This is a genomic window from Pseudomonas sp., assembly GCF_036404235.1.
Classification (GTDB): domain Bacteria; phylum Pseudomonadota; class Gammaproteobacteria; order Pseudomonadales; family Pseudomonadaceae; genus Aquipseudomonas.
In genome coordinates, this window is sequence record NZ_DASWOT010000148.1 from 1 (window position 1) to 57,671 (window position 57,671).

Annotated in this window: 51 protein-coding genes (1 of these 51 running past the window's edge); 17 read left to right on the plus strand and 34 right to left on the minus strand. The window is 55.4% G+C overall.

Annotated features, from left to right (window positions below):
• Positions 1–234 precede the first annotated feature (234 nt).
• The 4 genes from VGC62_RS18370 to VGC62_RS18385 form a co-directional block, all read right to left on the minus strand.
• Positions 235–1,629 carry an undecaprenyl-phosphate glucose phosphotransferase gene (locus VGC62_RS18370; protein WP_331188503.1) on the minus strand — a complete coding sequence of 465 codons (1,395 nt, stop codon included), beginning with the start codon at positions 1,627–1,629 and terminating at the stop codon, positions 235–237.
• 524 nt (positions 1,630–2,153) lie between these two features.
• Positions 2,154–2,855 (minus strand): winged helix-turn-helix domain-containing protein, encoded by a 702-nt coding sequence (locus VGC62_RS18375; RefSeq protein ID WP_331188504.1) that lies wholly within the window; start codon positions 2,853–2,855, stop codon positions 2,154–2,156.
• Between the two features lie 33 nt (positions 2,856–2,888).
• Positions 2,889–3,644, minus strand: coding sequence for an EAL domain-containing protein (locus VGC62_RS18380; RefSeq protein WP_331188505.1), 756 nt, complete (start codon positions 3,642–3,644; stop codon positions 2,889–2,891).
• The gene (locus VGC62_RS18385; protein WP_331188506.1) at positions 3,641–4,411 is read right to left on the minus strand and encodes a winged helix-turn-helix domain-containing protein; all 771 of its coding nucleotides are present in this window, start codon (positions 4,409–4,411) and stop codon (positions 3,641–3,643) included. Before VGC62_RS18385 ends, VGC62_RS18380 begins: the two co-directional genes overlap by 4 nt.
• Positions 4,412–4,959: 548 nt before the next feature.
• Here VGC62_RS18385 and VGC62_RS18390 point away from each other — a divergent pair.
• Entirely contained in the window at positions 4,960–5,793 is an 834-nt protein-coding gene (locus VGC62_RS18390) for an undecaprenyl-diphosphate phosphatase (protein WP_331188507.1), read from the plus strand.
• A 228-nt stretch (positions 5,794–6,021) separates the two neighbouring features.
• On the opposite strand, the gene fabI is transcribed toward VGC62_RS18390, so the two are convergent.
• The 8 genes from fabI to gloB form a co-directional block, all read right to left on the minus strand.
• Positions 6,022–6,816, minus strand: a complete 795-nt coding sequence (gene fabI / locus VGC62_RS18395; RefSeq protein ID WP_331188508.1) for an enoyl-ACP reductase FabI — start codon at positions 6,814–6,816, stop codon at positions 6,022–6,024.
• 19 nt (positions 6,817–6,835) lie between these two features.
• Entirely contained in the window at positions 6,836–8,446 is a 1,611-nt protein-coding gene (locus tag VGC62_RS18400) for an ABC transporter ATP-binding protein (RefSeq protein ID WP_331188509.1), read from the minus strand.
• Position 8,447: 1 nt separating this feature from the next.
• Positions 8,448–9,467: an ABC transporter permease gene (locus VGC62_RS18405; RefSeq protein ID WP_331188510.1), complete on the minus strand. Its 1,020-nt coding sequence runs from the start codon at positions 9,465–9,467 to the stop codon at positions 8,448–8,450.
• A 1-nt stretch (position 9,468) separates the two neighbouring features.
• The gene (locus VGC62_RS18410; RefSeq protein WP_331188511.1) at positions 9,469–10,542 is read right to left on the minus strand and encodes a microcin C ABC transporter permease YejB; all 1,074 of its coding nucleotides are present in this window, start codon (positions 10,540–10,542) and stop codon (positions 9,469–9,471) included.
• Position 10,543: 1 nt separating this feature from the next.
• Complete coding sequence (locus VGC62_RS18415; protein ID WP_331188512.1) at positions 10,544–12,415, minus strand: extracellular solute-binding protein; 1,872 nt, start codon at positions 12,413–12,415, stop codon at positions 10,544–10,546.
• Positions 12,412–14,220, minus strand: a complete 1,809-nt coding sequence (locus VGC62_RS18420) for an extracellular solute-binding protein (protein WP_414705823.1) — start codon at positions 14,218–14,220, stop codon at positions 12,412–12,414. The genes VGC62_RS18415 and VGC62_RS18420 overlap by 4 nt, the downstream gene beginning before the upstream one ends.
• 204 nt (positions 14,221–14,424) lie before the next feature.
• The gene (locus VGC62_RS18425; protein ID WP_331188514.1) at positions 14,425–16,044 is read right to left on the minus strand and encodes a LysM peptidoglycan-binding domain-containing protein; all 1,620 of its coding nucleotides are present in this window, start codon (positions 16,042–16,044) and stop codon (positions 14,425–14,427) included.
• Positions 16,045–16,143: 99 nt separating this feature from the next.
• Positions 16,144–16,923 (minus strand): hydroxyacylglutathione hydrolase, encoded by a 780-nt coding sequence (gene gloB, locus VGC62_RS18430; RefSeq protein WP_331188515.1) that lies wholly within the window; start codon positions 16,921–16,923, stop codon positions 16,144–16,146.
• 95 nt (positions 16,924–17,018) lie between these two features.
• Between gloB and VGC62_RS18435 the strand changes: the two genes are divergently transcribed.
• The 4 genes from VGC62_RS18435 (at position 17,019) to VGC62_RS18450 (ending at position 19,801) form a co-directional block, all read left to right on the plus strand.
• On the plus strand, positions 17,019–17,777 hold the full coding sequence (locus VGC62_RS18435; protein ID WP_331188516.1) for a class I SAM-dependent methyltransferase: 759 nt from the start codon (positions 17,019–17,021) through the stop codon (positions 17,775–17,777).
• 50 nt (positions 17,778–17,827) lie between these two features.
• Positions 17,828–18,280, plus strand: a complete 453-nt coding sequence (rnhA, locus tag VGC62_RS18440) for a ribonuclease HI (RefSeq protein ID WP_331188517.1) — start codon at positions 17,828–17,830, stop codon at positions 18,278–18,280.
• A 98-nt stretch (positions 18,281–18,378) separates the two neighbouring features.
• Positions 18,379–19,143, plus strand: a complete 765-nt coding sequence (gene dnaQ, locus VGC62_RS18445; RefSeq protein ID WP_331188518.1) for a DNA polymerase III subunit epsilon — start codon at positions 18,379–18,381, stop codon at positions 19,141–19,143.
• Between the two features lie 82 nt (positions 19,144–19,225).
• A complete protein-coding gene (locus tag VGC62_RS18450; protein WP_331188519.1) occupies positions 19,226–19,801 on the plus strand; it encodes a GNAT family N-acetyltransferase in 576 nt (191 codons plus the stop codon).
• Between the two features lie 86 nt (positions 19,802–19,887).
• Here VGC62_RS18450 and VGC62_RS18455 read toward each other — a convergent pair whose 3' ends face one another.
• Entirely contained in the window at positions 19,888–20,100 is a 213-nt protein-coding gene (locus tag VGC62_RS18455; RefSeq protein ID WP_331188520.1) for a hypothetical protein, read from the minus strand.
• A 315-nt stretch (positions 20,101–20,415) separates the two neighbouring features.
• On the opposite strand from VGC62_RS18455, the gene VGC62_RS18460 reads away from it, so the two are divergent.
• Positions 20,416–20,979 carry an NAD(P)H-dependent oxidoreductase gene (locus VGC62_RS18460; protein WP_331188521.1) on the plus strand — a complete coding sequence of 188 codons (564 nt, stop codon included), beginning with the start codon at positions 20,416–20,418 and terminating at the stop codon, positions 20,977–20,979.
• 101 nt (positions 20,980–21,080) lie between these two features.
• Here the strand turns inward: VGC62_RS18460 and VGC62_RS18465 are convergent, their stop codons facing one another.
• The 12 genes from VGC62_RS18465 to ccoN form a co-directional block, all read right to left on the minus strand.
• Positions 21,081–21,629 (minus strand): adenine phosphoribosyltransferase, encoded by a 549-nt coding sequence (locus VGC62_RS18465; RefSeq protein WP_331188522.1) that lies wholly within the window; start codon positions 21,627–21,629, stop codon positions 21,081–21,083.
• A gap of 67 nt (positions 21,630–21,696) precedes the next feature.
• On the minus strand, positions 21,697–22,431 hold the full coding sequence (gene fnr / locus VGC62_RS18470; RefSeq protein WP_331188523.1) for a fumarate/nitrate reduction transcriptional regulator Fnr: 735 nt from the start codon (positions 22,429–22,431) through the stop codon (positions 21,697–21,699).
• A 119-nt stretch (positions 22,432–22,550) separates the two neighbouring features.
• Positions 22,551–23,933: an oxygen-independent coproporphyrinogen III oxidase gene (gene hemN, locus VGC62_RS18475; RefSeq protein ID WP_331188524.1), complete on the minus strand. Its 1,383-nt coding sequence runs from the start codon at positions 23,931–23,933 to the stop codon at positions 22,551–22,553.
• A gap of 141 nt (positions 23,934–24,074) precedes the next feature.
• Positions 24,075–24,758 carry a sulfite exporter TauE/SafE family protein gene (locus tag VGC62_RS18480; protein WP_331188525.1) on the minus strand — a complete coding sequence of 228 codons (684 nt, stop codon included), beginning with the start codon at positions 24,756–24,758 and terminating at the stop codon, positions 24,075–24,077.
• The gene (gene ccoS, locus VGC62_RS18485) at positions 24,751–24,969 is read right to left on the minus strand and encodes a cbb3-type cytochrome oxidase assembly protein CcoS (RefSeq protein WP_331188526.1); all 219 of its coding nucleotides are present in this window, start codon (positions 24,967–24,969) and stop codon (positions 24,751–24,753) included. The genes VGC62_RS18480 and ccoS overlap by 8 nt, the downstream gene beginning before the upstream one ends.
• 25 nt (positions 24,970–24,994) lie before the next feature.
• Positions 24,995–27,445: a heavy metal translocating P-type ATPase gene (locus VGC62_RS18490; protein ID WP_331188619.1), complete on the minus strand. Its 2,451-nt coding sequence runs from the start codon at positions 27,443–27,445 to the stop codon at positions 24,995–24,997.
• A gap of 26 nt (positions 27,446–27,471) precedes the next feature.
• Positions 27,472–28,011 (minus strand): FixH family protein, encoded by a 540-nt coding sequence (locus VGC62_RS18495; protein ID WP_331188527.1) that lies wholly within the window; start codon positions 28,009–28,011, stop codon positions 27,472–27,474.
• A gap of 12 nt (positions 28,012–28,023) precedes the next feature.
• The gene (gene ccoG / locus VGC62_RS18500) at positions 28,024–29,439 is read right to left on the minus strand and encodes a cytochrome c oxidase accessory protein CcoG (protein ID WP_331188528.1); all 1,416 of its coding nucleotides are present in this window, start codon (positions 29,437–29,439) and stop codon (positions 28,024–28,026) included.
• A 123-nt stretch (positions 29,440–29,562) separates the two neighbouring features.
• Positions 29,563–30,534, minus strand: a complete 972-nt coding sequence (ccoP, locus tag VGC62_RS18505) for a cytochrome-c oxidase, cbb3-type subunit III (protein WP_331188529.1) — start codon at positions 30,532–30,534, stop codon at positions 29,563–29,565.
• Positions 30,531–30,722, minus strand: coding sequence for a cbb3-type cytochrome c oxidase subunit 3 (locus VGC62_RS18510; RefSeq protein ID WP_331188530.1), 192 nt, complete (start codon positions 30,720–30,722; stop codon positions 30,531–30,533). The genes ccoP and VGC62_RS18510 overlap by 4 nt, the downstream gene beginning before the upstream one ends.
• A gap of 5 nt (positions 30,723–30,727) precedes the next feature.
• A complete protein-coding gene (ccoO, locus tag VGC62_RS18515) occupies positions 30,728–31,339 on the minus strand; it encodes a cytochrome-c oxidase, cbb3-type subunit II (protein WP_331188531.1) in 612 nt (203 codons plus the stop codon).
• Positions 31,339–32,781 carry a cytochrome-c oxidase, cbb3-type subunit I gene (gene ccoN, locus VGC62_RS18520; protein ID WP_331188532.1) on the minus strand — a complete coding sequence of 481 codons (1,443 nt, stop codon included), beginning with the start codon at positions 32,779–32,781 and terminating at the stop codon, positions 31,339–31,341. The genes ccoO and ccoN overlap by 1 nt, the downstream gene beginning before the upstream one ends.
• A gap of 711 nt (positions 32,782–33,492) precedes the next feature.
• On the opposite strand from ccoN, the gene VGC62_RS18525 reads away from it, so the two are divergent.
• Positions 33,493–34,182, plus strand: a complete 690-nt coding sequence (locus tag VGC62_RS18525; RefSeq protein WP_414705821.1) for an alpha/beta family hydrolase — start codon at positions 33,493–33,495, stop codon at positions 34,180–34,182.
• On the opposite strand, the gene VGC62_RS18530 is transcribed toward VGC62_RS18525, so the two are convergent.
• From VGC62_RS18530 to VGC62_RS18540, 3 genes are all read right to left on the minus strand, one after another.
• Positions 34,171–34,662, minus strand: a complete 492-nt coding sequence (locus VGC62_RS18530) for a hypothetical protein (protein WP_331188534.1) — start codon at positions 34,660–34,662, stop codon at positions 34,171–34,173. The genes VGC62_RS18525 and VGC62_RS18530 overlap by 12 nt on opposite strands.
• Positions 34,663–34,794: 132 nt before the next feature.
• The gene (locus VGC62_RS18535; protein ID WP_331188535.1) at positions 34,795–36,705 is read right to left on the minus strand and encodes an Ig-like domain-containing protein; all 1,911 of its coding nucleotides are present in this window, start codon (positions 36,703–36,705) and stop codon (positions 34,795–34,797) included.
• 68 nt (positions 36,706–36,773) lie between these two features.
• Positions 36,774–38,642 (minus strand): hypothetical protein, encoded by a 1,869-nt coding sequence (locus VGC62_RS18540; RefSeq protein ID WP_331188536.1) that lies wholly within the window; start codon positions 38,640–38,642, stop codon positions 36,774–36,776.
• A 351-nt stretch (positions 38,643–38,993) separates the two neighbouring features.
• Here VGC62_RS18540 and VGC62_RS18545 point away from each other — a divergent pair, with 351 nt between their 5' ends.
• Positions 38,994–41,282: an autotransporter outer membrane beta-barrel domain-containing protein gene (locus tag VGC62_RS18545; RefSeq protein ID WP_331188537.1), complete on the plus strand. Its 2,289-nt coding sequence runs from the start codon at positions 38,994–38,996 to the stop codon at positions 41,280–41,282.
• A 71-nt stretch (positions 41,283–41,353) separates the two neighbouring features.
• On the opposite strand, the gene VGC62_RS18550 is transcribed toward VGC62_RS18545, so the two are convergent.
• From VGC62_RS18550 to VGC62_RS18570, 5 genes are all read right to left on the minus strand, one after another.
• Complete coding sequence (locus tag VGC62_RS18550; RefSeq protein WP_331188538.1) at positions 41,354–41,974, minus strand: hypothetical protein; 621 nt, start codon at positions 41,972–41,974, stop codon at positions 41,354–41,356.
• Between the two features lie 721 nt (positions 41,975–42,695).
• A complete protein-coding gene (locus VGC62_RS18555) occupies positions 42,696–43,361 on the minus strand; it encodes a hypothetical protein (RefSeq protein ID WP_331188539.1) in 666 nt (221 codons plus the stop codon).
• Between the two features lie 299 nt (positions 43,362–43,660).
• Positions 43,661–45,226 carry a PAS domain-containing methyl-accepting chemotaxis protein gene (locus VGC62_RS18560; RefSeq protein WP_331188540.1) on the minus strand — a complete coding sequence of 522 codons (1,566 nt, stop codon included), beginning with the start codon at positions 45,224–45,226 and terminating at the stop codon, positions 43,661–43,663.
• Between the two features lie 101 nt (positions 45,227–45,327).
• Positions 45,328–46,119, minus strand: a complete 792-nt coding sequence (locus VGC62_RS18565) for a CPBP family intramembrane glutamic endopeptidase (protein ID WP_331188541.1) — start codon at positions 46,117–46,119, stop codon at positions 45,328–45,330.
• 313 nt (positions 46,120–46,432) lie between these two features.
• Positions 46,433–48,880: an acyl-CoA dehydrogenase gene (locus VGC62_RS18570; RefSeq protein ID WP_331188542.1), complete on the minus strand. Its 2,448-nt coding sequence runs from the start codon at positions 48,878–48,880 to the stop codon at positions 46,433–46,435.
• 230 nt (positions 48,881–49,110) lie between these two features.
• On the opposite strand from VGC62_RS18570, the gene VGC62_RS18575 reads away from it, so the two are divergent.
• From VGC62_RS18575 to VGC62_RS18585, 3 genes are all read left to right on the plus strand, one after another.
• On the plus strand, positions 49,111–49,734 hold the full coding sequence (locus VGC62_RS18575) for a glutathione S-transferase (protein ID WP_331188543.1): 624 nt from the start codon (positions 49,111–49,113) through the stop codon (positions 49,732–49,734).
• Between the two features lie 218 nt (positions 49,735–49,952).
• A complete protein-coding gene (locus tag VGC62_RS18580) occupies positions 49,953–50,885 on the plus strand; it encodes an ABC transporter ATP-binding protein (protein ID WP_331188544.1) in 933 nt (310 codons plus the stop codon).
• A complete protein-coding gene (locus VGC62_RS18585) occupies positions 50,882–51,661 on the plus strand; it encodes an ABC transporter permease (RefSeq protein ID WP_331188545.1) in 780 nt (259 codons plus the stop codon). Before VGC62_RS18580 ends, VGC62_RS18585 begins: the two co-directional genes overlap by 4 nt.
• A 351-nt stretch (positions 51,662–52,012) precedes the next feature.
• On the opposite strand, the gene VGC62_RS18590 is transcribed toward VGC62_RS18585, so the two are convergent.
• Positions 52,013–52,549, minus strand: coding sequence for a DUF2062 domain-containing protein (locus tag VGC62_RS18590; protein WP_331188546.1), 537 nt, complete (start codon positions 52,547–52,549; stop codon positions 52,013–52,015).
• Positions 52,550–52,700: 151 nt separating this feature from the next.
• Between VGC62_RS18590 and VGC62_RS18595 the strand changes: the two genes are divergently transcribed.
• The 6 genes from VGC62_RS18595 to kdsB all read left to right on the plus strand — a co-directional run.
• Positions 52,701–54,917 (plus strand): DNA internalization-related competence protein ComEC/Rec2, encoded by a 2,217-nt coding sequence (locus VGC62_RS18595; RefSeq protein ID WP_331188547.1) that lies wholly within the window; start codon positions 52,701–52,703, stop codon positions 54,915–54,917.
• Positions 54,918–55,001: 84 nt separating this feature from the next.
• On the plus strand, positions 55,002–55,676 hold the full coding sequence (locus VGC62_RS18600; RefSeq protein ID WP_331188548.1) for a MotA/TolQ/ExbB proton channel family protein: 675 nt from the start codon (positions 55,002–55,004) through the stop codon (positions 55,674–55,676).
• The gene (locus VGC62_RS18605) at positions 55,673–56,104 is read left to right on the plus strand and encodes a biopolymer transporter ExbD (RefSeq protein ID WP_331188549.1); all 432 of its coding nucleotides are present in this window, start codon (positions 55,673–55,675) and stop codon (positions 56,102–56,104) included. Before VGC62_RS18600 ends, VGC62_RS18605 begins: the two co-directional genes overlap by 4 nt.
• The gene (gene lpxK / locus VGC62_RS18610) at positions 56,104–57,099 is read left to right on the plus strand and encodes a tetraacyldisaccharide 4'-kinase (RefSeq protein WP_331188550.1); all 996 of its coding nucleotides are present in this window, start codon (positions 56,104–56,106) and stop codon (positions 57,097–57,099) included. Before VGC62_RS18605 ends, lpxK begins: the two co-directional genes overlap by 1 nt.
• Positions 57,100–57,116: 17 nt before the next feature.
• Complete coding sequence (locus VGC62_RS18615) at positions 57,117–57,302, plus strand: Trm112 family protein (RefSeq protein WP_331188551.1); 186 nt, start codon at positions 57,117–57,119, stop codon at positions 57,300–57,302.
• Positions 57,299–57,671, plus strand: partial view of a 3-deoxy-manno-octulosonate cytidylyltransferase gene (gene kdsB, locus VGC62_RS18620; protein WP_331188552.1) — the 5' portion only. Its footprint extends 392 nt past the window's final position; the window shows 373 of its 765 coding nt (coding positions 1–373); the start codon lies at positions 57,299–57,301; the stop codon falls past the right edge of the window. The genes VGC62_RS18615 and kdsB overlap by 4 nt, the downstream gene beginning before the upstream one ends.

Genomic DNA, 57,671 nt, shown 5'->3' on the forward strand with positions numbered 1-57,671 from the left:
CAGCTCGCCTTTTTCGACTTGGTCGACGACCGACAATTTAAAAGTCAGCGTGTAGTCTCGCTGACTACGCCTTTTTGCTGATTCCATTACGCCCTCCTGAAAATAGATCAGAAGGTGTAAACCTTATTCAGGACGGGACAACGCTCATAAAAAAGGGGACTTTCGTCCCCTTTTTACATGGTTAACACACAATGTGTCATTGGGTTTTTATCAACAGCTGCGTTGCCAGCGTTATCAATAAATGTCTTTTGACAACAAGGTGAAAGGGGTTTTGACCAGGATTTTCAGGTCCAACCATAGCGACCAGTTATTGATGTACTTAAGGTCGATTTCGACGCGTTTTTGCATCTTGTCGATGGTGTCGGTTTCGCCACGGCAACCATTGATTTGCGCCAGCCCGGTGATGCCAGGTTTGATTCGATGGCGAGCCATGTAGGCGAGAATTTTTCCGGAGTAGTAATCGTTGTGTGCGACGGCGTGCGGCCGGGGCCCGACCAGTGCCATATGGCCTTGCAACACATTGAACAACTGCGGCAGTTCATCGATCGAGGTGCGACGGATAAAGCGTCCGACCCCGGTGATACGCGAGTCGTGGCGACTGGCCTGTTTGACCTCAATGTCGTCATGCACGCGCATCGAACGAAATTTCCAGACCTGAATAACCTTGCCATTCCAGCCATGACGGTCTTGTTTGAAGAATATCGGGCCAGGGGAACTGAGTTTTACGGCCAGCGCAATGAGCAATAGCAGAGGGCTTAACAGCACAATTGCCAACAGCGCCACGCTTTTTTCCAGCAGGCTTTTGCTCAGTGCGGCAGTGGGCCGACTGGTCAACGGGCTTTCATTCAAGTAGATCGCCGGCAGGCCGTCCACCACTCTCACAGAATGATTGAGCAGGGTCAGACTGTTCAAATCTGGTACCCACACCACGTCGACGTTCGCACCCAGTAAATCGATGTACATTGCTTCGATTTTTGCGGCTTCACTAAGCGGCAACGTAATATACAAACGACGTATGTCATGTATTTTGATCAGTTCAAGCAGTTGTTCCTGTACCCCCACGATACGTGGGCTACCCACTTCCTGTGGAGGATTGGCGTCGGTACTGACCAAGCCGACCAATGGGAAGTGTTCAAGCGTACGCAGCTTCCTGGCCAGTCCAAATGCCAGCTCTCCAGTGCCCACAATCAGCGTGTTATGCCCTCTTTGACGTAACCGCTGATAGTACTGAGAGAACCCATGCAAGGGAACGTAAAGCAGTCCCTGCCCAATGTAGCCGCAGACTGCCCATATCAGGATGATTTCACGAGAAAAGAGTTCGTTGGCCTTACAGACGAAGGCAACACAGGCCAATGCAGCCAATGTCATTGTCCAACCTAAAAAAAGTCGTCCAAGACCTGTCAGGTAGCTATCTCTTTTTGCATAAACACCACACCATGAATACGCTGGAACCGAAGCCAATATTGTCAGTGTTGCGCACACTCGATAGTAGAACTCTACCGTCCCTGTCTGTTTATAAACTAATATAAATAACAGTGTGACAACTAGGCCCATAGCAAGTGACCACTGTCCCCAAAAGGTCAGCCCTTTGAGACCAGTATTTCGATTCATATGAAGATTGGTATCCATGCGATATCCCCAAAAGAAGCCCGTTCAGATGTCGTCAGGCGAGCTCCGAGCTGTCTAAGCAATTGTTTTTATTTTTATGAAGTTATTGCGCGGACAGTCATGTCGCTAACAGGCGGAACTGCCGTCAATGAATAGACTAATTTATTAATTATGACGGTGTCTGACGACTTATAACGTGCAGGTGAGGAAAAGTCAGGATTGGTAGGCTATGTTAAAAATGGTCGATAAGGTCAAGTTGCATTCCAAACGACGGAGCACGCAGAAGTTTTAACAACCTTACTGTTTGAGGTTAATACAGACGAAAGGCTCGCATGGAGTAGAGCACGACCGCCTTGATAGTTGGCTTGACCAAGGCGGCCAGACCGCCGATGTATTTCCGGAAGTCCACGGGCTTGGGATAACAGTACCGCTTTCGACGTTGCCGCCGGATTGCATTATGCCGCGCTGGCTCCGGAAAGAAATCGGGAGCACAGCTTCGGGGTCCACTGTCGGATTTGAATGTAGTGTTCATGGAATGGATACGATTATTCCATAAGCTCGGGTGGGATTTTATCCAACAGTACATTCTGAATAAGGCAGTAGCCACGATTACGGACAGCTCTGAATAGTCGCTCACCATTACTGGCGCTCTTGAATTTATCCTGTAGTCGGCTTAAGCACATTTCGAGGCCGCGATACAGTTCCGGCTCTCTGCCGATACTCTTTACGAGTTCGTCTTTACTGACGACCCGTTCGTCACCGTCCAACAGTCTTTTAACCAGGGTGACCTCCAGTCCAGTTAAGGCGATCTCGATATTTTCCCTGATCAGGATGTTGGTATTAGTATTAAGCTGCCAGGTATCCTTATCGGTTGACAGTGCATTCGCCTGACTGGAGATAAATTCTTGAGTGATACTTCTGGTCTCATCAACGACTGAGATGAAACTGTTGAGCAGATTTTCAGAGTGAGCAGCCAGCCACTCATACTCCAAGGTTGATAATATTTGCTCGGTGTCATGTTTAATAAGCAATGGAATGTTTTTTTGCTCTATATTTGGATACGTAAATTCCATACGCATGGGAGGGGAAGTCGGCTGCGATATTCCCTCAATAAACATCTTTGCCTGAGAGGTGCCGAACGATTTGTACCGTTTGCTGGACAGTATGCTTTCCAGTTCCATTTGTGAAGCTGAACTATGAGTTACCACTACAAAATATTTTTTACGGAGGGGCGTGCTGATTTCCATTTCTCTCTCCTTTACTGCATGGCCGGTTTTGGCTCAAAGGTTATCGGCAGGGGAGTAATGGCTCCCTTGAAAGTAATCAAATGGCAAAGCCCGTGCCAATATATGGCTCGCAGCGTGCTCGACTCGGTCAGCGATAAAAGAAATTTTATTGTTATGAGTCAGTGTAACCATGACGTCATGTATCTGATTAAATAAATCAGGATTGCAGTTTGACTTTAGGCTCCGGTCGAGGGATAAAACTGATGTTCTTATGTAATTCAATAAGTTAAGGGTTGTAAAAATTTCAATCGCCTCTCCGTGGAGATTGTAGCCATCGAAGGCGATTTCCACGCCGTAATCTTTCAAGAGATACACATTACGGAGGATCTTCTTTTTATTTTTGACACTGGCTGCCCAGAGCGGCAATTCGGTCAGCGTGATGACCAATGTCTGCCCTAAATTGCGGAGGGTCTCATGGGTTCGTATTAACTCTTCTGTCAGTACAGTACTGATAAGGTCTGGCTGTTCAATACCAACAAATCGTTTGTGCAAATATTTTTTTTGGCTGTTCGTGTTTTGTTCTTTCAGCGAAAGGGCGGTGAGTTGAGTCTGGATGAGGACGTTGCTGTAGATTTCACTCATCTGACCAGCAGAGGGCTTCCACACTGGATCAGTGGAAAGATATGAGTTGGCGTCAAATTGGACCCTTATCTCACTACCGAAAGGGCTGTCGTCTCTTGCCAGGATCACCTGCCGAGTCAGATAGTGGTTCACGTAATTGGAAGCAGATATGCACTCGGTCACACTCATGGAAAAACTCCTACACACAGTAAGAGGTAGGCTGTCGAGATAAGCCCCCTAATCAATCGGTATCCATGTCCGCGAATACTCTGAATGGCGTTGGTTCCATACATATCTTTTATTTTTCCGCGCAGGCGGCTTATAGACTTTTCTAAAGCCCTGGGGTCGTAAAAATTTATATTAAGGCCCATGATTTTTGCGATTTCATCATGGCTTAATATGCAGTTTTTAGTTTGAGAAAACGCCTCAAGAATTTCCATTTCGGAGAAGGTAATGTCTAGCTTCTTTGACGTGCCGAGCAGGCATATACGCGTCGGATCCAACACTAGGTTGATGTCTCTTTGCCATTCTTCGCTACTGAAAAATTCTGCAAGAGCATCTGTGCCGTCATCGGACAATGTCGAGTGCTTGATACAATAGTCGGCGCCTGCAAGGTAATACTTCATCTTGCTGTAGGTACCTTTGCCTGAGAGGACCACGCAGATGATGAGCTTTAAATTTTCACTGCGAAGACTCTCCACCACTGCAAGGCTTTCATCGAATAAATGAGGGCTGTCAATGATGACAAAAATTGCTCTGTACGAACCAAGATTTTTGTTCTTCTTAGATGAATTGCCGTAGCAGGAAACATCAATAGGGGTGTCGCTATGCACATGGGCAGCGACTAATGTTCTAAAGTGTTCAGCAACACTACGGGTACGGCCAATGGCGAGGACACCCGCTTGTTCATTTGCCTGGTGGTGGCTTCTAAGCGTTGAATTCCTTGTAAGCATCATGCTTTGGCTCGAAATAGGTACTGGCAATAGGATGTTAAAGCACTAGTTATCGTCTGTGACTGACAATTGGTAACATTTCACGGCTTTCTCTGGCGGTATTCAAGGGTTTTCTAACGTTGCTGCGGGTTTCTCCCATTATTTTCTGTCGCTGCTACATCGAGCCTGCCAGAGGCTGTATAGGTACTGGCAATATGCAATTGTTCTGCGGTATGTATCCATAGTGTGTCATGTGAAATAGCCATGTTGAATATGGGGAGATAGGTGGGTTGGGGAAAAAGTCAAGTGTTAGCTTGAGGTCCGCGTGGTGTCGATATAACTCGCTGGCAAGCATTAAGTTCGACAATTGCTAACAGGGGGGTTGAGTGTATGACTTGATTCGACTTATTCTGCAGTGCTGCCCATATAAGTGATTGACACGTGCAGCTAATAATTAATTTACTACGTACTTATACTAATCGGAGATAGAGTGCTGGTGTATTAGTGCATCTGGTTTATGTGAAAAAATAATTATTAAATTCTCAATTTAAAAGGGGCTGGCGGGGTGATTGATGGAGTTTTTTAATATCGTTAAAGTATTGATTTTAGGTGCGGTGGAGGGGCTTACCGAGTTTTTACCGATCTCAAGCACTGGTCATCAGATTATCGTTGCAGACTTGCTTGATTTTGGCGGTGAGCGAGCGATGGCATTTAACATAATTATTCAGTTGGGGGCTATTCTCGCCGTCGTTTGGGAGTTTCGTCCAAAGATCCTATGGGTCGTCAAAGGCTTGCCAACTCAACGCACCGCGCAACGGTTTACTTTCAACCTAATTATCGGGTTTTTTCCGGCGCTCGTGTTGGGGGTGATGTTCGCCGATAAAATTCACGAGTATTTATTTAACCCGATCACGGTGGCGATGGCCTTGGTATTGGGTGGAGTCATTATGTTATGGGCTGAGCGTCGGGAACATGTAATAAGCGTCGATCACATTGATGACATGCGCTGGACTGATGCGCTCAAGGTAGGCTTTGCACAGTGCCTGGCGATGATCCCGGGCACCTCACGCTCCGGGTCGACTATTATCGGCGGGCTGCTTTTTGGTCTTTCACGCACGGCAGCCACTGAGTTTTCGTTCTTCCTGGCAATCCCGACCATGGTGGGCGCCGCGGCCTATTCGGGCTACAAATATCGGGATCTGTTTCAGGCTGAAGACCTCCCAGTGTTTGTGCTGGGATTCGTAACGGCGTTTCTTTTCGCGATGATCACTGTGCGCGGGTTGCTGAAGTTTATCGCCAGCCATAGTTACGCAGTGTTTGCCTGGTACCGGATTGCGTTTGGCTTGCTGATACTGGCGACTTGGTTATTCGGTTGGATCAATTGGACAGAGGCTTCAACTGTCTGAAGACGGGATCAATGAAGTGCTCCCGTCGCCCACTGTGGGCGTGCATAAACGACACGACTTGGCATTCGATAAGGTAAACCGGCTTAGCCGCGTAACCTGCATCGCCGTACACGACACCTTATGTACAGTGGTGTGAAAGGACGGCGGATGTAAATCCGCCTCCTTTCTGTCACATGTGTGAACCGAGTGCGTCAGCACGGACAACGCCGGGCTTGGCGCTCAATCACATCACTCTTCGATGTTACCCATCGCCGTGGTGTTGAAACCGCCGTCGACGTACATGATTTCACCGCTGATGCCTGAAGCAAGGTCCGAGCACAGGAATGCGCCCGCATTGCCGACTTCGTCGATGGTGACGTTACGGCGCAATGGCGTCTGCGCTTCGTTGGCCGCCAGCATCTTGCGGAAGTTCTTGATGCCGGAAGCGGCGAGGGTGCGGATCGGACCAGCCGATACAGCGTTGACGCGAGTGCCTTCCGGACCCAGGCTGCCTGCCAGATAACGTACACCGGCTTCCAGGCTGGCCTTGGCCATGCCCATGACGTTGTAGTTCGGCATAGTGCGCTCTGCGCCCAGGTACGACAGGGTCAACAGGCTGCCGTTGCGGCCTTTCATCATTTCGCGACCGGCCTTGGCCAATGCAACGAAGCTGTAGGCGCTGATATCGTGGGCGATGCGGAAGCCTTCGCGGGTGGTGGCTTCGGTGAAGTCGCCATCCAACTGGTCGCCCGGGGCGAAGCCTACCGAGTGAACGATGACGTCCAGGCCGTCCCACTTCTTGCTGAGGGCTTCGAAGACCTTGGCGATTTCTTCGTCGCTGGCCACGTCGCAAGGGAAGCACAGCTCAGGGTTGGAGCCCCAGCCTTGTGCGAACTCTTCGACGCGGCCTTTGAGTTTTTCGTTCTGGTAGGTGAAGGCAAGCTCAGCGCCCTCGCGATGCATGGCGGCAGCAATGCCGGATGCGATGGACAGCTTGCTGGCGACACCGACGATCAGGACGCGCTTACCGGCGAGAAAACCCATGTGTTGTTCCTCTATCAGGTTAATCGACAACTGCCGGCACCAAAAAGGCGGCTTCCAGCAGTTGCTGTGTATAAGGATGTTTCGGTGCGGCGAAGATATCCTCCGCTGCACCCTGTTCGACCACTTGGCCTTGCTTGACCACCATCAGTTGGTGGCTCAGCGCTTTGACTACCGCCAGGTCATGGCTGATAAACAAATACGTCAGGTTGTACTTGATCTGCAGCGAGCGCAGCAGCTCCACTACTTGACGCTGAACGGTGCGGTCGAGCGCCGAAGTGGGCTCGTCCAACAAAATCAGCGCCGGTTTTAACACTATTGCCCGAGCGATGGCGATTCTTTGCCGCTGTCCACCGGAAAATTCATGGGGGTAGCGGTGCCGGGTGTCCGGATCCAGGCCTACCTCCTTGAGCGCTTCGATGACTGCCGACTCTTGTTCCACTGGCGTGCCCATCTTGTGGATACGCAGGCCTTCGCCAACGATATCGCACACCGACATACGCGGGCTCAGGCTACCAAACGGGTCCTGAAACACCACCTGCATCTGTCGCCGCAGCGGGCGAACCTGCTGCTGCGTCAGGGAGTCTAGCGGCTTGCCCTGAAAGCGTATGTCGCCCTGGCTTGCGATCAGCCGAAGAATTGCCAGGCCCAGCGTCGATTTGCCTGAACCGCTTTCACCGACGATGCCCAGGGTTTGACCCTTGGGCAGGCTGAAGTGAATACCATCGACTGCTTTGATGTAGTCGACCGTGCGTTTGAACAGGCCTTTCTTGATCGGGAACCATACCCGCAGGTTCTCGACTTCCAGCATTGGCGCGCCCGGAATGTTATTCGCAGGGCCACCTTTGGGCTCGGCACTGAGCAGTTCTTTGGTGTACGGATGCTGCGGCGCACGGAACAGCTCTTCGCACGATGCCTGTTCGACGATGCAACCGCGCTGCATGACACATACTCGGTTGGCTATTTGTCGCACCAGGTTTAAATCGTGGCTGATCAGCAGCAATGCCATGCCAAGGCGGCCTTGCAGTTCCTTGAGCAGTTTTAGGATTTTAAGCTGCACCGTGACATCAAGCGCGGTGGTCGGCTCATCGGCGATCAGCAGCTCTGGTTCGTTGGCCAGCGCCATCGCGATCATCACGCGTTGCCGTTGCCCGCCTGAAAGTTCGTGTGGCAGGGCTTTGAGGCGTTTGTGTGGCTCGGGAATGCCTACCAGTTCCAGCAGCTCCAGTGTGCGCGAAGTGGCCGCCTTGCCGGTCAACCCCTTATGTAGACCGAGCACTTCGTTGATCTGCTTTTCGATCGACTGCAAGGGATTCAACGAGGTCATCGGTTCTTGAAAAATCATCGCGATGTGATTGCCACGAATTGCCCGCAGGCGCTTCTCGCTGGCGGTCAGCATGTCGTGGCCGGCATAGCGAATCGTGCCACTGGGATGGCTGGCCAGCGGGTAGGGCAGCAGTCGCAAAATAGAGTGCGCGGTGACGGATTTGCCGGAGCCGCTTTCTCCCACCAGTGCCAGTGTTTCCCCCTTGCGAATGTCGAAACTGACACCGTCGACCACGCGCTGCTTGTGCTCGCCGGTGACGAACTCGACGGCCAGGTCGCGGATTTCGATCAGATTGTCCTGCTTCATTTTATTTCCTTGGATCGAACGCGTCGCGGGCGGATTCGCCGATAAACACCAGCAAACTCAACATCAGCGCCAGTACGGCGAAGGCGCTGATACCCAGCCAAGGTGCCTGCAGGTTGGATTTGCCCTGAGCCACCAGTTCACCCAGGGAGGGTGAGCCAGCAGGCAGGCCGAAGCCCAGGAAATCCAGCGCGGTCAGGGTGCCAATCGCGCCGGTAAGTATGAACGGCATGAAGGTCATGGTTGAGACCATGGCGTTAGGCAGGATATGGCGGAACATAATCGCGCCGTTTTCCATGCCTAGCGCTCGTGCTGCGCGCACGTATTCCAGGTTGCGACCGCGCAGGAATTCCGCGCGCACCACGTCCACCAGACTCATCCATGAGAACAGCAACATGATGCCCAGCAACCACCAGAAGTTGGGCTGCACAAAGCTGGCAAGGATGATCAGCAGGTACAACACTGGCAAGCCTGACCAGATCTCCAGGAAGCGCTGGCCCACCAGATCCACCCAGCCGCCATAAAAGCCCTGCAGCGCACCGGCGATGACCCCGATGATCGAACTCAGCACGGTCAGCGTCAGGGCGAACAATACCGAAACACGAAAGCCATAGATCACTCTCGCCAGGACATCGCGCCCCTGGTCATCGGTGCCCAGCAGGTTATCCCGAGAGGGCGGCGCAGGGGCTGGAACTTTCAAATCATAGTTGATGCTCTGGTAGCTGAAAGGGATCGGCGCCCATAAGGTCCAGCCGCCCTTGGCTGCCAGCAGCTCCTTGATGTACGGGCTCTTGTAGTTGGCTTCCAGCGGGAACTCGCCGCCGAAAGTGGTTTCCGGGTAGCGTTCGAAGACCGGGAAATACCATTGGCCGTCATAGCGCACTGCCAGCGGTTTGTCGTTGGCGATCAGCTCGGCGCCCAGGCTCAGGCCGAACAGCATTAGAAACAGCCACAGTGACCACCAGCCGCGCTTGTTGGCCTTGAAGCGTGCGAAGCGGCGTCGATTGAGGGGGGACAACGTCATATCAATGATCCCTGTTTTCGAAGTCGATACGAGGATCAACCAGCGTGTAGGTAAGGTCTCCGATCAGTTTCACCACGAGTCCCAGCAGTGTGAAAATGAACAGCGTGCCGAACACTACCGGGTAATCGCGGTTGATCGCGGCTTCGAAGCTCATCAGCCCCAGACCGTCGAGCGAGAAGATCACTTCCACCAGCAACGAGCCGGTAAAGAAGATGCCAATGAACGCCGACGGGAAGCCCGCGATTACCAACAACATGGCGTTACGGAATACATGGCCGTACAGCACGCGATGCTGGGACAGGCCCTTGGCCTTGGCAGTGATCACGTATTGCTTGCCGATTTCGTCGAGAAAACTATTTTTGGTGAGCAGCGTCATGGTGGCAAAGTTGCCGACCACCAAGGCGGTAATCGGCAGCGCCAGATGCCAGAAGTAATCCCCGATCTTGCCCAGCCAGCTCATTTCATCGAAGTTGTTCGAGGTCAGCCCGCGCAATGGGAACCAGTCGAAATAACTGCCGCCGGCGAACACCACGATTAGCAGGATGGCGAATAGAAACGCCGGGATGGCATAGCCGACGATGATCGCCGAGCTGGTCCAGATGTCGAAATGGCTCCCGTGTCGTGTGGCCTTGGCAATCCCCAGCGGGATCGACACCAGGTACATGATCAGCGTGCTCCACAACCCGAGGGAAATGGACACTGGCATTTTCTCGACGATCAGATCGATCACTTTGGCATCACGGAAAAAGCTGTCGCCGAAATCCAGTCGTGCGTAGTTCTTGATCATGATCCACAAACGTTCTGGCGCTGATTTATCGAAGCCATACATGTGCTCGATTTCTTTCACCAGGCTTGGGTCCAAACCCTGCGCACCGCGATAAGTCGAACCCGCCACAGCCACTTCGGCACCACCGCCGGCAATGCGGCTGGTGGCGCCTTCGAAGCCTTCCAGCTTGGCGATCATTTGCTCCACCGGGCCACCCGGCGCGGCCTGGATGATCACGAAGTTAATGAGCAATATGCCGAGCAGCGTCGGGATGATCAGCAACAAACGCCGAAGAATATAGGCCAGCATCTTATTGCTCCGTGCTCGCCGGTGTGGCTTCTTCTGCATCAGGCTGCTTGGGCGCGGCGTCCAGCGGGATCGCCGGTTTGGCGTCTGGTTTGGCCCACCAGGTCATGTTGCCGACATCGTACAGTGGCGACATTTTCGGATGACCGATGTGGTCCCAGTACGCCACGCGCCAAGTCTTGATGTGCCAGTTAGGAATGACGTAATACCCCCACAGCAGCGCACGGTCCAGCGCGCGGGTGTGGTTAATCAGGCTTTGTCGCGAATCGGCATTGATCAGGCCACTGACCAAGGCGTCGATGGCGGGGTCCTTTAAGCCCAGCAGGTTATAGCTGCCTGGTTTATCGGCGCTGGAAGAGTCCCAAAAGTCGCGTTGCTCATTGCCTGGCGAACTGGATTGCGGAAAACTGCCGACGATCATGTCGTAATCGCGTGAGCGGCGGCGGGTGATGTACTGCGAGACGTCGACGCGGCGTATTTCCAGGTTGATGCCGATGTCGCTCAGGTTGCGCTTGAACGGCAATAGGACGCGCTCGAACTCGGTCTGTGCCAGCAAGAACTCTATGGTCACTGGCTTGCCTTCGGTATCGACCATTTTGTCGCCGACGATTTTCCAGCCGGCTTCCTTGAGCAACTGGAAAGCCTTGCGCTGTTGCTCACGAATCATCCCGCTGCCATCGGTCACCGGCAGTTTGAATGCCTCGGTGAAGATTTGAGCCGGGAGTTTGTCACGCAGGGGTTCGAGGATATTCAGCTCTTCCTGAGACGGCAGGCCATGTGAGCCCATGTCGGAGTTATCGAAGTAGCTCTTGGTTCTCGTGTACGAACCGTTGAACAACTGCTTGTTGGTCCATTCGAAATCCAGCAACAGGCTTAGCGCCTGACGCACCCGGACATCCTGGAACATCGGTTTACGCAGATTGAAGATAAAACCCTGCATGCCCTGCGGGTTGCCGTTGGGGATTTCCTCACGGATCAACCGGCCGTTTCTGACCGCAGGCGTGTCGTAGGCGGTTGCCCAGTTTTTCGCGCTGGTTTCCAGCCAATAGTCGAAGGCGCCAGCTTTCATTGCTTCAAGGGCGACCGTGTTATCGCGGTAGTACTCCGTCGATAGCGTGTCGAAGTTATAGAAGCCTTTGTTCACGGGCAGGTCCTTGCCCCAGTAATCCTTGACCCGTTCATAGCGTACCGAGCGCCCAGCCTTCACTTCGACGACCTTGTATGGCCCGCTGCCCAACGGAATTTCCAGATTGCCCTTGCCGAAGTCGCGGCTTTCCCACCAATGCTTGGGCAGGACTGGCAATTGGCCAATAATCAACGGCAACTCGCGGTTACCGTTGCGCTTGAACGTGAAGAGCACCTTGAGCGGATCTTCTGCAATTGCCTGGTCGACATCGGCGTAGTAACTGCGGTACAGCGGCGAGCCGTCTTTGATCAGCGTCTGGAAACTGAACACCACGTCTTCGGCGCGAACCGGATGGCCATCACTGAAACGGGCCTCGGGACGTAAATAGAAACGCACCCAACTGTTGTCTGGGGCCTTTTCGATTTTGCCGGCAATCAGGCCGTATTCGGTGAAGGGCTCGTCCAGACCCTGGCGCGCCAACGTATCGTAGATCAGGCCAACATCGTCGGCGGGCACACCTTTGCTGATGAACGGATTGAGGCTGTCGAACCCCCCAAAGCCGGCTTGACGGAAGATCCCGCCTTTGGGGGCGTCCGGGTTTACGTAATCGAAATGCTTGAAATTGGCCGGGTACTTTGGCGCTTCGTTGTACAAGGTTATGGCGTGTTCCGGGGCTGCCTGAGAGAAACAGGCGATACCCAGCAAGACCAGGCCGCCAGCCTGCGTCAACAGGGAACGAAAGGCAGTCATCGGGTTTTCTCCAAAGGTTTGAGCCACCACGCACGCAGGCCCAGGGTGTAGGGCGGGGTAGTGACCATGGCGAACCGGTTACGGTACGCCAGACGGTGATTGTTGAGGTACCAATTGGGAATCATGTAGTGCTGCCAGAGCAGGACGCGGTCCAGCGCTTTGGTTGCGGCGACCTGGTCGTCCCGGGTTTTTGCGGCGAGCAGTTGATTGAGCAGGTCATCCACCACCGGATTGGCGACGCCCGCATAGTTTTTGCTGCCCTTTATGTTGGCCTGGCTTGAATGGAAATACTGCCATTGCTCCAGGCCAGGGCTCAGGGTCTGGTTCAGTGTCATCAAAATCATGTCGAAATCGAATTGGTCCAGACGCTGTTTGTATTGTGCGCGATCAACGGTGCGCAAACGTGCATCGATGCCAATACGCGTGAGGTCTTCGATGTAGGGTTGCAGGATTCGTTCGAGGTTGGGATTGACCAGGAGTATTTCGAAACGCAACGGCTGGTCGTTACCGTCGGCCAGGCGTCCATTGGAAAACCTCCAGCCCGCTCCTGCAAACAGGCCCAAGGCCTTGCGCATGGTATCTCGTGGAATGCCGCCACCGTCTGTTTGCGACACTACGAATGGCTGGGTGAACAGGCTCGGCGGCAGTTGCTCGCGGTAAGGCGCCAAGGTCAGAAGCTCACGCCCGATGGGCAGGTTGGTGGCCGAGAATTCGCTATTCGGGTAATAACTGGTCGAGCGCTTGTAGGCGTTGTTGAACAGGGTGCGGTTGGTCCACTCGAAGTTGAACATCAGGTCGAGGGCTTCGCGCACTTTCACATCGGCGAATGTGGCGCGCCGTGTGTTCATGAACAGACCCTGTGTCTGCGTCGGGATCTTGTGGACGATCTGTGTCTTGATCACTTCGCCGTTGGCGAGCGCCGGGAAGTCGTAACCAGTGGACCAGTTTTTTGCCTGGTGCTCGATGTAGATATCAAATTCGCCGGCCTTGAAGGCTTCGAACGCCACGTCGGCGTCGCGGTAGAACTCGACTTCAACGCGATTGAAGTTGTACTTGCCGCGATTGACCGCCAGGTCCTTGCCCCAATAATCCTTGACCCGCTCAAACACCAGGCTGCGACCTGGATGGACTTGGGTGATGCGGTATGGTCCGCTGCCCAACGGAGGCGTGAAGGTGGTGGCCTTGAAGTCGCGGTTCTTCCAGTAGTGCTGTGGCAGGACTGGCAGCTCGCCCAGACGCAGTATCAACAATGGGTTGCCGCTTCGTTTGAACACGAAACGAATGCGGTGACGATTGAGGATGTCCACCCGTTGCACTTCTTGCAGCGCGGTACGGTATTGCGGGTGGCCATCTTTCAGCAGCGTTCTGTAGGAAAACGCGACGTCGTAGGCGGTAATTGGCTTGCCGTCGTGAAACTTTGCTTCGGGGCGCAGGTTAAATACGACCCAACTGCGGTCTTCGCTGTATTCGACGGATTTAGCGATCAGGCCATAACTGGAGGTCGGCTCGTCGCCGGAAGGATCGTATTGACCTGTACCGACCATCAGCGGCTCGTTCAGCTCACTGATGCCATATTGGCCAAAGTTGGGCGTCGAGATCGGGCTACTGCCCTTGAAGGTGTAGGGGTTGAGGGTGTCAAACGTGCCGAACGCCATGATTCTTAAGGTGCCAGTCTTCGGCGCCTCGGGATTGACCCAGTCGAAATGCGTAAAACTGGCCGGGTACTTGAGGACGCCGAACTGTGCGTAACCATGGCTTTCGCTGATGGTGGCGGCGGCTGTCGTGCTCAAGGCCAGGCTGAACATCAGCAGGCAAAGGCGTATCAAATCGAGGTTCGATCCAGGCAGCGGTCGGTCACAGTAACAGCTTGTATCGACTGGAAAAAGAGTGCTCAGGATTAGCCGTGAGCCTCTGTAGGAGCGAACTTGTTCGCGAGGCGACGTACCTGATACGTCGCATCAAGCTCTCGCCAACAAGTTGGCTCCAACAGGTGTGATTCAGCTCAGAACTCAATGTGGCAAATACACTGTCAACGTCTGTCCAGGCTTGAGCGCCTGACCACTGCGCGGGTTCCAGCGTTTTAGGTGCTGCATCTCGACATTGAAACGCTTGGCTACCAGGTAAAGCGAGTCGCCTTTCTGGATTTTGTACTGCATGGATTTCTGGTCGCTTTCTTGGTTTTTCGCGCTGGACGCGTTGCTGGCAATGGCGCGTGTGCTGATGGTGGCTTTTGCAGGCTTGCTGTTGTCTTGCATGACCAGCGTCTGGCCGACCTTCAGGTTTTGCCCGGACAGTTTGTTCCAGTGTTGCAGATCCTTGACGTCCACCTTGTTGATCCGGGCGACTTGAACCAGGTTGTCGCCTTTCTTCACTTTGTAAGTGCGTGTGCGCGTGGGTTTGCTGTCTTCGCTGGCAAGCTCTTGGAATACCGGCAGGGCAGGTGTTATGCCCGGTTGTACAGGAATGGTCAGTGTCTGACCGCGACTCAAACGATTGCCGGAGAGCTTGTTCAGGTCTTTGAGCGTGTTGGCCGAAACTTGATAACGGCTGGCAATACTGGCCAGGCTGTCGCCGGGACGAACCCGATATTGCTGCCAGTCGATCAACTCTTCGGGCTTCATGTTCGACAGGCTGGCAGTCAACAACTGCGATTTGGAAGTCGGCACCAGTAAGTGCTGCGGACCGTCAATGGTCAGGCGTTTTTTGAAAGCAGGGTTGAGCTGGATCAGCTCGTCTTCGTCGATGTTGGCCATCGCTGCGACTTTGGACAGGTCCATGCGCTGGTTAAGCTCGACAACGTCGAAATACGGTTGGTTGGCGATCGGGTTGAGGTTGACCCCGTAGGCTTCCGGCGACATCACCACTTGCGACAGCGCCAGCAGCTTGGGCACGTAGTCGCGGGTTTCCTGTGGCAATGGCAGGTTCCAGTAATCGGTTGGCAGGTTCAGCTTGTCGTTGCGCTCGATGGCGCGGCTCACAGTACCTTCGCCAGCGTTATAGGCCGCGAGCGCCAACAGCCAGTCTCCGTTGAACATGTCATGCAGGCGGGTCAGGTAATCGAGCGCGGCAGTGGTGGACGCTGTGATGTCGCGGCGCCCATCGTAGAAGTTGGTTTGACGCAGGTTGAAATAGCGCCCGGTGGACGGGATGAATTGCCAGATACCGGCGGCATCGCTGCGCGACAGGGCCATCGGGTTGTAGGCGCTTTCGATCACTGGCAGCAAGGCCAGCTCCAGGGGCATGTTGCGCTCTTCCAGGCGTTCGACGACGTAGTGCATATACAAACTGCCGCGCTCGCCAGCGGTTTCCAGGAAGGAGGGGTTGTTGGCGTACCACAGCCGTTGCTGTTCGATGCGTGGGTTGAGGTCGTTGCCGTCCTGCAGTTGGAAACCTTCGCGAATCCGCTCCCAGACATCGTGAGGCGGCGTTTGAGGCGTCGGTTTACGGGCAAGGAAAATCGGTTTCTGCTTGATCTTGGCCGAGATATTAGCGACCGGAGTGGCACTGCCGGGCTCCAGGCTACTGGTGGTCTGACAGCCTGCCAACGTAGCGCTCGCGATGACCGCCAGCGCTTGGGCCAACCGAGTCAATGCGTCGGAATTAAAGGTTCTGCGTATGGATGACGACATTGGCTGGGGGATAGTTCCAGGCGAAAATGTCGAGCGATTCTAGAAAGCGTCTTAACAACGGTCAACCTTTCAGAATTTTTGTACTGATTGACTGCTTCTTTAGAACTTATCTTTCCAGGCGCGCAAGGCCGCAAAAACCGCTACAGGCGTTGAATTGTCTGCGCCGTTCCGTTCGTCTGCTTTTTTTTTGACCGCTGGTACATCAGCGCGCAGAAATGGATTGGTTTTACGTTCAAGGGCTAAATTGGAAGGCAGACTGATGCGGTTTTCGTGGCGCCACTGTGTTACTTGCTCAAAGCGCTGGATCACGTCTGGATTGTTCGGCTCGACCGCCACTGCAAAGCGCAGGTTGCTCAATGTGTATTCGTGGGCGCAGTAAACAAGGGTGTTGTCGGACAGTTCAGCCAGGCGACTGAGGGAATGGTGCATTTGTTCGGGCGTGCCTTCAAACAGCCTCCCGCATCCGGCGGCGAACAGCGTATCGCCACTGAACAGCAGCGGCGTCCTGGAGTCGGCATGGTAGAAGGCGATATGCCCGAGGGTGTGGCCCGGTACCGCATAGACGGTGAACGTCAGTCCGAGTACGGTGAGCTGATCGTTATCGGCCAGGGATACGTCGCGTACCGGCGTGTTTTCGGCTGCGGGGCCATAGACCCTGGCGCCGCTGACGCGTTTGAGTTGTTCGACGCCACCGGTGTGGTCGGCGTGGTGGTGGGTCACCAGGATGTCGGTCAAACGCCACTCGGGGTTGTGCGCAAGCCATGTCAATACCGGCTCGGCATCGCCCGGATCGACCACCGCACAACGTTTGCTGGTCATGTCCTGTAACAACCAGATGTAGTTGTCGCTGAAAGCGGGCAGGGCTTGAATCTGTATCATGGCGCGGTTCGCTTGATGGGAAACAAAGATGCATCTTAGAGTCTGAGTAACTTCCAGGCGAGTACCTCTCGCGAGATCCCTCATGGAGACCGGAAATGACCGATGAAGCGTTTGCCCAAGCCGATCCCGAATGGCTTGAGCTGATCAGTGCGGCGCGTGAATGGCTGTCCGGACCACTGGGGCAATTGTTGCTGGACGAAGAGCGGCGGGTGCTCGAAGAAGAGCTCGAGCGTTTCTTCGGAGGTTATCTGGTGCATTACGGACCTTCAGCAGAAAACCCGCCAGCGGCCAAACAGGTTCAGCGTAACGTGCGTCTCGGAGCACCGCTGCCGGGTGTTGAGATTGTCTGCGAAGAGCAGGCTTGGCCGTTGAGTGAGCACGCCGCCGACGTGGTGGTGATGCAGCACGGTCTGGATTTCTGTCTTTCGCCCCATGGCTTGCTGCGCGAGGCCGCCAGCAGCGTCAGGCCCGGCGGGCATTTGTTGATTGTCGGGATCAACCCATGGAGCGCGTGGGGGATTCGCCATTTCTTCGCCCATGACGCTTTGCGCCGGGCACGCTGCATTTCGCCGTCACGGGTCGGCGACTGGCTGAATCTGCTGGGCTTCGCGCTGGAGAAACGCCGCTTCGGGTGCTATCGTCCGCCGCTTGCTTCGCCAACCTGGCAGCACCGTCTGGCCGGTCTTGAGCGTCTGGGCGATGGCTGGCAAAGCCCCGGTGGCGGCTTTTACGTGCTGGTGGCACGTAAACTGGTGGTCGGATTGCGCCCTCTGCGCATGCCGCGTCGCGAGCCAATGGGCAAACTGCTACCGCTGCCGATGGCCAAGGTCAACCGGCGCAGCCCAGAGCCCTGAAGGTCTGGTCATAAAAGGCGAGAAGCCTCCTAAATTGTGGAAACGTTGTCATGAGTGAAACCGTTGAACTCTTCTCCGACGGCGCCTGTAAAGGCAACCCTGGTCCAGGTGGTTGGGGTGCGTTGCTGGTGTGTAAAGGTGTGGAGAAGGAGTTGTGGGGTGGCGAAGCCAACACCACCAATAACCGCATGGAGCTGACAGGTGCCATTCGTGGTCTTGAAGAATTGAAGCGTTCCTGCGAAGTGACGCTGGTGACCGACTCGCAGTACGTGATGAAAGGCATCACCGAATGGATGCCTAACTGGAAGAAGCGCGGTTGGAAAACAGCGGCCAAAGAGCCCGTTAAAAACGCTGATCTCTGGCAACTGCTGGACGAACAGGTCAATCGCCACAAAGTCACTTGGCAATGGGTTCGCGGCCACATCGGCCATCCCGGCAACGAGCGGGCCGACCAACTGGCCAATCGCGGGGTCGATGAAGTGCGCGGGATAAAGCGCGGCTGATGATCTGCTTTGTAGCGTGCTTGACCCTGCGCGCTCCACAGGGTCGATACCTGATTCAGTCATGCTAAGATTCGCGCCTGGAGCTGAGGCGGTAAGCAATGACTGTACAAAATATCCTTGAACGAAAAGTAGTGCTCGATACCGAAACCACCGGTATGCCTGTGACTGACGGCCACCGCGTGATCGAGATCGGTTGTGTCGAGCTGATCGGTCGGCGCCTGACCGGGCGACACTTTCATGTGTACCTGCAACCGGACCGGGAAAGTGACGAGGGTGCGATTGGCGTCCACGGTATCACCGATGAATTTTTGATCGGCAAACCAAGGTTTGCCGAAGTGGCCGACGAGTTCTACGAGTTCGTCAAAGGCGCGCAACTGATCATTCACAACGCAGCGTTCGACGTTGGCTTCCTCAACAATGAGTTCGCGTTGATCGGTCAGACCGACCGCACTGATATCACCACCTACTGCACCGTGCTCGATACGCTGGCAATGGCCCGCGAGCGTCATCCGGGTCAGCGCAACAGCCTCGATGCGCTGTGCAAACGTTACGGCGTCGACAACTCCGGTCGTGAGCTGCACGGCGCCTTGCTCGACTCCGAGATTCTGGCGGACGTCTACCTGGCGATGACGGGCGGCCAGACCACGCTATCGCTGGCGGGTAACAACGATGGTGAGGGTGGCGCTGATCGTCCGAGCGAGATCCGCCGCATTGTGAACCGCACGCCAGGCCCGATCATTCGCGCCTCTGACAGCGAAATGGCCGAGCACCAGGCACGCATGGCGATCATCGCCAAGTCCGCCGGCGCCCCTGCACTGTGGGTGCAATTGCTTGAAGCGCAGCAAGACGCAGCATCAGCCTGAGGGCCGGTGTGCTGGTGTGCTGGTGTGCTGGTGTGTCACATCTTGAGATGTCGTCTCCATTCATAGATGGCGCAGGCCCTACATGACTGACTTTCCATCGGCAATACCCACCTTAAGCGTTCGCATCGCTGATGAACGTTTTGAGGACTACATCCTCAACAGCGAATTCACCTTTACCGTCTGCGGATACGCAAAAGTGCAGATCGGCAAGCCGGTGGCTCAGTGGCGCATTGATTCGGTCGAGCCGTATCTAAAAAATTACGGCATCGATTCAGAAGAGTTCTGCGAATACCGGGATCGCGCCGACAGCATGGTGCTCGTGGCCTGGATCGGCGAGCAGCCTGTCGGGCATATCGTCCTCAGCACCCACTGGAACGGCTTCGCTCATATTGACGAACTGGCGGTGGATGCTCCAGCCAGACGCAACGGTGTAGCCCGCGCACTGCTTGATGTCGCGCAGTTCTGGAGCCGTAAGCGCAATCTTCCCGGCATCATGCTGGAAACCCAAAACAACAACCTGGCGGCATGTCGGTTGTATGAAAGTTATGGGTTTGTCGTTGGCGGTGTCGATCATCTGCTGTATCGCGCAATCGATCCGATAAGCCAGGAGGTCGCGATTTTCTGGTATCTGTTGTTCGACGACTGTGTCGTCAGCTGACCGTTTGATGCCACAAGCTGCAAGCGGAAAAAACCGTAACGCCATCGAGTAGCTTGCCACTTGTGGCTAATCGCCTGATGCCGCTTTCAACTCACTCGCGTGATCTTGATGCCGGACTGCAGCAACTCGAACTCGTCCCCGCCCAGATGATTGACGCGGTCACCAATGGCCAGCCTATAGGTGGATTTAGGCTCCGTGCCGCCAGCCTCGACGGGCTGTGATTCCCGGAACTCATGCACAGGGTAGACGCGGCCTTCTGCGTCTCTGGCATGAAACTGTCCAACTAGAACTGAAGCCATTTGCTTTGTAACCTCTGGAAATAACTGCTCGTTTTCGCTCGCATCGTACCATCACACGCTGACAATCCGTGGCCGCTGGTAAGGTAAGTCTGAAAGATATGTAGCTCTTTTCGCGGTCATGTCTTCAGACCGCCGTTTTCAACGGTAGTTTTTGCCTGCCGAAAAAATAGTCGCGACGAACGGTGTGCCTTGGTGACCATGGGGCAAGGATGGATTATCGGCTGGCTCGATGATGATCAACAAAAATAACGGGCTGAAGAATACGTTTCTTTCATCTATAACTGTGGGTTCATCAATCAGATAGAGAGCATGTTCATGAGCCAGGTCTACACCATTGCAGTGATCGTCGGCAGTTTGAGAAAAGACTCCATCAACCGCAAAGTGGCTCACGCCTTGGCCGAGCTTGCACCCAGTAGCCTCAAACTGAAGATCGTCGAAATCGGTGATTTGCCGCTTTACAACGAAGACATTGATGGCGAGACGGCGCCTGCGTCTTACACGCGTTTGCGTCAAGAGCTGTTGAGCGTTGATGGCTTTCTATTCGTGACACCTGAATACAACCGTTCCGTGCCGGGCGCGCTGAAAAACGCCATTGACGTTGGCTCGCGTCCTTATGGCAAAAGCGCCTGGGGCAGCGCCAAACCGGCGGCGGTCGTGAGTGTATCGCCAGGTGCAATTGGTGGATTCGGTGCTAACCAGCATTTGCGTCAGTCGTTCGTGTTTCTGAATGTGCTGTGCATGCAGCAGCCGGAGGCGTATCTAGGTAACGCCGGTACGTTCTTCGATGAGCAGGGCAAGTTGAGCGAGAAAACTCGACCGTTTCTACAAGCCATCATTGATGGATTCGCCGGGCATGTGGCGCGAACGCTGAAGGTTTGACTCAGTTTGGATAGCTGATCGATATGACTCTGTGTGCGAGCAAGCTCGCACACAGAGTCAAGCTTGATTCGCTCTGGGGCCTTGCCTGACTTGAGGCCGATTCATCGATCCGTCAACGCAAACTGAGTCAGGCAGAACGTCGGGATCGACATGTCCTCTAACCGACGCGAACCACCCAGCTCCGGCAAATCAATGATCGCCGCCGCTTCATATACCTTGGCGCCCATACGGCGGATCAGATTGGCCGCCGCGATCAGCGTGCCACCCGTCGCAATCAAATCATCGAACATCACCACCGAATCGCCATCGCACAGGCTGTCGGCGTGAACTTCCAGAAAAGCCTCTCCGTACTCGGTCTGATAGGCCTCGGACAGGATGTCAGCTGGCAGCTTGCCCTGCTTGCGGAACAGCACCAGCGGTTTGTTGAGTTCGTAGGCGATGATCGAGCCGATCAGAAAACCTCGAGCGTCCATGGCGCCAACGTGGGTGAAGTCCGACTCGATGTAACGCTGGACGAAGCTGTCGATCACCAGGCGTAGAGCCTTGGGCGACTGAAACAGAGGGGTGATATCACGAAAGATGACGCCTGGTTTGGGGAAGTCAACGACCGGGCTGATCAGGGATTTGAAGCTGAATTCATCGAAAATCATCACAGAGGGTCCTGAGCAGGGAGGCCGACCAAAGGCGCTAGTCTAAGCCTGCCCAGACGCCTGCGCATCAGCTTTCCAGTGAACCGCCTGCGAGCGCGCACAGCTGAATCGGATCAATGATGCGGATTTCCTTGCCCTCGGCGGCGATCAATTCGTTCTGCTGAAAGCGGGTGAATACGCGGGATACGGTTTCTACAGCGAGCCCCAGGTAGTTGCCGATCTCATTGCGAGACATGCTCAGGCGGAACTGATTGGCGGAAAAGCCGCGAGCGCGGAAACGCGCAGACAGGTTAACGAGGAAGGTAGCGATTCGCTCGTCAGCGGTCTTTTTCGAGAGCAGTAGCATCATTTGCTGATCGTCGCGAATTTCCCGACTCATGACGCGCATCAATTGCCGACGCAGTTGCGGTAATTGTACCGACAGTTCGTCCAGACGCTCGAACGGTATCTCGCACACCGAGGTGGTTTCCATCGCTTGTGCCGAGACCGGGTACGCTTCGGCATCCATGCCGGACAGGCCAACCAGTTCGCTGGGCAGGTGGAAACCTGTGAGTTGTTCTTCGCCACTGTCGCTCAGACTGAACGTTTTCAACGCCCCGGAACGTACTGCGTACACCGAGTCAAACTTATCGCCCTGGCGGAACAAGAAGTCGCCTTTCTTTAACGGGCGGCCGCGCTTGACGATTTCGTCGAGTGCATCCATGTCTTCCAGATTGAGCGAAAGCGGGAGGCACAACGGGGCGAGGCTGCAATCCTTGCAATGGGCTTGGGTATGAGCGCGCAGTTTTAGTGGCTCAGACATCGGTTAATTCCTTGTGAGAAAACACACATAAGTGGCGAGGGTACCTCATCGGTTAAGCTCTCGACCAGTACGTGCCTTCATGGTTCGGAAATAATTCCTACCAACGCAGCGACTTTTTCCTATATCACCCGTGAGAATCGTTGACGGTTGTGTACTGTCAGGTATGCATCGAAAGCCATGCAAATAGAACGCACCAACAGCCGCCCAGCAGATTTGACCTGAATGCCGTTGGTATCGATGTCGATCAGACCGTCTTCGGCCATCGTCAGCAATTGCGGCCACAGTTCGCGAAAGTAATCCTGAAACTCGATAGCGAACGTACGTTCGATAGCGCCGAAATCCAGGCTGAAATGGCAAATCAATTGCTGGATGATTGCCTGACGCAGGCGATCATCGTCATTGCACAATAGGCCACGCTTGGTTGCCAGTTGGTCGCTGGCCAGCAGGTTTTGATAGTCATTCAAGTCGATGCTATTTTGCGCGTAAAGGTCACCGACCTGGCTGATGGCTGACACACCGAGACCGATCAGGTCGCAATGACCATGGGTGGTGTAGCCCTGAAAATTGCGCTGTAGCGTAGCCTCTTCCTGGGCGATTGCCAGTTCGTCGTCGGGCAACGCGAAGTGATCCATACCGATGTAGCGATAACCTGCGCCCGTCAGTTGTTCGATAGTGCGTTTGAGCATCTGCAGTTTTTGTTCTGGCGCAGGCAGGTCGGCGCTGTTGATGCGCCGCTGGGGCATGAAACGATCAGGCAGGTGCGCGTAATTGAACACCGAAAGCCGATCCGGTTGCAGGGCGATGATTTCATCGACTGTGTGGGCAAAGCTTTCCGGCGTTTGCTTGGGCAGCCCATAGATCAGGTCGATGTTCACTGAACGAAACTGCAAGGTGCGCGCGGCGTCGACGATGGCTTGGGTTTCTTCCAGGCTCTGCAAACGGTTGATTGCACGCTGCACCGTCGGGTCGAGATCCTGCACACCAAGGCTGACACGGTTGAAGCCCAATTCGCGTAGCAGGCCCATGGTCGACCAGTCGGCTTCGCGCGGGTCGATTTCGATGCCGTAGTCGCCTGAATCGTCATCGAGCAAGGTGAAGTGTTGACGAAGATGGCCCATGAGCTGGCGCAATTCTACGTGGCTCAAAAAGGTCGGTGTGCCGCCGCCAAAATGCAGTTGTTCAACGACTTGCTTTGAATCGACATGACAGGCGAGTAGCTGGATTTCCTGCTGAAGGCGCTGCAAATAAGGCTGCGCACGGCCGCGATCCTTAGTGATGATTTTGTTGCAGGCACAGTAGTAGCAAATGTTGGCGCAGAACGGGATGTGTACGTACAGCGATAAAGGACGCAGGGCTTTGCGGCTGTCGCGCAACGCATGCAGTAAATCAAAGGCGCCGATCTGCGTATGAAATTGCACGGCGGTGGGGTAAGACGTGTAGCGAGGCCCCGCCAGATCGTAACGGTGGATGAGATCAGAGTCCCAACGAAGGTCGTCGAGCATGCGGGTATTCCCGAAAAAGGCTAGCAGTGGCGCCAGTTTAGGGAGCGAGACATGGGCAAAAGGTGATTTGGGTCAATGGTTGTAGGATGGGGGCGCGCCATTTGTCTGACGCCTCGCTCAACGCCTTTGGCAGACGCTGATCTAATGCCCCATCAACCAATGTCGATGCGGGCCGGGCAGTGTCCAGAGGCCGAACAGAATGACCAATAGTCCGCTCGCCGCACGAACGCCGCGCTTGCGTAATAAGGCCGTGGTGCGCTCGGCCGCGAGCCCGGTTGCCAGCAACACCGGCCAGGTGCCAAGCCCGAACGCGAGCATCAGCAGCGCACTGTAAAGTGCGTTGCCCTGACTCGCCGCCCACAGCAACGTGCTGTAAACCAACCCGCACGGCAACCAGCCCCATAACGCGCCGAGCAGCAGGGCGCGAGGCACGCTGGACACCGGCAGCAGTTTGCTGGCGACGGGTTGAATATGGCGCCACAGGCCGCGGCCCGCGCTTTCGACATGGGTCAAGCCGCTCCACCAACCGGCGAGATACAGCCCCATGGCGATCAGCAGCAACGCAGCGATCACACGCATGAGCATTGCGCCGGGGCTATTGGCGATTGCCCAGCCTGCCAAACCGATCAACAAACCGGCGCAGGTATAACTGAGGATGCGCCCCAGGTTGTAAGCGAGCAGCAAACGAAAGCGACGACTGCGTTGCTCCTTGGGAATCGCCAACGTCAGCGCTCCCATCAGGCCCCCGCACATGCCCAGGCAATGACCACCGCCGAGCAAGCCAAGGATGATGGCCGAGGCCAGCAATGGCAGCAGCTCAATCATGAGGTCGCTTCTCTTCGGCAGGAGGGCTGGTTTTGCCAGACGCCTCATCCACACCTGCTTGATGATTGGGGTCCTGATCATCGAACAGGATGCTGTGCGCCGGGCTGTCGAGGTCGTCGTATTGGCCGCTGTCCACAGCCCAAAAGAAGATATAAATGGCGATGGAAACGATCAGCAGCGCAACGGGAATCATGATGTAAAGCGCTGGCATAAGGCCTCCAAAATCCGTGGTGTGCTCATGTTGGCAGCGCACGGCTGTGATTGATGGAGGGGAGGGCTGCAGACCCCTTCACACGTGTCAAGCGCAGCGCATTGAGCACCACGGTCAGCGAGCTGATTGACATCCCCACCGCAGCCCAAAGGGGGGTGATCCAGCCAAGCGCGGCGAATGGCAGCATGAGGCCATTATAGAGTCCGGCCCACAGCAGGTTTTCGACGATGATACGGCGGGTTCTTCGCGCCAGACTGAACGCCTGTACCAGTGCCTGCAAGCGGTTGGATAACAAGACAGCGTCGGCGCTGGTTTTAGCCAGATCGGTGGCCGAGCCCATGGCCACGCTGATATCGGCGGCAGCGAGCACCGGGACATCGTTCACCCCGTCGCCAAGCATCAACACCTTATGACCCTCGGCGCGCAGTTGCTCAAGGATGGCCAGTTTGTCATCGGGGCGCAGCCCACCGCGCACGTCGCCAATGCCCAACTGCGCTGCCACGCTGGCAACCATCGGCGAACTGTCGCCGGACAGCAGCAGTATGTTCCACCCCCGTGCTTTACACGCCTTAACCAGGGCCGCGGCATCATCACGTAAGTGGTCGTCCAGCACGAACCAGGCTAGCGCTTGTTGATCGTCACCCAACAACAGCCATTGCCCTGGTTCATCAGGCATCGCCGGAACAGGACAGCCGCTGAGCTGACAGGCAAAAGCAGCTTGGCCGATGCGTAATCGGCGGCCTGCAACGTGTCCCTCCAGCCCCAGGGTGGGTGTGCTGATGACCTTGTCAGCGGCCACCGGAGCACGTCCAAACGCGTGGGCAATCGGGTGTTCGGAACGATTTTCCAGGGCGGCGGCAAGGGCGAGGCAGTCGTCGCTGCTCAAGGTTGCCAGCGGTTTAATGGCGCGTAATGTCAGACGGCCTTCGGTCAGGGTCCCGGTCTTGTCGAAAATGACCGTGTCGATCTGATTCAACCCTTCGAGCACATGACCGCGCGTCAGCAGCAGGCCGAGTGTGTGCAGGGTGCCCGTGGCCGCCGTCAGCGCGGTAGGTGTGGCGAGTGACAACGCGCAGGGGCAGGTCGCGACCAGCATCGCCAATACAATCCAGAAGGCGCGCGAGGGGTCGAGTTGCCACCAGAGCACTCCGATGGCGACAGCAAAGATCAGCGAGGCCAACAGAAACCATTGCGCGGCCCGATCGGCGATTTGCGCAAGCCGGGGTTTTTCCGATTGTGCGCGTTCCAGCAGGCGCACAATGGCCGCTAGCCGTGTGTCGTGGCCTAGGGCTGTGACCTGCACAATCAGCGCGGCCTCGACGTTTAACGTCCCGGCGGTGACGGCATCACCCACGGTGCGCGAATGTGGCAGGTATTCGCCGGTCAGCAGGGATTCATCAATGCTGGAGTGGCCGTCGATGATCTTGCCGTCGGCAGGCAAAACAGCGCCTGGATGCACCAGCACCTGATCGTCCAGACGCAGCTCGCTGAGCAGAATACGTTCGCCTTGACCGTCGCTGTTCAGCCGCAGGCACGACGCTGGCAGCAGATTGACCAAATGCGCGGTCGCAGCGGCGGTGCGTTCGCGGGCCCGGCGTTCCAGATAGCGGCCGGTCAGCAGGAACAGGGCAAACATCCCCACCGCGTCGAAATACAGTTCGCCCACGCCACTGATGGCAGTCCAGATTCCGGCCAGGTACGCCGCGCCAATGGCCAGCGACACGGAGATGTCCATGGTCAGGTGTCGGGTGCGCAAGTCGCGCATCGCGCCTTTGAAGAAAGGGGCGCAACTGTAGAAGACGATAGGGGTGGTCAGAAACATTGCGACCCAGCGCAGGATGGTGTGCATTTGCGGGCTGAGGTCGATGTTGAATTCGGGCCAGGTTGCCATGGTGGCCATCATCGCCTGAAACCACAGCAGGCCGGCTACACCCAGTTGGCGCAGGGCTAGACGGTTTTCGTTTGCCAGTCGTTCGGTCGCTTTATCGGTTTGGTACGGGTGGGCGACGTAGCCGATGCTGCGCAGTTCGCTGAGCACCTGACTCAGCGGCAGTTCACTCTGCGCCCAGCGTATGTGCAGGCGATGATTGGACAGATTCAAGCGCGCTTCGGCGACAGCCGGCAACGCGCGTAAGTGGCGCTCTATCAGCCAACCGCAAGCAGCGCAACTGATGCCTTCCATCATCAACGTGGTTTCGGCGAACGCCTCGTCATGGCGCACGAACGGCGCCTGTACGTCCGGGCGGTCGTATAGCAGGAGTTCGTCGGTCAGTTGTGCAGGAAGACTCTCTGGATTGGACGAGGGTTCGCTGCGATGGTGGTAGTAACTTTCCAGCCCGCCAGCGACGATGGCCTGTGCCACCGCTTGGCATCCGGGGCAGCACAGCTCACGTGTTTGCCCCAGAATCACTGCGGTGAATCGGCTGCCAGGCGGGACGGGCAGGGCGCAGTGATAACAGGGGGTGGGTTGGGTCATTGGATTAGTGGGTGAATGAGTCAGGTTCACTGCTTCCCATCTTCCGCACCCTGAATCGCTTCGTCACCCAGAAGCAAATCCTTGTCATGAATGACGTTTTCTTCCTCGAACATCCGCCAGGTTCGGCCATTCTCCACCCCCAGCAGCTCGACAAAACGACGGCCTTGCACCTTGTCGTTCAACTGCCCGACGTAACGGCCCGATTCCGATTCACTGTGGGTCAGCACGATCTTGCGATCCTTCTCGGGCTGGGTGGGCGAGATCAGATTGAGCTCAACCGTTTGCGGCTGGCTGTCCCCGGTCAAGTGCAGGTCTGCTTCGCCAGTCACCTCATCCAGGTGGACTGTCGCCCGCAGCTTGAGGTCTTGTGCCAGAAGCTCGCGATCCAGCGAACGGTTGATGCCTTTACCGGCTTCGTAATAATTGTCGTTGACCAGGTTGTCCGGGTTATTCACCGCGATGATCACCATCGACAGGGTCAGGGTGATCGAGCAGGCAAGAATGCCAATGATGATCCATGGCCAAAGGTGCCTGTACCAAGGACTCGATGCGGTTGCTACGGACATGTCTGACGTCTCTCAACGAACGGGCGGGCCGATAAATCGGCTCTTGGCTTGTACTTCAGTGCCGCTGTTGTCGGCGTCCTTGAGGATGAACTTCACCTCGTTGGTGCTCGACGGCAGTTGCTCGGGTGAGACTGACAATTCCACCGGCTGGCTCATGATTTCGCCGGCAGGCACTCTGATCTCGCGCCGACCTTGCAGTTTCAGATCCGGCAAGCCGGTAGCCTCCAGCAGGTAGGTATGGTCCACCTGATCCTTGTTCATGATCTTCAGACTGTAGACGTTTTCGATTCGGCCCTCGGCGTTCTCGCGGTACAGCACGCGGTCTTTGCTGACATCGAAACCCACCAGTGAGCGCATGAAAAACGCACCGACCAGAAAGCCGATCATTGCCAGTAACACCACGGCATAACCGATCAGGCGTGGACGCAGTTTATGGGTGGTCTGGCCGGACAGGTTGTGTTCGGTGGTGTAGCTGATCAGGCCGCGAGGGTAATTCATCTTGTCCATGATCGTGTCGCAGGCGTCGATGCATGCGGCGCAGCCGATACACTCGATTTGCAGGCCATCGCGGATGTCGATGCCGGTGGGGCAGACTTGCACGCACATGGTGCAGTCGATGCAGTGGCCCAACCCTTGTGCCTTGTAGTCCGCGTCTTTTTTGCGCGGGCCGCGTTTCTCGCCACGGCGTGGGTCGTAGGAAACAATTAGCGTGTCCTTGTCGAACATCACGCTCTGGAAACGCGCATACGGGCACATGTAGATGCACACTTGTTCGCGCAGCCAGCCTGCGTTGCCATACGTGGCGAGGGTGAAAAATCCGACCCAAAAATACGACCATCCATCCGCCTGGCCGGTGAAAAACTCAATGACCAGATCGCGGATCGGCGAGAAGTAACCGACGAACGTCATGCCAGTAACAAAACCGATGATCAACCATAGGCTGTGCTTGGCCAATTTGCGGACGAATTTGTTGGCGCTCATGGGCATTTTGTCGAGCTTCATGCGCTGGTTACGGTCGCCTTCGGTGACCTTTTCGCACCACATGAAAATCCACGTCCAGACGCTCTGCGGGCAGGTATAGCCACACCAGACACGGCCAGCAAATACGGTGATGAAGAACAACCCAAAGGCACTGACGATCAGAATGCCCGACAGCAGAATGAAGTCCTGAGGCCAAAACGTGGCGCCGAAGATGTAGAACTTGCGCTCTGGCAGGTTCCACCAGACTGCCTGATGGCCGCCCCAGTCCAGCCAGACCGTGCCGAAATACAGGGCAAACAATAACGCTCCGCCTCCCACGCGCAGGTTACGAAACAGACCGGTGAAGGCCCGGGTATAGATCTTTTCCCGAGAGGCGTAGAGGTCGATCGTGTCGTCGTCTTTTTTTGCAGGCGGCGTGACGTCATGTACCGGAATCTGGTTGCTCATCAGTGCATCCCACGGCAGTGGAAAAATGCCCCGGCCAGTGCATGCCGGCCGGGGTCAGGTAGTCATTGTCAGGCCGCCAACGGCAGTTTCTACAGAAACGGTGTCCGCTACCTAAGCTTTAACTCATTCAGCCGTTTTCTCCCCATGCGACAGGCTGTATACGTAGGCCGCCAGCAAATGCACCTTGTCATTACCCTGCAGTTGTTCCTGCGCCGGCATTTGTCCCTGACGGCCATAGCGGATGGTTTGCTGTAACTGGGCGAAGCTCGATCCGTAGATAAACGCTGCCGGACGTGTCAGGTCGGGGGCACCCATAACGGCGGTGCCTTTACCATCCGGGCCGTGGCAGGCCACGCAGTTGGCGGCGAAGATTTTCTGACCTGCGGCCGGATCGGCTTTGGCCTCTTCCGGTAATTTGCGGCTGTAGAGTTGGGTGAGGATGTACGCCGAGACATCGCGAACGCCCTGATCCTGAATGATCTCGCCCCACGCGGGCATGACCGCATGGCGACCGCCCATGATCGTGGTCTTGATGGTTTGAGGATCGCCCCCCCAGCGCCAATCGGCGTCGGTCAGGTTGGGGAAGCCATAGGCGCCTTTGGCGTCGGAACCATGACACACCGAGCAGTTGGAAGCGAACAGGCGACCGCCCATTTTCAGCGCCTGAGGGTCCTTGGCGACCTCTTCGATGGGCATTGATGCGAATTTGGCGAAGATCGGTCCAAAACGTGCGTCCGAGCGGGCCATTTCCTTTTCCCATTCATGGGCGCCGGTCCATCCGGTTTGCCCATCGGAAAACTGGGTCTGCTTGTCGTTGTCAACGTAGTCGTAACCCGGCAACACGCCCTTCCAGTTGCCCAATCCTGGGTAGAGCACCAGATAGCCAAGCGCGAAGATGATGGTGCCGACGAACAGCATGAACCACCATTTGGGCAGCGGGTTGTCGTATTCCTCGATGCCGTCGAAGGAGTGGCCGACTGTCTCATCGGTGACTTCGGCGCGCTGGCCCTTGCGAGTCGCCAGCAACAGCCAGCTGAGACAGAAAATCGTACCCAGGGTGAGGACTATGACGTACAGACTCCAAAACGTACTCATTGTTTGTGGCTCCTGGAAACGTGTGCCTGCTCGACCTGTTTGAGTGCTTCTGGGTCGTCAGCAAAGGGCAGCATGGTCGCGTCGTCGAACTCCGATTTGCGTCGTGGGCTGAACACCCACAGCGCCAGACCGATAAAGGCCACCATCACAACAAGGGTGCCGAGACCTCGAATCATTCCGATATCCATCGCGATCACCGTTTGCTTTTGATGAGAGTGCCCAGGCCTTGCAGGTAGGCGACCAGTGCATCCATCTCGGTTTTGCCCTTGACGGCGGCGGTGGCACCGGCGATGTCTTCATCGGTGTACGGCACGCCCAGGGTGCGCAAGACTTCCATTTTCTTCGGCGTATCCTTGCCGTCGAGTCGATTCTCGACCAGGAACGGATACGCTGGCATTTTCGACTCAGGCACCACGTTGCGCGGGTTATATAAATGTGCGCGGTGCCAGTCATCGGAGTAACGACCGCCGACGCGTGCCAAATCAGGCCCGGTGCGTTTTGAGCCCCACAGGAACGGGTGATCCCAGACGCTCTCACCGGCTACCGAATAATGCCCATAGCGCTCGGTTTCGGCACGGAACGGTCGGATCATTTGTGAATGGCAACCCACGCAGCCATTGGCGATAAAGACATCGCGGCCTTCAAGCTCCAGGGCTGGCCGGGGTTTCATGCCCTCGACCGGTTTGTTGGTGACGTCCTGAAAGAACAATGGCACGATTTGCGTCAGGCCGCCGATGGCGACCGCGATGACCATGAACAACGACAGCAGGCCGATGTTTTTTTCGAGTGTTTCGTGTCTGATCATCAGTGGGCTCCCACGACAGCGATCTGCGCGGCGGCTTCTGCTTCTTCAGGGTTCGAGGCACGCACCGTACGGAACATGTTGTAGGCCATGAACAACATGCCGCTGGCGAAGAACGCACCGCCCAGGGCGCGGACGATGTAACCCGGATGGCTGGCTTGCAGCGCTTCGACGAACGAATAAGTAAGGGTGCCGTCGTCGTTGATTGCTCGCCACATCAGGCCTTGGGTAATACCGTTGACCCACATCGAGGCGATATAGAGCACGGTGCCAATGGTCGCCAGCCAGAAGTGCGCGTTGATCAAGCCAATGCTGTGCATTTGCGGCCTACCGAAGACTTTCGGGATCATGTGGTACAGCGAGCCGATGGAGATCATCGCGACCCAGCCCAAGGCCCCGGCGTGTACGTGACCAATGGTCCAGTCGGTATAGTGGGACAGCGAGTTGACGGTCTTGATTGCCATCATCGGGCCTTCGAAAGTCGACATGCCGTAGAACGCCAGTGACACCACGAGAAAGCGCAGGATCGGGTCGGTGCGCAACTTATGCCAAGCCCCCGACAAGGTCATCATGCCGTTGATCATGCCGCCCCAGCTAGGCGCCAACAGGATGATCGACATTGCCATGCCCAGCGACTGCGCCCAGTCAGGCAGTGCGGTGTAGTGCAAATGGTGCGGGCCAGCCCAGATGTAAAGGGTAATCAACGCCCAGAAGTGAACGACGGACAGACGATAGGAGTAGATCGGACGCTCGGCTTGTTTGGGCACGAAGTAATACATCATCCCGAGAAAACCTGTGGTCAGGAAAAAGCCCACGGCGTTGTGCCCATACCACCATTGAATCATCGCGTCGGTGGCGCCAGCGTAGGCCGAATAGGATTTGAAAAAGCTCACTGGAAGCGAGATGTGGTTGACGATGTGCAGCATCGCCGTGACCAGGATGAACGCGCCATAGAACCAGTTGCCGACATAGATGTGTTTGGTCTTGCGCTTGACGATGGTGCCGAAAAACACCACCGCGTAGACGACCCAGACCACCGCCAGCAGGATAGCGATTGGCCATTCCAGCTCGGCGTATTCCTTGGTCGTGGTGTAGCCCAGCGGGAGGGTGATGATTGCGCCGATGATCACTGCCTGCCACCCCCAAAAGTGGAAGGCCGCCAAACTGTCGGAAATCAATCGCGTCTGGCAGGTTCGCTGCACAACGTAGTAGGAGGTGGCAAACAGCGCGCAACCCCCGAAAGCGAAAATCACAAGGTTGGTGTGTAAGGGGCGCAGGCGTCCGAACGAGGTCCATGCAAGACCGAAGTTCAAGTCAGGCCACACCAGTTGCGAGGCGATGAAAACGCCAAGCCCCATGCCAAGGATCCCCCAGACCACCGTCATGATGGCGAACTGGCGGACCACCTTGTAGTTATAAGCCGTCGGGCTGATTGCTGTGCTCATTCTAAGGTTCCACGGTTCGAATATTTATTAGAGGTAACCATCGACCGCAAGACAGGCTAAGCGTAGACACTTTGCAGCACGGCGAACGCGCAGCAACGTTTGCGAAAAGCTGAATCGTGGCCCTTCAGGCACAGCCCGGCGTAGTGAAACGCAAAGAGAACGTGCCCAAGCGGACCGAAAAGGCGGGGCAGACAGATCAAGTGAGGCTGCGCGCGTGATTAGCTGCACGTACCGCGCTGCCAATCAGGGTTTATGCCTGCTCTACAACCGTTAGACCTCGGTCGTTATCGCAAGCCAATAAATGCCGTGCATAATCCCTTCACTTGACCTGCGGCCAGCTATTGCCAGTCCACTACTGGGCAAGCTTAGTCGCGAAAGGCGGGCCTGGGAAGTCGCATACATAACAACTGCGACACTTGGCCGCGCAGCCGCACTGAAACACCGCGCCCCATTGCAAGGCGCGGTGTTCAATACTTTAAGAGCATGCTGAAACGTTACTCTGTCTGTGTTACTTGAACATCAGGCTGAGTGTTGTTCCGTAAGCCGTTAACAATTGCACCTCATCATTGCCCAAAAAGTTTGGCCTGAGCAGGCATATGACTTGGGTGACCCTACTCAAGTAGACCTGAACCCAGGCTGTCCAGCGACTCGATTGAGTACGGCATAATGACCGCCTTCCTGAGCGTACGACGGATCAACAGCGAGGCAAATGTGAGCAACGGGTTAAAGAGCAGCAGTGATACAAATCACTGTGCGAAATTGGCAACGGAGCAGGGTTGGCTATGGAACCCGCCCAAGCAGGTACTCAGTGAAGTCTCGGCCACATTGATTTTGGCCCATGGCGCTGGCGCACCGATGGACAGCGAATTCATGAACGACATGGCCCGGCGGCTTGCGGATTTGAATATCGGCGTATTGCGCTTCGAATTTCCCTACATGGCACAGCGACGAGTCGACGGCGGCAAGCGCCCGCCTAATCCGCAGCCCAAGCTGTTGGAGTGCTGGCGCCAGGTATATGAAAAGGTACGGCCGCAGCTCTCGGGGCGGTTGGCGATTGGCGGCAAGTCCATGGGAGGACGCATGGCAAGTCTGATCGCTGATGAGTTGAAGGTCGATGCGCTGTTCTGCCTGGGCTATCCGTTCTACGCCGTGGGCAAACCGGAGACCCCCCGGGTGGCGCATTTGGCTTATCTAAAAACCCCCACCTTGATCATTCAAGGCGAGCGTGATGCCCTGGGCAGTCGGCAGGTTGTTGACGGGTATGCGCTGTCGCCTGCCATCGATGTGTATTGGCTACCTACCGCCAATCATGACCTCAAGCCGCTAAAGGCGTCGGGTCTGAGCTACGAAGCTTGCCTGCAGGATGCGGCTGAGCACATCGCTCGACGTTTATTGAGCTGACCCATCCAGGGGATCATCGATCCATGGCAGGTCGAACGTGCCTGCCGTTACGTGGAACTTGATCGATGACATGCCGAAATCGAAGGTCCCGCGCAGCCGCCTGGATTCCTGGTCGCATTGCAACAGGGCCAAACTGCCCATCTGTAAATGCCGTGAGTGATAGACCCGAGCGACCTGACGAGGTGTCAGGTGATACACGACGCTGATGTCAAAATTATCGACCAGGTTGTAAGTGCCGGGTGTCAGCGTTTGATCGATGTAGAAGCCGATGCTGGTGCCTTGTCGGGCGACATGGCCGGACGCAAGGATCTTCCAGATTCTGCGACGGGGTGTGCCTCGCAGTTCCGAACGCCAGCAGGATCGGCCCATGATGCGGTTTGCGACGAAGGGCTTGTCGTTGATCACTGCCTGGAATTGTCCAGCCCACGCGGACATTGGCCAGTGGGGATTAGAGGCGGGGAGATGTACGGATGCCTTCATGATATCTCTCTCTATTGAATGTGTTTGTCCACACGGAGCTGAGCCCCGCAGGCGCTGTGTCAAAGCAGCACCTGCAGGGTAGCGGGCCTGGATCTGGATGGCCCTCCGAGGATGAATGGACAGTTAGGCGTGTTATCGAAGCCCTACACCGAAGGCCTGATTGTGTTCGACGTATTTGAAGTCCTGACCCGTGCTCAGGTTTTTCGCGTAATACCACTTAATGCCAACGAGGTTTTGCGATGCCAGCGTACTGGACCAATACAGCCCAGCGGCCATCGGCCAGCGTCCTCTATATGCGTTAAAGATCTCGCCCAATTCTTTAATGTTCGGCAGGCGTGCTTGTACGCCTGATGCTGCATTGGAAACCTGTGCCACGCTCCCTACACCCACACTCAGGCATTGAATGACGCCTGAAACGTGCACGGGGTAGCTTTTCTTTTCACCGGCGCTGTCGCTCACCGTGATGGAGGCGTTGCCGTTACTGCGTACCGTTACAAGACCTTGGCTGTCGACATGGGCAATCGCCGGATTGCTTGAAACGTAGGCATACGGCGGGCGACCGCTACGGGGGGTGCGCTGTACCGAGGTGCCGCTGGGGAACGCGGGCAAGACGTTTGGCCAGCCGGGGAGCAGATAGATCTTGCCATTGAGCGTTGCTGGCGAGGTGTCCATTTCCAGCCCGGAGACCACTGTCAGGGCCAGCTTTTGAGACTCGCGCTCCACGCTGCCCCGTTTGACGAAGTAACTCACTGACGCGCTACCCCCCACGGTGGCAGTAATCGCTGGCTTTGGAATCGTGAATGCCAATGGTGTCTGGCCTACGACCGTTTGCGCGGGGGTACCCACAATAGAGGCGCCCATCCAGCGCACCATGACCATGTCTCCGGTCTTCATGTCGGGATAACTGACGCGCACTACGGCACCGGACTCCGCAATCAGTGCTGGTCGAACGATGCCATCTGCGCCCACCGTATCCATACTCACCGCGGGTAGTTCAAGCACTGTGCTTCGGATTTTTAACGGCACGACGGCTGACTCTTGCTCGACGCCGCTGGTGCGGGTCACTCTGTAGTAGATTTCTACAGTTTGCCCATCGTTCTCACTGACCGAGTCGCTGGGAATCCGCACTTCCAACGTTTTACCCGCTTGTGCATCTGTCACTCGTACGTCTCGAATGGTGCTGTTCTTTGGCGCTCTCCAAATTACCGAAACGAAGTCATCGACTTTCAAATTAGCAGCGGAGCCGATGACAACGGTCGCGCCAGCGATAGCGTCTGCAGGATCAAGCGTGTCGCCAACGGCTTCTTTGACGGTGGGGGGGAGAAGAGGAGCGATGGCCGACAGCTCAAGTTTGACCGATACCGAGTCGGAAGGGATCGATAGGTTGCCCGCCTTATCTATCACTGTGTAGTACACAGATTCCTCACCATCGCCCACTTGCTCCAGAAATGCACGAGGGAACTCAATCATGACTCGCTTGAGTCCCATGTCGTTGGTGACGACCGATGTGATCGGGCCTTCAATCGACCCCCAATAGGTGCGGATGACGTCGTCTTCAAATATCCCGCTGTAACCGGCGATCGTACCGGGCAGGATGTTATTCAGCGACTCCAGCTCCGATAACGTGAGACCGTTTTGGATCAGGTTGGGGAAGATGATGGGGGCGAGTTGTGGGGCGCCGGGCGCAGTTTTATCGATTGTGATGGTTATGGTTTGTGAGTCGTTACAAACTTCGCTCCTATTGTTGCAAGTCTGATAAGCAACACTGTGTTGGCCTTCAGTACTCAGATATTCGAGAGGGATTGCCAATTCTAGAAAATCGCCAGGATTGTCTGTATCCAGAATTTGTTTTTTTTCGCCTATGGGTGAGTTATTAAAGAGTAGTTGATATGTGAAGTCGGTCATCGCCGAAGGCCATACTTGTAGTTTTACTTTAACAGCTTCTGTCAAAGAGTCTATTGGCAGCAGCCCGTTATCAAAGGCAACAGGAATCATCGGCGGCGGAAGTTGGTCGCTGATAGTGTGGTCTGAAGTGTTTTGCATAAAAACTGTCCTAATGTCGGTTTGTTGTTTTTCTGAAGAGAAGCGGGTTGGAATCAACCCGCGATCAGTTAGGAGATTGAACAGCTCAACTCAATTGAGTCGAGCATATGTACTGGAACTCTTGTAAGTTTTGAGTTGACAGGGCTTTGATTGCTACCGGCGACAGGCTCTACCCGAAGCGTGGCTTCAGCGAAGCCAGTACAGATGGTTCGGAGATTTACATAGGGGACTTTAAACGTATACCCGTTAACTTCATCTTGCGCGTCAAGACCTCGTGAGTCGGTAAAATTGGCTGCTTCAATCAAGTTATTGTTATCGTCGAATCCAGAGAAATTGAGTATGAGAGTCTGCCCAGTATCAATATTTAAATATGGCGGTACATAAACTTCTGCCCCGTCAGGATTGAGAATTGGAGCGATAACACCGACTGCATTCAATTTAAATACGGGCCCATCCAATCCGTCGCTACCACCCGGTAAATCTTCCTTGGATCGTACAGTGACGAGCTGAATTGGACTTTTTGATGTGTTCGGATTGCCATCTCTGGTTACGGTGAAAGTAACAGGTACTTCGGCGCCTGTTCCCTGAGCCTTGATGATGTTATTGTCGATTGGGATAAGTATGTCTTTTTGTGCCTGGATATCACCAAATTTTATTTGGTACCATTGCTGCTTTACTTGGCTACCCCAATACAGATTAAGGTTGTCGCTTACCTGGAAATCATTATTCCATTTAATAATTCCACGCCCATTCAGCTCATAGTCATCCTCATCGATAAAGTTATCTTCGATATTGGGGTTTTCGACGCTGGTGCCTTGTACAATCAATTCGTGTACGGGCTGAGTAATAGGCAAGGTCAAAAAAACGTCTATCGAGCTACCCAGTGAGCGACCGATAATTTTGCCGTCTCGCGTAACCTCGTAGCTAATAGTTACAGTGCCGACAGGTGTTTGGTTGATGGTTTCAAACGGAACACGGAGACTCAAAACTATATCATCATCCTCATTGCCCTCTGGCAGTCGAACAGGTGCCATAGGGTTATCCTCGCCCCAGAACATTCTGATCTGGTCGCCCGCTGCTGGATCGGTATAGGCGGGTATATCAATCTGAACGCCTAGTTGAGCCTCAGTAAAATCCACTAGAGTCCCAACGGCAGGATCGATAATCGGCGCAGGAAAGTCCGTCGGGATTTCTTTTAAACTTAGAAGAACGGTTAAATGGTTAGAGTCAATGGAAACATTGCCTGCGCGGTCATATACTTTGTAGTGGATTTGTTTCTCGCCGTCGCCAATACCTACCAAGAACTCACGGTCAAAACTGACTTTGACCTCCTCAAGTCCCATGTCAGTTTCGTTCACGTGAACTACTGGTACAGGCGAACCTCCCCAGTTGATATAAATGGCGTCATGCTTGGCCATACCTGTATACCCAGGGATGCTCGCGATAAGCGTCCCTCCCATCTCATCCAGCTCTGCTGCAGTCAGCCCGTCTGCGACCTGGTAGGGGAATTCGACTACTCCTAGTGCAGGTGAGCCGGGCGCGGTTTTATCGATTACGACATCAAATTCATATGAAAAATTTTCCACGAGGCTAACAGGGTTTACAGTCCTGTAGGCAACTTGGTGGCGACCCTCGGTCAAAAGCGGTACGGGAATTTCCAGCGTCAGGGGGCCGCCGGGCTGGTCATCAATCGAAATTTCCTTCTCGGGTCCCTCATTCTGGCCATCCCAAACGAGTTGGTACTTAAATCCGGGGCCGGCGGCTGCCCAGACTTCTAGCGTCACTTCAACCGGATCGTTCAGGTATCTGATAGGCAGTAATCCTGGTGTATCGTTGTCTTGAAAAGCCACAGGGATATTTGGAGCATCAAGAATGCGGGGCTTATCTGCACGAGGTCTTTGCTTTGGGATAATGATTGGTTTTTGTTGTGTGTTCATGATGTTTTCGCTCTGATTGTTTGATTTTTTATATGTAGAATTTTCCCCTGAGATCTAAAGTCGCTACAGGGAGTACTGATCCATCGGTAATAGACAGATGCCATATCGATCAGTTACGTTGGACGTAATAGGTTTTTTTTAGGCGTGTCAATAGGTGGTGGTAAATATTTGTTTTTTTGTGTAGCCCCTTCTATTCAGTCTTGCTTATGTGCTGTCTACAGTAAGTTGGAGGCTACGTCATATTGGGAATTTTCCCACATTTTTTATGAAGCTTATTCTCTTGGAAAATTATCGTATCAGTCGATTATGTGTGCTCTGGTAAATATCTGGGTGCTTATGATGTCGCGATTGATGAGTAGAAAACGTAAATTTCCAAAATACTGTATGGGAGTCTTGGTGCTTTCGGCTGGTCTCGGTTTTGCTGTGAATTCAAATGCGGATGGAGAACGTCAAAGTGATACAGAAGAGAGGGGCTTAGAAGAAGACCGAGAGATAGTTCAAATAAATGGCGCGGATGTAAATACAGTCGTTGTTGATAATAGAGTTGAGATAGTCAATAGCTTGACACCTCTAGATTCATACAGCGTTAGCAATAAAGGTACTTTGAACGTACTGGAGGGGGGAGTCGTTGATGCGATTGTCTCGCGCGAGAGCGCAGTCAATATTAATGGTGGCAAGGTGCTTTCCGGGATTGTGCTGGTTGACAGCTTTGCTGACGTTAACGGGTCGATCATAAGAAATGAGATTGGGTCTGGTCTAAGCATTGGTTCAATCGAGAGCTCGTTGAAGCCTGGTTCAATAGTGACTGCCAAAGAGAGCGAAATTTTGGGGGCCGGTGCGGGAGTAAATATAGGAATTTGGGGGTCGCTGGCACTGACCAATAGTAAGGTCGTTGGAAATGGTAGTGATATTAAAGAAGGTGTAGGTATTACGGTCGCCAGTGGTAAGTTGGTTGCCTCCGAGCGTAGCTATATCGTCGGTACTGCGAATGGATTAAAGATATACGATGGTACTTACAGGGAGGGACTAGGGGATACCAAAACGGAAGTAATTATTGATAATTCTGTTGTCGAAGGATTGTCCGGTGCTGCAATAAAGATAGGTCAGCCTTATGTTACGGCCACCAGTGCGGATGTACTCATAAAAAATGGTGCTGAGTTGCGTTCAGGAAATGGCAATTTACTTGAGGTTGAAGACTCAAGCATTGTTAGATTTACCGTGGATGACAGCAAGTTAGAAGGAAATATTGTAGCTGATGAAAATAGCACCCTGGATGTGGTTTTGCAAAATAATGCACATTTGTCCGGGAATATAATAAACGGTGACAGCGTTCTGGTGGGCTCTTCGGCGAGCTGGGAGCTAATAACTGATAATTCTACAAAGTCCCTTTCTCTTCAGAATGGGAGTGTCAGTTTTCGTGGCGAGGGATTTCATACCCTTTCGTTGGGTGAGCTTTCGGGGAGTGGCTTCTTCAGCATGCGCATCAATCTGGATTCAATTCAAGGTGATTTGTTAGAGGTGAACGGGAAAGCCAATGGTAACCATCTATTGGACATAAAAAATACAGGGGTTGAAGTCGTATCACCGGAATTCGACCCATTTCTGGTCGTCCACACTGAAGGCGGCGATGCAGAGTTCAGTTTGACTGGCGAGCGTGTCGACCTGGGGGCCTATTCGTACCTGCTCGAGAAACAGGGCACTGACTGGTTTATCGTGGGTGAAGGCAAAACCATCAGTCCTTCCACGCAAAGCGCGCTGGCGTTGTTCAACGCTGCTCCGGCGATATGGAACAGCGAGCTGGCGACGTTGCGCAGCCGCATGGGGGAGGTACGGGGTCAGGAAGAAGGGGGTGGATGGATTCGCACCTATGGCAACCGCTTCAATGCCAGCACGTCGGCCGGTATTGACTATCAGCAGCAACAACAGGGCTTGTCGTTCGGTGCCGATGCGCCGATACCAGTCATTAACGGCAACCTGGTGTTGGGCTTGATGGGCGGTTACAGCAAGTCCGATCTGGATTTGAGTCGCGGTACATCTGGTACGGTCAACAGTTACTACGTCGGCGCATACGGTACCTGGCTGTTCGAGGAGGGGTATTACCTGGACGGCGTGCTGAAACTCAACAAGTTCCGTAATGAGTCGGATGTTGCGATGACCGACGGCAGCAAGACCAAAGGTCGTTACAACAACACCGGTGTCGGCGGGTCGGTGGAGTTCGGCAGGCATTTCAACCTGAGCGATGATTATTTCGTTGAACCCTATGCTCAAGTGTCTGGCGTGTTGATCGGGGGTGACAGCTACACGATGAGCAACGGTCTGACGGCGAAGAACAGTCGCACTCAATCGGTGCTGGGTAAAGTCGGGACGACGGCAGGTCGTAACTTTACTCTTGACGATGGCAGCGTCGTGCAGCCTTATGTTCGCGTCGCCATGGCCCATGAGTTTGCTCGCAGCAATGAGGTGAAAGTCAACGACACTCGTTTTGACAACAACCTGTTCGGCTCTCGGGCAGAGCTCGGTGCGGGTGTTGCTGTTTCGCTTTCCAAGCGTCTTCAACTGCACGCCGATTTTGATTACATGAAAGGCGAGCATGTGGAGCAGCCATGGGGGGCAAACATAGGACTGAAGTTGGCCTTCTGACTGTAGTCGGTTAGGTAGTAGACCCCAGGAAAATCCCAGCTACGTTAAATAGCTGGGATTTTTCGTTCCTATTAGAACCCCTTTCTTCTCATTGAGCGTCGGCGTGTGCCGGATCTAGGTCTGCCCTTTCCCTCCAGGTTGATCTTAAGCCGTTCGGAAACTCCCACCAGTCGTGATCGACGTACAACTTCATAGTGAACATGCACTTCGCCGTTTTGATAATTGACCAGTTGTTCACTGTTCAGGTATTGAACCAATCGCGGTTCATCCCGGTGTGGATTCTCTTCAAGGGTGGTGTAAAAGGTGTTGTAGCCCCAGACCACCTTTATATGATCTCCTTTCCACAACGTTTTTGACCGAGGGATGTTGATATATACACCTGCAACAATTTGTTCCGGTGTTATCCTGTCAACGTCTACTCCCGTTAAATAAGGAGCAAGCAATATGACCGGCTTGTTGCCAACCGTCGTGTGTGACCACGGAAAACCGGGCGCACGTTTCAATGCCTCCTTGTAAACATCAACTGAATCCTCTGCGTCCAGAAAGTCCAGCGAGCCAATGAAGTCCGAGCTTGTTGGATACCGTGACGGTTCATCGGCTGGTTGTGCGTTTTCTTCACTTTCTTGACGTTTGATACGGGATGCATCGATGTCGTGCCCGATCCGCGGCTTGTTTCCGTCATCATTTCGCATACCAGCTCCGTAAGATTTTTATAATGAATTTGAAATGTACTCGGATTTTACAGTTTGAGCTGTAGGATGAGCGATCCGTGGACATATGTTCAGTTCGAAATTTCTTGATGTCAACTTTCTGATTTGCACAGGTAGGGGTGGGAATCCTTGCTTAAAGGTTGGGGTGTTGCAAAATTTTTCAAGCTGTGTTTTTCGACGTTAAGTAATGGTTTCGGGCGTTTTTTGTAGGTATATATTTATTTTTCACACAATATGTAAGACCGATATTACAGATGTTTCCCATATTTCTGTACGTTATCAGGAAGTCTGGAAAGAGATTTTATTTGTAAAAACATTCATTAATACGGATTATCCTCTGCTCTGGGTGTTAAATGAGTTGATTTTATTTTTGCATACGCTCAAATGAGTGGGTAAATAATTTTGTTACACTTCAGGCATGATCAAAATGGGTTGGAATTTATCGAGGTGTTACCTGCTCGGTCAGTCATCACGCAGTCATTTTGCCGCCAACATTCCTGCATCCAGCGCATAGCGATCTATTCGCAGGCGGGTAGTCACGGCATCTGCAAGGCGTTCTGTGGTGCTACCAAGCCGTCCGTATCGACTTCTGGTAGGTGAGGTGTGGCACGTAATATATTTACGTATTCGTGTGTGTTTTTACTTTCAGTGCGCGGCGAGCTGTTGGACACCGCGCTTTGGAGGGGAGCTGGCAACGGTCAACTCAGACTTGCAGCGTCAGGTATACAGGCAACGACATGATCGAAATATTACCTGCCCGATCGGTTACGAAGTACTCGATCAAAACAGTCTCGCGTCCCAGGTCTTGTAGAAAGCTGCGTTCGAATATGATGTTTACAGGTTGATGTGAAAGTTCATCAGCGACAACAGAATGGACCGGCCCGGGGACTCCATTGCATACGGTTTGGATTAAATCGCCTTCTTGCATGCCTGCATAGCTTGGAATCTGGCCTGCCAAATTATCTCCCAAGGTGACCTCTGGGAAAATGATCGGGCTTAAAAGTGCTGCGCCAGGTGTGCTGCGGTCTACTTTGAAGTAGATGCTGGGGGAGTCAATAGTGACCAAGCTGTGATGCCCCGTCGCGCTAAAGGCTAGGTCGTACACGCCATCGTGATCCAGAAGCTTTTCGCTAAGTGTCAGGGTTACAAAATCGCTCGGTATGTCCGACTCATTAAATGTGTAGATATCTCCGACAAGCTCACCGTTAAGTTTTAGCTGCATAAAATAGCCGGGTTCCACTCCATTCCATACCTCAATATTGACAGGTACAGGCCGATCCAGATCTGTCGTCTGTAACAACCCATCCACTGGGTCGGCGCCCACGACAACAGGTGCGGCAAAAGTATATTTAAGTGCGGAAGTTTTCATAAGCCTCTCCAAAGAGCATCTGCAGCCGTCGAGTTTGAGGCTGTCTGTGCTCTGAAATTGATAATTGCAGATCAGATAATCACCCACTCTGTGCGGTAACTATTTATCTCATCTGCATTTCAACTAATAGGAGTGTGTTGTCTCTGTCAACCCTGTGCTTTTAACCAGGGTCCTGTATTTACTGGCTGAAACAATGCCATCACTTGTTTTCAGAAATTTCCTACTTTCTGAATACAATCCCATAACCAAAAAGCCCCGGCAAAAACATCTGCCGGGGCTCTGGAGGGTGCAGTTAGCGTTTACCGGTTAAACCGCTCTACCAATGAATACTGGGTGTTGGCGGTGCTGGTAAGTTCTGCGCTGAGTTTTGCGGAGCGGCGGGCTTCGTCAGAGGTTTGGTCGGCCAGTTGAGCGATGGTGCTGATGTTGCGGCTGACTTCTTCGGCGACGGAGCTTTGCTCTTCGGTGGCAGCGGCGATTTGTGTGGTCATGTCGGTGATATGCGCCACCGCGTCGCTGATACCCACGAGGGCCTTGTCGGCTTCAAGGACGCGTGCAACGCCTTCTTCCGCTTGGCGATGGCCCGTGTTCATGGTTTGCACGGCAGCATTGGCGGTCTGTTGCAGTTTGGCGATGAGGGTGTGGATTTGGCCTGTGGACTCTGTTGTGCGCTGCGCTAACTGGCGCACTTCATCGGCGACGACCGCGAACCCGCGCCCCATTTCACCTGCGCGGGCAGCTTCGATGGCGGCGTTGAGGGCCAGTAGGTTGGTCTGGTCGGCGATACCTTTGATGACGTCAACCACGCCGCCGATCTCATCACTGTCTTTGGCCAGTTGGGTTACGGTCAGCCCGGTTTCGCCGACGGATACAGACAGCCGCTGAATGGCCTCGCGGGTTTCGCTGGCGATGTCGCGGCCACGGCGGGTCAGCTCGTTGGCTTGTTGCGTGGCATCGGCGGTGCGCTGCACATGGCTGGCGACTTCCTGAGTGGTGGTGGCCATTTGGTTAACGGCAGTGGCGACTCGTTCGGTTTCGACACGCTGACGTTCCAGGCCACTGGAGCTGGACTGGGCCAGGCTGTCGGATTGTTTGGCTTGATCGGTCAGGTACTCTGCGGTGTCCTGCAGGCGGGTCAGGCAAGTCTTCAAGCGCGCTTGCTGGCTGAGAATCGACATTTCCAGGCGTGCTTGTGGGCCACGGCTGTCGGTGTACATCTGAGCGATCAGCGGGTCCGATGTGGTCTGTTCTGCGAGGCGCAGCAAGCGTTTGATCCCGCGTTGCTGCCAGCCCAGGCCCAATAGGCCCAAGGGAACGGACAGCACGGCGGCGAGGGCGAAGCCCCAATACGAGTTAAGCAAGACACCAATCAGAAAGCTCAGCTGACTAACCAGAATGAACGGCAGCCAGTCCTGCAGGGCTGGAAGCCATTTGTCACGGCCAGGCACGGCGGACTTGCCACTGTTGATGCGCTTGTACAGTGCTTCGGCACGGCGGATTTGCTCGGTGGTGGGCTTGACCCGTACCGATTCGAAGCCAACCACCTGCTGGTTTTCAAAGATCGGCGTCACATAGGCATTTACCCAGTAATGGTCGCCATTTTTGCAGCGATTCTTGACGATTCCCATCCATGGTTGACCTTGCTTGAGCGTCGACCACATGTGTTCGAACACGGCCGACGGAACGTCGGGGTGGCGCACGGTATTGTGGGGTGCCTTGAGCAGCTCATCGTTGGAAAAACCGCTGATCTCAACGAAGGCATCGTTGCAATAGGTGATCACACCCCGCGCATCTGTGGTTGAAATCAACCGTTGTTGCGCGGGGAATGTGCGTTCACGCTGGGTGATGGGCTGATTATTACGCATGAGGCTGTCAATCCAAAAAGGCTTTGACGGTGTATCGGCTCGTCTCGCGAAAAATTGAGCGTGTGAACTGTATCTAAAATCGGATCGCGCTGGATCAAGCCTCAGCGATTGAACATCGGGTAGGTAAAAAGGGTGAAATGCACCAGGTTCAGACCGAAATGGGTCAGGGCTGCTGCGGTTAAACCGCCGAGCCGATAGGCAATGCCATAACCTAGACCTGCGAGTCCTGCCAGCAGTACCCACTGCCATCCTGCACCGACATGGGCCAGGCCAAAGACTGCCGAAGCCAGCGCAATCGTCAGTACATCGTTATACGGTAAACGTTTAAACAGTCGGCTCAGGCCGCCCTGAATATACCCGCGGAACAACAGCTCTTCAGTCAGGGTGACCAGCAACAGGTTGTTGAGCATCCAGATGCCAGTTTGCTCTGGCCATTTGGGTGTCCAGGCGATGATGCCCAGGAACATGGCGGTGACCATACAAATGGTGGTAGTCACCAGCCAGGTGGATGAGGTGACGACAGCCAAGCGGGCGATGGCGACTCGATGAAATACCCAGGGGCAGGCAAGAACGACCCAGAAGCCGATGAGTGATTTGTCGAGATTGAGGAACATCGAGAACGGCTCGGCGTTGGCACTCAAGCGCACGGCAGCAATGGCCCTGGCGTTTAGGAAACCCGGCAACCAGTGGCTGGTCAAGCCTATAGCCAACGCAATAAACAATAGATGGCCAAAGGCACGGACTGCCCAGTGGCTGAAATGATTGACGCATATGCCGGCCATGATCAACAGGCCGATTGTCATCACGGCGGGGACGCTGAGCTGTCCGTAGGTGAGCGCAACGGCATAGCCAATAGTGAGCAGTGCCAGAGTTGTCCAGCGTAACGCCGTCATGGCAGCGTCCTTCAACGGCAGAATGGGGTGTGGATTCTAGCGTTTAACAAATGCGCCTGACTGTCGGACATGTATGAAAGTCGTCTGTAAATTTGTTCGGCTGCTTCCAGTTTCAGCGTAGGCCGTTTCTGAGATGATTGGATGACAGATGATTCGCGCCGGGGGGGGTATCGAGGGTGACGCGTAGCTTCTATAGAGGGGGCGCCGCACCTGGAAACGAGCAAGCAGCCCTTGATGCAAATGCGTGGGTTTGCCAGGGTCTGTGATCGTCTGGTTGTGGCTCCAACTAAACGGCAACAGACTCTGGTGTGCGTCAGCGTACTTTGCCCGCCCCGAGCTTAAGCGCTTCTTTGTCAAAATCGTCCACATCGATCACTTTGCGTCGCGCGGCTTCGGCTGCACGCAGTTGCTGCGCTTCACCTGCCTGCAACACGCCTGCGTTCAGCGCTGTATCGGTCAATGGCTCGCCGACGACCGGGTTGACCTGACCGCTTTTCAGCGCGTGATGCAATTTGCTGTGTAAGGGTTGACTGGCCGACAGCAATTCGCTGGCGTGCTGCAGCGCGCCTACTGAATCATCCGGCGAGGTGGGGCGGTAGCAACCGCCAAGCAGTGATTCCAGCGCCGGATCACCTTTACCGCGCCCGAGTATTTCAGCCACTTCAGCGTCCAGTACATCCGAAGGGCCCTTGTGGCGGCGGCCAAACGGAAACACCACCACGCGCAACAATGCCCCCAACAGACGATTGGGGAAGTTGCTCAGCAGTTCATCGAGCGCGCGTTCGGACTCACCCAGTGCTTCCTCCATGGACCAGCGCAATAGCGACCCCAAGTGCTCCGGATAATCCAGATCGTGATAACGCTTGAGCGCAGCAGAGGCCAGATACAGGTGGCTGAGGACGTCACCCAGGTGTGCCGACAGACGTTCGCGGCGTTTAAGCTCGCCGCCGAGCAGCATCATGCTCAAGTCAGCCAGCATCGCAAATGCTGCCGCCTGACGGTTCAACGCGCGAAAGTAGCCCTGGCTCAGGCGATCGCCCGGCATCGATTCGAAATGCCCGAAACCGAGATTGAGAATGAACGTACTGGCTGCGTTACCCACCGCAAAACCAATGTGTTGCAGCAGCAGCGTGTCGAACTCCGCGAGCGCTCGGTCGTGATCTTCACGCCCGATCAAGGCCATTTCCTTGAGCACGAACGGGTGGCAGCGGATGGCGCCCTGACCGAAGATCATCAGGTTGCGCGACAGAATGTTCGCGCCTTCCACCGTGATGAAAATCGGCGCACCTTGCCAGCTTCGACCCAGATAGTTGTTCGGGCCCATGATGATGCCTTTGCCACCATGGATGTCCATCGCATGGGTGATGCACTCACGCCCGCGTTCGGTCAGGTGGTATTTGAGGATGGCCGACAGCACCGACGGTTTCTCGCCCAGATCAACCGCATTGGCGGTCAGTATGCGTGCGCTGTCCATCAGCCAGGCATTGCCTCCGATACGTGCCAGCGACTCCTGAATCCCTTCGAAGGCTGCCAATGGCACGTTGAACTGCTCGCGAATTTGCGCGTACTGGCCGGTCACAAGGCTGGTGAACTTGGCGGCCCCGGTGCCGACAGCGGGCAACGAGATCGAACGCCCCACCGACAGGCAATTCATCAGCATCATCCAGCCTTTGCCGAGCATTTCCTGGCCACCGATCAGGTATTGGAGCGGGATGAACACGTCCTTGCCGGAGTTCGGGCCATTCATGAAGGCCGCGCCCAGCGGTAAATGGCGACGACCAATTTCCACACCCGGTGTATCAGTGGGGATCAGCGCAAGGCTGATGCCCAGGTCCTCTTCGTCGCCGAGCAGATGTTCGGGGTCGAACGCCTTGAATGCCAGGCCGAGGAGGGTCGCAATCGGGCCAAGGGTGATGTAGCGCTTTTCCCAATTCAGGCGCAGGCCAATGACATCCTCACCGTTCCACTGGCCTTTGCAGATGACGCCAGTGTCCGGCATGGAGCCTGCGTCTGAGCCTGCCAATGGCCCTGTCAGGGCGAAGCAGGGAATGTCATCGCCACGCGCCAGCCGCGGCAGGTAATGATTGCGTTGTTCATCAGTGCCGTAATGCAGCAACAACTCGGCTGGGCCCAGTGAGTTGGGCACCATCACCGTCGACGCCAGATCGCCGCTGCGGGTTGCCAGCTTCATGGCCACTTGAGAGTGTGCATAAGCCGAAAAGCCTTTACCGCCGTATTCTTTGGGAATGATCAGAGCGAAAAAGCCGTGTTCCTTGATGTGCGCCCATGCCGCTGGAGGCAGGTCCATCGCCTGGCCGATTTCCCAATCGGTAACCATCGCGCACAGGTCTTCGGTCGGTCCGTCAATGAACGCTTGTTCTTCGATACTCAATTGGCTTTTCGGATACGCCAGCAACGTGTTCCAGTTGGGCCGTCCGCTGAACAGTTCACCGTCCCACCAGACCGTACCGGCATCGATTGCATCACGCTCGGTTTGTGACATCGGTGGCAGAACCTTCTTGAACCAGGCAAACACCGGCGCGCTGAAATAGCGGCGACGCAAATCCGGCAGCGCCAGTGGCAGCACGACGACCAGCCACAACCCCCAGAAAATCGTCATCAGCCAAGCGTGCGCGTGACTAAACACACCCATCGCCAACAGATAAACCGCCACCGCTCCCAGCGCGGGCAACGGTGCAACTCGACGGTGCGCCAAGGCGGCCACGCCGATCAGCAGAATCGCAATCCACAACCACAACATAAAAGACGTCCTCGGTGATGACGGTGATAACGGATCACCCTCAAGGGCAAAGCCAATGGCTCTGGCCCGCGCATCGATAGTGACCTCGGGCCGTCATGGGAGTTCGTGGGGTGGCCGATGCAGGCGAAGTTGTGGCTCGAACGCTGCCTTCTGCGGGTAGAATGTGCGCCGACGGGCATATGCCACTCATCGACCGTTCACTTTCGCGTATCCAATAAGGAGAAGACGCAATGCTGAAGATCTGGGGCCGCAAGAACTCTTCCAATGTCCGCAAGGCACTGTGGATCGCCGAAGAAGTGGGCGTTGCATATGAGTCGCTGAATGCTGGAGGCGCGTTCGGCATCAACGATCAGCCCGAGTATCTGGCGAAAAACCCCAACGGCGTCGTACCGATGATCGAGGACGGCGATTTTGTGCTGTGGGAGTCGAACGCCATCGTTCGCTACCTCGCGGCGCGGTACGCCCCCGACTCGCCGCTGTATCCGAGCGACCCTCAGGTTCGAGCCTCTGCGGACAAATGGATGGATTGGACCACGTCCAGCTTTGCCGGTCCGTTTCGCACCGTCTTTTGGGGCGTCCTGCGCACGCCGGCCGACCAACAGGATTGGGTACAGATCAATGGCGCGATCAAAACCGTGCAGCAATTGTTGGTGATTGTCGATCAGGCGCTGGCTTCACATCCGTATTTGTCTGGTGATGAGTTCGGTATGGGTGATATCCCGCTCGGCAGCTTTATTTATGCCTGGTTTGAAATGCCGATTGAACGCCCGGCGATGCCTCATCTCAAAGCCTGGTATGAGCGTTTGAAACAACGGCCGGCGTATCAGAAGGCGGTCATGACCGCGCTGACCTGATCGTGGGCTGTGTTGAATTAATATCTACTATCAATGGATGTCGCTGTACTTGCGTGGCGTCGGCAAGCAACATTGCCGCCGACTGCGGGCGCCATCAGCTCATTTATAGGTAGATCGCGTTTTGAGCGCAGGTTGTTCAACGCTGAGCGTCACGGTTTTTCATCCGGGTCTTCATATTTTTCATTTCTCCTTTTCCTTTATTCGGTGCTTTTTCAGTCATGAGTTCTGCTCTGTCCATTCGGCAGTTAACCAAGACCTACGGCAATGGCTTCCAGGCCCTCAAGGGTATCGATCTGGATGTTGCCGAGGGTGATTTCTTCGCTTTGCTCGGCCCTAACGGCGCCGGTAAATCCACCACCATTGGCATCATCTCGACCCTGGTCAACAAGACCTCCGGAACGGTGAACATCTTCGGTCACGACCTGGACCGCAATCCGGCGCAACTCAAGCGCTCGATTGGCGTGGTTCCCCAGGAATTCAATTTCAACATGTTCGAAAAAACGTTCGACATTGTTGTGACCCAGGCCGGGTATTACGGCATTCCGTTGAAAGTCGCCAAGGAGCGTGCCGAGCAGTACCTGACTCAGTTGGGGCTGTGGGACAAGCGCAACTCACCGTCGCGCTCATTGTCAGGTGGCATGAAGCGGCGCCTTATGATCGCCCGTGCGCTGGTCCATGAACCTCGCTTGCTGATCCTCGACGAGCCAACGGCGGGCGTGGACATCGAGTTGCGTCGTTCGATGTGGACGTTCCTGACCGAGCTGAACCAGAAGGGTATTACCATCATCCTCACCACGCACTATCTGGAAGAGGCTGAGCATTTGTGCCGCCACATCGGCATCATCGACCACGGTGTTATTGTCGAAAACACCAGTATGAAGCAGTTGTTGAACACCTTGACGGTGGAAACCTTTCTCTTGGACCTGAAAGACCCAATGACGACACCCCCTCAGTTGATGGGCTATCCATCACGCCTGGTCGACAGTTCCACACTGGAAGTGCAGGTGGATAAAACCATCGGTATCACCGCGCTGTTCAGCCAGTTGGCACTGCAAAATATTCAGGTGCTGAGCCTGCGCAATAAAACCAATCGCCTCGAAGAACTGTTCGTGTCGTTGGTGGAAAAAAATCTGTCGAAGGTGGCGATATGAATGCCGAACTGCGCCCCAACCTGATCGCCCTGAATACCATCGTCTACCGAGAAATCCGCCGTTTCACCCGGATCTGGCCACAAACGTTGCTGCCGCCAGCGATCACCATGGTGCTGTACTTCGTGATCTTCGGAAACCTGATCGGCCGGCAGATCGGCGACATGGGTGGCTTCACCTACATGCAATACATCGTGCCGGGCCTGATCATGATGTCGGTGATCACCAACTCCTATGGCAATGTGGTGTCGAGCTTCTTCGGCGCGAAATTTCAACGCTCTGTTGAAGAGCTGATGGTTTCGCCGGTGTCGCCGCACACCATCCTGATCGGCTACACCCTGGGTGGCGTGCTGCGCGGGTTGATGGTCGGGATTATCGTGACCATCCTGTCGATGTTCTTCACTGACCTGCAGGTGCATCACCTGGGGGTCACCATTGTGGTGGTCGTACTGACCGCGACGATCTTCTCACTGCTGGGTTTCATCAACGCTGTGTTTGCGCGCAATTTCGATGATATTTCGATCATCCCGACATTCGTGCTGACGCCGTTGACGTACCTGGGCGGGGTGTTTTACTCGATCAACCTGCTGCCGCCGTTCTGGCAGACCGTGTCGCTGGTCAATCCGGTTCTGCACATGGTCAACGCCTTCCGCTACGGCATTCTTGGCGTCTCAGACATCAAGATCAGCATCGCCCTGGCGTTCATGGTCATTGCGACCATCGTCCTCTACCTGGGGTGCGCGCGGCTGCTGGTCAGTGGGCGAGGGATGCGGCAGTAACGAACGCCGCGTACTGCCTGTAGGCGTTGGCGCCAGTGCGTTCTGCCTCTGAAGTCCCCATAAAGCATTTGCGATGACGGCTTGAAGGAGTCGGGCTTGTCCCGCGACCGGCGGGGCACCCGTCGTAAAACCTGCGCACACGGTGTAACAGCTACGCCGCGCACACCGGCTTTACTGCCGCTGCGCGCCAAATCGCGGGACAAGCTGCGCTCCTACAGCGCGCTCTGGCCCTTTTAATACGGCCAAGCTTTTCAGCAAAAAGCACCTACTGAAAGCCTGACCGGGAACAGAGTATCTACAGGCCTCGTGTTTGCTGCGCGACAGCGTGGCCTCTGGATGACGGGCGATCTCCTACAGGCCTGCGATGCCAGGGCTTTTGCGCTTCTCCCTGCGCAGCCGCCACTGCCGCCCGACCCACCAGCGCCAGTAGCCCATCGTCAGAAAATACCCCATCACTCCAAGCAGCACGCCCGTCACCAGCGATCCGAGCAACAACGGCTGCCACAGAGTGGTCAATTGCCCGTTGATCCAGTCCCAGCTCAACTCGTCCGGAAAATACCTGGGCGGCAGGCCCATCAACATCGCGCCCATCTTGTAGGTGCAATAGAACACTGGCGGCATGGTCAGCGGATTGGTCAGCCAGACCAGACTCACACCGATCGCCAGATTGCCGCGCACCCAGATCACCAGCAACGCTGCCAGTAACATTTGCAGCGGAATTGGCATCAACGCTGCGAACAGCCCCATCCCCATCGCCCGTGCGACCGAGCGTCGATTCAGGTGCCAAAGGTTCGGATCGTGTAAAAAGCGGCCAAATAAACGTAAGGATTTGTGTTCCCTGATGCGGTTCGGATCGGGCATGTAACGCTTGATCAAGTGGCGTGGCATACGGTTATCCGGATGATGGGCAGGCAGGTCAGCGCAAGTATGCACAGATACTGAAGGGTGAAAATTCAGACTTTGTGACAATTAATAAAGCTGTCATCTGCTGAGTGCGCTAAGCCGTGGGAAGGATTTGGCGGTGAACAGGAAGAAGCTCATGCGTACAGGGATGTTGGCGCTTGCACTGGGGCTGTTGGCTCTGCGTTTTTTACCGGCGTTGCCGCCCGTCTGGTTGCTGCTGCTGATGCCGGTTATTGCGCTGACGCTGTTGCCGTTTCGGACTTACCCACTGGCGTTCTTCTTGTTTGGGCTGACGTGGGCCTGCTTTTCGGCGAAGGCGGCACTTGATGATCGGCTCGATGCGCGGCTCGACGGCCAGACCCTGTGGCTGCAAGGCGAGGTCGTTGGCCTGCCACACAACGTCGAAGGTGTTGTGCGATTTGAGCTCAAGCATCCACATTCCCGCCGTGCCCGGTTGCCCGAAACCATTCGCGTCGCCTGGTACGGTGGCCCACAACTGCGCAGCGGCGAACACTGGCGTTTGGCAGTAAAGCTCAAAGCGCCCGCAGGTTTGGTCAATCCCCAGGCTTTTGATTATGAAGCGTGGTTGCTGGCACAGCGCATCGGCGCGACGGGCACGGTCCTCGATGGCCAGTTGCTCAAATCAGCGGCACCGTCCTGGCGCGATTCGATCAGGCAACGATTGCTTGCCATCGATGCTCAAGGCCGGGAGGGTGGGCTAGCTGCATTGGTGTTGGGCGATAATTCGGGGCTGAGCAGCACCGACTGGCGAGTCCTGCAAGACACCGGGACCGTTCACTTACTGGTGATTTCCGGCACCCACATTGGCTTGCTCAGCGGTTTGATCTACGGCCTGATCGCCGGCCTCGCTCGCTGGGGATTATGGCCGCGCTTCGTGCCTTGGTTGCCGGCAGCATGTTCGCTGGCGTTTGCCGCTGCGTTGGCATATGGCTTGTTGGCGGGATTTGAGGTGCCGGTGCGCCGTGCCTGCGTGATGATCGGCATGGTGCTGTTGTGGCGGCTGCGTTTTCGTCAACTGGGCGTCAGTTGGCCGATGCTGCTGTCGCTCAACCTGGTGTTGCTCGTCGAGCCTTTGGTCAGTCTGCAGCCAGGATTTTGGCTGTCTTTCGCTGCGGTGGGCATTCTGATACTGGTTTTTAGCGCACGGTTGGGTGCCTGGCGCTGGCTACAAAGCTGGACCCGAGCGCAGTGGTTGATTGCCGTCGGCTTGCTCCCGGTGTTGTTGGCGCTCAACCTGCCGATCAGCCTTAGCGGGCCCGCCGCCAATCTGCTCGCGGTGCCATGGATCAGCGTATTGACCCTGCCACTGGCACTGCTGGGCACTGTTTTTCTCGCCATCGCACCTGTGGGCGAGGGGCTTTTATGGTTGGCGGGTGGCTCGATGGAGATGTTGTTCCGCTTGCTGACGATCATTGCCGATGGGATGCCTGCCTGGACCGGACCGGCCGTCCCGCTCTGGGCGTGGTGGTTCAGCCTGCTTGGCGCGGTCTTGTTGCTGTTGCCCAGCGGCGTACCTATACGTCTGTTCGGTTGGCCGATGCTGCTGCTTTGCGTGTTTGCGCCGCTCAAGTCTGTGCCTGAGGGGCGGGTCGAAGTGCTGCATCTGGATGTCGGCCAGGGGTTGGCCATTGTGTTGCGCACCCGTGAACACAGTTTGTTGTACGACGCCGGACCGCGCTTTGGCGAGTTCGACACCGGGCAACGGGTGGTGCTTCCGGCCATTCGCAAGGCCGGCATTAAAGCGCTGGACGTGATGTTGCTAAGCCATGCCGATGCCGACCATGCTGGCGGCGCACCGGCGATTCATCAAGCGTTGCCAGTGCAGCGTGTGCTCGCTGGCGATGTCGCCAGATTGCCCCCTGAGTTGCAGGCCGAGTCCTGTCGTAACGGCGAATCCTGGAACTGGAACGGGGTGGTTTTCTCCACATGGATCTGGCAAGACGCTGTCGAGGGTAATCAGGCGTCTTGCGTGCTCAGCGTCCAAGCCAATGGCGAGCGATTGTTGCTGACCGGCGACATCGACATCAAGGCTGAGCGCGCGTTGTTGGATGAAGGTTTTGACGTGCGCGCCGACTGGCTGCAAGCGCCTCATCACGGTAGTCGCAGTTCGTCGTCCAAGCCGTTCCTGCGTGCGGTCGCGCCGCGTGGTGTGTTGATCTCCCGAGGCCGCAACAACAGCTTTGGCCACCCACACCCACTGGTGATGTCGCGCTACCAGTGGATGGGCATCGCGGCTTACGACAGTGCCGAACTGGGGGCCATCACTTTTCAATTGGGTGCCTTTGGCGAGCCGCAGGCTGAACGTAGGACGCAGCGCTTCTGGCGTGAATGAAAGAGCCGGTTATTGATCGCGGGGTTCGGCGAGCCCGCGGCCCTATGTTAGAGTGGCGCCACTTTTTTTCAGGGGGTGGTTGCTGTGTGGGAGTTGGTCAAATCTGGTGGCTGGATGATGCTACCGATCATTCTGAGTTCCATCGCTGCAGTCGGGATCATCATCGAACGCCTGTGGACCCTGCGCGCCAGCCGCATCACGCCACCGCATCTGCTCGGTCAAGTGTGGCGCTGGATCAAGGACAAACAGCTCAGCAGCGACAAGCTCAAAGAGCTACGCGCCGATTCTCCGCTGGGAGAAATCCTCGCCGCGGGCCTGGCCAACTCCCGTCATGGTCGCGAGATCATGAAAGAGTGCATCGAAGAGGCCGCTGCCCGGGTCATTCATGAGCTGGAACGCTACCTCGCGACCCTGGGCACCATTGCTGCCATGGCGCCTCTGCTGGGATTGTTGGGCACTGTGCTCGGCATGATCGACATCTTCAGTTCGTTCACCAATTCGGGCATGACAGGTAATGCCGGTATGCTCGCCAGTGGTATCGCCAAGGCATTGATTTGTACCGCCTCGGGCTTGACCGTTGCGATCCCGACGATCTTCTTTCATCGCTACCTGCAAAGCCGCGTCGACGAGCTGGTGGTTGGCATGGAGCAGGAAGCGATCAAGTTGGTTGAAGTGGTGCAGGGGGATCGTGACGTGGATCTGGTCAGCGTCGGCATGCCAGAGAAACCTGTCGGCAAGGCCGAGGGCAAGAAGAAGTGAAATTCCGCCGCCGCAAACCTCGGGAGACCATCGACATCAATCTGGTGTCACTGATCGATGTGGTGTTCATTTTGCTGCTGTTCTTCGTGGTGACCACCACCTTCACGCGTGAAACCCAGATGCGTGTGGATTTGCCGCAGTCAGTGACCGGCGCCTCAGCCGACGATGTCGATAAGAAGCACCTTGACATCACCATCAACGCCGATGGCGTTTATTCGGTAAATAACACACTGCTCCCTGACAGCCATCTGCAAACCCTGATCGATGCCTTGCAGAAGGAGTCAGCGGGTGATACCAGCCTGCCGCTGTCCATCAGCGCCGACGGCAAGACCCCACATCAGGCGGTGATCACGGCTATGGATGCTGCTGGCAAACTCGGGTTCGCCCATTTACGCATGACCACTGTCGAGGCCGCATCGGCGAACTGATGGCGCTCAACGACCGACTGCTCAACGCTTGGTACGCCGGTCATCCGGCCCTTGCATTGCTTCGCCCGCTGGAATGCCTTTATCGGCGAGTGGTCAATAAAAAGCGCGCACGGTTCCTGGCGGGTGAGGGCGATATTTATAGAGCCCCGGTACCGGTCATCGTGGTGGGTAACATCACCGTCGGCGGTACCGGCAAGACCCCACTCATTCTGTGGATGATCGAGCACTGCCGTCGCCAGGGCTTAAACGTCGGCGTGGTCAGCCGCGGGTACGGCGCCAAACCGCCGAGCTTGCCCTGGCGCGTCTTGCCTCAAAACAGCGCTGACGAGGCAGGCGATGAACCGCTGTTGATCGTGCAACGTACTGGCGTGCCATTGATGATCGACCCTGATCGCGGGCAAGCGGTCCGTGCGTTACTCGCCCAGGAGCCACTGGACCTGATTCTTTCCGATGACGGTCTACAGCATTACCGTCTGGCACGGGATCTGGAGCTGGTATTGATTGATGCCGCGCGCGGACTGGGCAATGGTCGTTGCTTGCCCGCAGGTCCGCTGCGTGAGCCGATTGAACGGTTGCACAGCGTCGATGCGCTGCTTTACAACGGCGCCGCCAAGGACCGCGACGATGGCTACGGCTTTGAGCTCCAACCTTTGGCGTTGATCAATCTGCTCACAGGTGAACGTAAACCCGTCGAACACTTTGCGCCGGGACAAGCGGTGCATGCGGTGGCCGGAATCGGCAACCCGCAACGTTTCTTCAATACCCTCGAAGGACTACACTGGCGACCTGTGCCACACCCGTTTGCCGATCATGCTCTCTACAGTGCGAAGACCCTGGCTTTTGAGCCGCCTTTGCCGTTGATCATGACCGAGAAGGACGCCGTGAAATGTCGCGCCTTCGCCGCCGCGAACTGGTGGTATCTCGCGGTGGAGGCGGTGCCTTCCACAGCCTTTGCCCAGTGGTTCGATTCGCAGCTACACCGTCTTTTGCCATGACTTGCTCAGGATTACTTATGGACACCAAATTGCTCGACATCCTCGCTTGCCCGATCTGCAAAGGTCCGCTCAAGCTCAGCGCCGACAAAACCGAGCTGATCAGCAAAGGTGCAGGCCTGGCCTACCCGATTCGTGATGGCATCCCGGTGATGCTCGAAAGCGAAGCCCGTACCCTGTCCGCCGATGAGCGTCTGGATAAATGACCGCAACCTTTACCGTTGTCATCCCCGCGCGTTATGGCTCCAGTCGTTTTCCTGGCAAGCCGCTGAAAACCATTGCCGGCAAGCCGATGATCCAGCATGTCTGGGAGCAGGCTCGTAAAAGCAGCGCCCAGCGCGTTGTGATCGCAACGGATGATTTGCGTATTGCGCACGCCTGTCGTGCTTTTGGCGCTGAAGTGCTAATGACGCGCAATGACCACAACTCGGGCACGGATCGCCTGGCCGAAGTGGCCTCGCAGCTGGGGCTGGCGAACGACGCCATCGTGGTCAACGTGCAGGGGGATGAGCCGATGATTCCGCCCTCGGTGATCGATCAGGTCGCCGATAACCTTGCCGCGCATCCTGAGGCGC

Bases quoted from the DNA above. Each gene is read 5' to 3' on its own strand.
- VGC62_RS18545 (WP_331188537.1), top strand. From the start codon at position 38,994: ATGAGTAGAAAACGTAAATTTCCAAAATACTGTATGGGAGTCTTGGTG.
- ccoS (WP_331188526.1), bottom strand. From the start codon at position 24,969: ATGCCAGCGCTTTACATCATGATTCCCGTTGCGCTGCTGATCGTTTCC.
- VGC62_RS18380 (WP_331188505.1), bottom strand. From the start codon at position 3,644: ATGAGTGTGACCGAGTGCATATCTGCTTCCAATTACGTGAACCACTAT.
- fnr (WP_331188523.1), bottom strand. From the start codon at position 22,431: ATGTCTGAGCCACTAAAACTGCGCGCTCATACCCAAGCCCATTGCAAG.
- dnaQ (WP_331188518.1), top strand. From the start codon at position 18,379: ATGACTGTACAAAATATCCTTGAACGAAAAGTAGTGCTCGATACCGAA.
- ccoN (WP_331188532.1), bottom strand. From the start codon at position 32,781: ATGAGCACAGCAATCAGCCCGACGGCTTATAACTACAAGGTGGTCCGC.
- VGC62_RS18555 (WP_331188539.1), bottom strand. From the start codon at position 43,361: ATGAAAACTTCCGCACTTAAATATACTTTTGCCGCACCTGTTGTCGTG.
- rnhA (WP_331188517.1), top strand. From the start codon at position 17,828: ATGAGTGAAACCGTTGAACTCTTCTCCGACGGCGCCTGTAAAGGCAAC.
- VGC62_RS18455 (WP_331188520.1), bottom strand. From the start codon at position 20,100: ATGGCTTCAGTTCTAGTTGGACAGTTTCATGCCAGAGACGCAGAAGGC.
- VGC62_RS18530 (WP_331188534.1), bottom strand. From the start codon at position 34,662: ATGAAGGCATCCGTACATCTCCCCGCCTCTAATCCCCACTGGCCAATG.
- lpxK (WP_331188550.1), top strand. From the start codon at position 56,104: ATGGCGCTCAACGACCGACTGCTCAACGCTTGGTACGCCGGTCATCCG.
- VGC62_RS18615 (WP_331188551.1), top strand. From the start codon at position 57,117: ATGGACACCAAATTGCTCGACATCCTCGCTTGCCCGATCTGCAAAGGT.
- VGC62_RS18400 (WP_331188509.1), bottom strand. From the start codon at position 8,446: ATGAAGCAGGACAATCTGATCGAAATCCGCGACCTGGCCGTCGAGTTC.
- VGC62_RS18540 (WP_331188536.1), bottom strand. From the start codon at position 38,642: ATGAACACACAACAAAAACCAATCATTATCCCAAAGCAAAGACCTCGT.
- VGC62_RS18405 (WP_331188510.1), bottom strand. From the start codon at position 9,467: ATGACGTTGTCCCCCCTCAATCGACGCCGCTTCGCACGCTTCAAGGCC.
- ccoG (WP_331188528.1), bottom strand. From the start codon at position 29,439: ATGAGCAACCAGATTCCGGTACATGACGTCACGCCGCCTGCAAAAAAA.
- VGC62_RS18390 (WP_331188507.1), top strand. From the start codon at position 4,960: ATGGAGTTTTTTAATATCGTTAAAGTATTGATTTTAGGTGCGGTGGAG.
- VGC62_RS18535 (WP_331188535.1), bottom strand. From the start codon at position 36,705: ATGCAAAACACTTCAGACCACACTATCAGCGACCAACTTCCGCCGCCG.
- VGC62_RS18435 (WP_331188516.1), top strand. From the start codon at position 17,019: ATGACCGATGAAGCGTTTGCCCAAGCCGATCCCGAATGGCTTGAGCTG.
- VGC62_RS18575 (WP_331188543.1), top strand. From the start codon at position 49,111: ATGCTGAAGATCTGGGGCCGCAAGAACTCTTCCAATGTCCGCAAGGCA.
- VGC62_RS18375 (WP_331188504.1), bottom strand. From the start codon at position 2,855: ATGGAAATCAGCACGCCCCTCCGTAAAAAATATTTTGTAGTGGTAACT.
- fabI (WP_331188508.1), bottom strand. From the start codon at position 6,816: ATGGGTTTTCTCGCCGGTAAGCGCGTCCTGATCGTCGGTGTCGCCAGC.
- ccoP (WP_331188529.1), bottom strand. From the start codon at position 30,534: ATGAGTACGTTTTGGAGTCTGTACGTCATAGTCCTCACCCTGGGTACG.
- VGC62_RS18415 (WP_331188512.1), bottom strand. From the start codon at position 12,415: ATGACTGCCTTTCGTTCCCTGTTGACGCAGGCTGGCGGCCTGGTCTTG.
- VGC62_RS18410 (WP_331188511.1), bottom strand. From the start codon at position 10,542: ATGCTGGCCTATATTCTTCGGCGTTTGTTGCTGATCATCCCGACGCTG.
- hemN (WP_331188524.1), bottom strand. From the start codon at position 23,933: ATGCTCGACGACCTTCGTTGGGACTCTGATCTCATCCACCGTTACGAT.
- VGC62_RS18480 (WP_331188525.1), bottom strand. From the start codon at position 24,758: ATGATTGAGCTGCTGCCATTGCTGGCCTCGGCCATCATCCTTGGCTTG.
- VGC62_RS18420 (WP_414705823.1), bottom strand. From the start codon at position 14,220: ATGTTCAGCCTGGCCTTGAGCACGACAGCCGCCGCCACCATCAGCGAA.
- VGC62_RS18460 (WP_331188521.1), top strand. From the start codon at position 20,416: ATGAGCCAGGTCTACACCATTGCAGTGATCGTCGGCAGTTTGAGAAAA.
- VGC62_RS18585 (WP_331188545.1), top strand. From the start codon at position 50,882: ATGAATGCCGAACTGCGCCCCAACCTGATCGCCCTGAATACCATCGTC.
- VGC62_RS18565 (WP_331188541.1), bottom strand. From the start codon at position 46,119: ATGACGGCGTTACGCTGGACAACTCTGGCACTGCTCACTATTGGCTAT.
- VGC62_RS18490 (WP_331188619.1), bottom strand. From the start codon at position 27,445: ATGACCCAACCCACCCCCTGTTATCACTGCGCCCTGCCCGTCCCGCCT.
- gloB (WP_331188515.1), bottom strand. From the start codon at position 16,923: ATGATACAGATTCAAGCCCTGCCCGCTTTCAGCGACAACTACATCTGG.
- VGC62_RS18370 (WP_331188503.1), bottom strand. From the start codon at position 1,629: ATGGATACCAATCTTCATATGAATCGAAATACTGGTCTCAAAGGGCTG.
- VGC62_RS18560 (WP_331188540.1), bottom strand. From the start codon at position 45,226: ATGCGTAATAATCAGCCCATCACCCAGCGTGAACGCACATTCCCCGCG.
- VGC62_RS18550 (WP_331188538.1), bottom strand. From the start codon at position 41,974: ATGCGAAATGATGACGGAAACAAGCCGCGGATCGGGCACGACATCGAT.
- VGC62_RS18510 (WP_331188530.1), bottom strand. From the start codon at position 30,722: ATGGATATCGGAATGATTCGAGGTCTCGGCACCCTTGTTGTGATGGTG.
- VGC62_RS18425 (WP_331188514.1), bottom strand. From the start codon at position 16,044: ATGTCGTCATCCATACGCAGAACCTTTAATTCCGACGCATTGACTCGG.
- VGC62_RS18570 (WP_331188542.1), bottom strand. From the start codon at position 48,880: ATGTTGTGGTTGTGGATTGCGATTCTGCTGATCGGCGTGGCCGCCTTG.
- VGC62_RS18450 (WP_331188519.1), top strand. From the start codon at position 19,226: ATGACTGACTTTCCATCGGCAATACCCACCTTAAGCGTTCGCATCGCT.
- VGC62_RS18385 (WP_331188506.1), bottom strand. From the start codon at position 4,411: ATGATGCTTACAAGGAATTCAACGCTTAGAAGCCACCACCAGGCAAAT.
- ccoO (WP_331188531.1), bottom strand. From the start codon at position 31,339: ATGATCAGACACGAAACACTCGAAAAAAACATCGGCCTGCTGTCGTTG.
- VGC62_RS18465 (WP_331188522.1), bottom strand. From the start codon at position 21,629: ATGATTTTCGATGAATTCAGCTTCAAATCCCTGATCAGCCCGGTCGTT.
- VGC62_RS18595 (WP_331188547.1), top strand. From the start codon at position 52,701: ATGCGTACAGGGATGTTGGCGCTTGCACTGGGGCTGTTGGCTCTGCGT.
- VGC62_RS18580 (WP_331188544.1), top strand. From the start codon at position 49,953: ATGAGTTCTGCTCTGTCCATTCGGCAGTTAACCAAGACCTACGGCAAT.
- VGC62_RS18590 (WP_331188546.1), bottom strand. From the start codon at position 52,549: ATGCCACGCCACTTGATCAAGCGTTACATGCCCGATCCGAACCGCATC.
- VGC62_RS18495 (WP_331188527.1), bottom strand. From the start codon at position 28,011: ATGTCCGTAGCAACCGCATCGAGTCCTTGGTACAGGCACCTTTGGCCA.